General features: G+C 50.9%; 48 protein-coding genes and 1 riboswitch (1 of these 49 running past the window's edge). Of the genes, 28 read left to right on the forward strand and 20 right to left on the reverse strand.

What is annotated here, in order from left to right; all coding sequences use genetic code 11:
- Positions 1-444 carry the 3' portion of an NUDIX hydrolase gene (locus H8K29_RS14980; protein WP_186898224.1) on the forward strand. Its footprint begins 129 nt before the window's first position, so only the last 444 of its 573 coding nucleotides appear in the window; its start codon lies beyond the left edge, outside the window; the stop codon is at positions 442-444.
- Between the two features lie 120 nt (positions 445-564).
- Here the strand turns inward: H8K29_RS14980 and H8K29_RS14985 are convergent, their stop codons facing one another.
- On the reverse strand, positions 565-1,767 hold the full coding sequence (locus tag H8K29_RS14985; RefSeq protein WP_186885698.1) for an ammonium transporter: 1,203 nt from the start codon (positions 1,765-1,767) through the stop codon (positions 565-567).
- A 189-nt stretch (positions 1,768-1,956) separates the two neighbouring features.
- On the opposite strand from H8K29_RS14985, the gene aat reads away from it, so the two are divergent.
- The 6 genes from aat (at position 1,957) to H8K29_RS15015 (ending at position 7,181) form a co-directional block, all read left to right on the forward strand.
- On the forward strand, positions 1,957-2,673 hold the full coding sequence (aat, locus tag H8K29_RS14990; protein WP_186898225.1) for a leucyl/phenylalanyl-tRNA--protein transferase: 717 nt from the start codon (positions 1,957-1,959) through the stop codon (positions 2,671-2,673).
- Between the two features lie 17 nt (positions 2,674-2,690).
- Positions 2,691-3,419, forward strand: a complete 729-nt coding sequence (locus H8K29_RS14995; RefSeq protein ID WP_186898226.1) for an arginyltransferase — start codon at positions 2,691-2,693, stop codon at positions 3,417-3,419.
- 141 nt (positions 3,420-3,560) lie between these two features.
- Positions 3,561-4,610, forward strand: a complete 1,050-nt coding sequence (locus H8K29_RS15000) for a quinone-dependent dihydroorotate dehydrogenase (RefSeq protein WP_186898227.1) — start codon at positions 3,561-3,563, stop codon at positions 4,608-4,610.
- A gap of 48 nt (positions 4,611-4,658) precedes the next feature.
- Positions 4,659-5,702 carry an aldo/keto reductase gene (locus tag H8K29_RS15005; RefSeq protein ID WP_186898228.1) on the forward strand — a complete coding sequence of 348 codons (1,044 nt, stop codon included), beginning with the start codon at positions 4,659-4,661 and terminating at the stop codon, positions 5,700-5,702.
- A gap of 230 nt (positions 5,703-5,932) precedes the next feature.
- Positions 5,933-6,718 (forward strand): ABC transporter substrate-binding protein, encoded by a 786-nt coding sequence (locus tag H8K29_RS15010; protein WP_186898229.1) that lies wholly within the window; start codon positions 5,933-5,935, stop codon positions 6,716-6,718.
- A 160-nt stretch (positions 6,719-6,878) separates the two neighbouring features.
- A complete protein-coding gene (locus H8K29_RS15015) occupies positions 6,879-7,181 on the forward strand; it encodes a hypothetical protein (protein ID WP_186898230.1) in 303 nt (100 codons plus the stop codon).
- A 127-nt stretch (positions 7,182-7,308) separates the two neighbouring features.
- On the opposite strand, the gene H8K29_RS15020 is transcribed toward H8K29_RS15015, so the two are convergent.
- The 3 genes from H8K29_RS15020 to H8K29_RS15030 form a co-directional block, all read right to left on the reverse strand.
- Positions 7,309-8,238: a peptidylprolyl isomerase gene (locus H8K29_RS15020; protein ID WP_255423396.1), complete on the reverse strand. Its 930-nt coding sequence runs from the start codon at positions 8,236-8,238 to the stop codon at positions 7,309-7,311.
- An 88-nt stretch (positions 8,239-8,326) separates the two neighbouring features.
- Positions 8,327-9,268 carry an aliphatic sulfonate ABC transporter substrate-binding protein gene (locus H8K29_RS15025; protein WP_186898231.1) on the reverse strand — a complete coding sequence of 314 codons (942 nt, stop codon included), beginning with the start codon at positions 9,266-9,268 and terminating at the stop codon, positions 8,327-8,329.
- A 57-nt stretch (positions 9,269-9,325) separates the two neighbouring features.
- On the reverse strand, positions 9,326-10,369 hold the full coding sequence (locus H8K29_RS15030) for a LacI family DNA-binding transcriptional regulator (protein WP_186898232.1): 1,044 nt from the start codon (positions 10,367-10,369) through the stop codon (positions 9,326-9,328).
- Between the two features lie 284 nt (positions 10,370-10,653).
- Between H8K29_RS15030 and H8K29_RS15035 the strand changes: the two genes are divergently transcribed.
- The 4 genes from H8K29_RS15035 (at position 10,654) to H8K29_RS15050 (ending at position 17,282) form a co-directional block, all read left to right on the forward strand.
- On the forward strand, positions 10,654-12,906 hold the full coding sequence (locus H8K29_RS15035) for a TonB-dependent receptor (RefSeq protein WP_186898233.1): 2,253 nt from the start codon (positions 10,654-10,656) through the stop codon (positions 12,904-12,906).
- Between the two features lie 4 nt (positions 12,907-12,910).
- Positions 12,911-14,209, forward strand: a complete 1,299-nt coding sequence (locus tag H8K29_RS15040) for an LLM class flavin-dependent oxidoreductase (protein WP_186898234.1) — start codon at positions 12,911-12,913, stop codon at positions 14,207-14,209.
- A 268-nt stretch (positions 14,210-14,477) separates the two neighbouring features.
- A complete protein-coding gene (locus H8K29_RS15045) occupies positions 14,478-15,734 on the forward strand; it encodes an OmpP1/FadL family transporter (RefSeq protein WP_186898235.1) in 1,257 nt (418 codons plus the stop codon).
- A gap of 195 nt (positions 15,735-15,929) precedes the next feature.
- Positions 15,930-17,282, forward strand: a complete 1,353-nt coding sequence (locus tag H8K29_RS15050) for a dienelactone hydrolase (RefSeq protein ID WP_186898236.1) — start codon at positions 15,930-15,932, stop codon at positions 17,280-17,282.
- A 109-nt stretch (positions 17,283-17,391) separates the two neighbouring features.
- Here H8K29_RS15050 and H8K29_RS15055 read toward each other — a convergent pair whose 3' ends face one another.
- The 9 genes from H8K29_RS15055 to H8K29_RS15095 form a co-directional block, all read right to left on the reverse strand.
- The gene (locus H8K29_RS15055) at positions 17,392-19,251 is read right to left on the reverse strand and encodes a family 2A encapsulin nanocompartment cargo protein cysteine desulfurase (protein WP_186898237.1); all 1,860 of its coding nucleotides are present in this window, start codon (positions 19,249-19,251) and stop codon (positions 17,392-17,394) included.
- Entirely contained in the window at positions 19,226-20,155 is a 930-nt protein-coding gene (locus tag H8K29_RS15060; RefSeq protein ID WP_186898238.1) for a family 2A encapsulin nanocompartment shell protein, read from the reverse strand. Before H8K29_RS15060 ends, H8K29_RS15055 begins: the two co-directional genes overlap by 26 nt.
- Positions 20,156-20,255: 100 nt before the next feature.
- A complete protein-coding gene (locus tag H8K29_RS15065; RefSeq protein WP_370527202.1) occupies positions 20,256-20,528 on the reverse strand; it encodes a helix-turn-helix domain-containing protein in 273 nt (90 codons plus the stop codon).
- Entirely contained in the window at positions 20,528-21,502 is a 975-nt protein-coding gene (epsC, locus tag H8K29_RS15070) for a serine O-acetyltransferase EpsC (RefSeq protein ID WP_186898239.1), read from the reverse strand. The genes H8K29_RS15065 and epsC overlap by 1 nt, the downstream gene beginning before the upstream one ends.
- 92 nt (positions 21,503-21,594) lie before the next feature.
- The gene (locus H8K29_RS15075; RefSeq protein WP_186898240.1) at positions 21,595-22,113 is read right to left on the reverse strand and encodes a rhodanese-like domain-containing protein; all 519 of its coding nucleotides are present in this window, start codon (positions 22,111-22,113) and stop codon (positions 21,595-21,597) included.
- Between the two features lie 276 nt (positions 22,114-22,389).
- Positions 22,390-22,617, reverse strand: a complete 228-nt coding sequence (locus tag H8K29_RS15080) for a hypothetical protein (protein WP_186898241.1) — start codon at positions 22,615-22,617, stop codon at positions 22,390-22,392.
- 83 nt (positions 22,618-22,700) lie between these two features.
- Positions 22,701-23,426 (reverse strand): 3,4-dihydroxy-2-butanone-4-phosphate synthase, encoded by a 726-nt coding sequence (gene ribB, locus H8K29_RS15085; RefSeq protein WP_186898242.1) that lies wholly within the window; start codon positions 23,424-23,426, stop codon positions 22,701-22,703.
- Positions 23,427-23,528: 102 nt separating this feature from the next.
- Positions 23,529-23,713: riboswitch (FMN riboswitch) on the reverse strand.
- A 143-nt stretch (positions 23,714-23,856) separates the two neighbouring features.
- Positions 23,857-24,927 carry an ATP-binding protein gene (locus tag H8K29_RS15090; protein ID WP_186898243.1) on the reverse strand — a complete coding sequence of 357 codons (1,071 nt, stop codon included), beginning with the start codon at positions 24,925-24,927 and terminating at the stop codon, positions 23,857-23,859.
- On the reverse strand, positions 24,924-25,667 hold the full coding sequence (locus tag H8K29_RS15095; protein ID WP_186898244.1) for a response regulator: 744 nt from the start codon (positions 25,665-25,667) through the stop codon (positions 24,924-24,926). The genes H8K29_RS15090 and H8K29_RS15095 overlap by 4 nt, the downstream gene beginning before the upstream one ends.
- Positions 25,668-25,792: 125 nt before the next feature.
- Here H8K29_RS15095 and H8K29_RS15100 point away from each other — a divergent pair, with 125 nt between their 5' ends.
- From H8K29_RS15100 to cobA, 12 genes are all read left to right on the forward strand, one after another.
- Complete coding sequence (locus tag H8K29_RS15100) at positions 25,793-26,959, forward strand: efflux RND transporter periplasmic adaptor subunit (RefSeq protein ID WP_186898245.1); 1,167 nt, start codon at positions 25,793-25,795, stop codon at positions 26,957-26,959.
- Positions 26,960-26,974: 15 nt separating this feature from the next.
- Entirely contained in the window at positions 26,975-30,127 is a 3,153-nt protein-coding gene (locus H8K29_RS15105) for an efflux RND transporter permease subunit (RefSeq protein ID WP_186898246.1), read from the forward strand.
- A 1-nt stretch (position 30,128) separates the two neighbouring features.
- On the forward strand, positions 30,129-31,514 hold the full coding sequence (locus H8K29_RS15110; protein ID WP_186898247.1) for an efflux transporter outer membrane subunit: 1,386 nt from the start codon (positions 30,129-30,131) through the stop codon (positions 31,512-31,514).
- Positions 31,514-32,494 carry a DUF535 family protein gene (locus H8K29_RS15115; RefSeq protein WP_186898248.1) on the forward strand — a complete coding sequence of 327 codons (981 nt, stop codon included), beginning with the start codon at positions 31,514-31,516 and terminating at the stop codon, positions 32,492-32,494. The genes H8K29_RS15110 and H8K29_RS15115 overlap by 1 nt, the downstream gene beginning before the upstream one ends.
- A gap of 34 nt (positions 32,495-32,528) precedes the next feature.
- A complete protein-coding gene (locus tag H8K29_RS15120) occupies positions 32,529-33,914 on the forward strand; it encodes a patatin-like phospholipase family protein (RefSeq protein WP_186898249.1) in 1,386 nt (461 codons plus the stop codon).
- Between the two features lie 188 nt (positions 33,915-34,102).
- Positions 34,103-34,876: a sulfite exporter TauE/SafE family protein gene (locus tag H8K29_RS15125; RefSeq protein WP_186898250.1), complete on the forward strand. Its 774-nt coding sequence runs from the start codon at positions 34,103-34,105 to the stop codon at positions 34,874-34,876.
- A gap of 56 nt (positions 34,877-34,932) precedes the next feature.
- Entirely contained in the window at positions 34,933-36,639 is a 1,707-nt protein-coding gene (locus H8K29_RS15130; protein WP_186898251.1) for a nitrite/sulfite reductase, read from the forward strand.
- Positions 36,640-36,662: 23 nt separating this feature from the next.
- The gene (locus H8K29_RS15135; RefSeq protein WP_186898291.1) at positions 36,663-37,184 is read left to right on the forward strand and encodes a DUF934 domain-containing protein; all 522 of its coding nucleotides are present in this window, start codon (positions 36,663-36,665) and stop codon (positions 37,182-37,184) included.
- Positions 37,181-37,894, forward strand: coding sequence for a phosphoadenylyl-sulfate reductase (locus H8K29_RS15140; RefSeq protein WP_186898252.1), 714 nt, complete (start codon positions 37,181-37,183; stop codon positions 37,892-37,894). The genes H8K29_RS15135 and H8K29_RS15140 overlap by 4 nt, the downstream gene beginning before the upstream one ends.
- 65 nt (positions 37,895-37,959) lie before the next feature.
- Positions 37,960-38,895, forward strand: coding sequence for a sulfate adenylyltransferase subunit CysD (gene cysD / locus H8K29_RS15145; RefSeq protein ID WP_186898253.1), 936 nt, complete (start codon positions 37,960-37,962; stop codon positions 38,893-38,895).
- The gene (locus H8K29_RS15150; protein WP_186898254.1) at positions 38,895-40,214 is read left to right on the forward strand and encodes a sulfate adenylyltransferase subunit 1; all 1,320 of its coding nucleotides are present in this window, start codon (positions 38,895-38,897) and stop codon (positions 40,212-40,214) included. Before cysD ends, H8K29_RS15150 begins: the two co-directional genes overlap by 1 nt.
- A 4-nt stretch (positions 40,215-40,218) precedes the next feature.
- On the forward strand, positions 40,219-40,938 hold the full coding sequence (gene cobA / locus H8K29_RS15155) for a uroporphyrinogen-III C-methyltransferase (RefSeq protein ID WP_186898255.1): 720 nt from the start codon (positions 40,219-40,221) through the stop codon (positions 40,936-40,938).
- Between the two features lie 41 nt (positions 40,939-40,979).
- Here the strand turns inward: cobA and H8K29_RS15160 are convergent, their stop codons facing one another.
- The 3 genes from H8K29_RS15160 to lptF are packed head-to-tail and all read right to left on the reverse strand — an operon-like array spanning position 40,980 to position 43,614.
- Positions 40,980-41,351 carry a sirohydrochlorin chelatase gene (locus tag H8K29_RS15160; protein WP_186898256.1) on the reverse strand — a complete coding sequence of 124 codons (372 nt, stop codon included), beginning with the start codon at positions 41,349-41,351 and terminating at the stop codon, positions 40,980-40,982.
- Entirely contained in the window at positions 41,351-42,481 is a 1,131-nt protein-coding gene (gene lptG, locus H8K29_RS15165) for an LPS export ABC transporter permease LptG (RefSeq protein ID WP_186898257.1), read from the reverse strand. The genes H8K29_RS15160 and lptG overlap by 1 nt, the downstream gene beginning before the upstream one ends.
- Complete coding sequence (gene lptF, locus H8K29_RS15170) at positions 42,478-43,614, reverse strand: LPS export ABC transporter permease LptF (RefSeq protein ID WP_186898258.1); 1,137 nt, start codon at positions 43,612-43,614, stop codon at positions 42,478-42,480. Before lptF ends, lptG begins: the two co-directional genes overlap by 4 nt.
- 50 nt (positions 43,615-43,664) lie before the next feature.
- Here lptF and H8K29_RS15175 point away from each other — a divergent pair, with 50 nt between their 5' ends.
- Complete coding sequence (locus H8K29_RS15175) at positions 43,665-45,173, forward strand: leucyl aminopeptidase (protein ID WP_186898259.1); 1,509 nt, start codon at positions 43,665-43,667, stop codon at positions 45,171-45,173.
- Positions 45,174-45,275: 102 nt separating this feature from the next.
- Positions 45,276-46,040 carry an exodeoxyribonuclease III gene (gene xth / locus H8K29_RS15180; protein WP_186898260.1) on the forward strand — a complete coding sequence of 255 codons (765 nt, stop codon included), beginning with the start codon at positions 45,276-45,278 and terminating at the stop codon, positions 46,038-46,040.
- 26 nt (positions 46,041-46,066) lie between these two features.
- Here xth and H8K29_RS18145 read toward each other — a convergent pair whose 3' ends face one another.
- Complete coding sequence (locus tag H8K29_RS18145) at positions 46,067-47,941, reverse strand: methyl-accepting chemotaxis protein (RefSeq protein WP_186898261.1); 1,875 nt, start codon at positions 47,939-47,941, stop codon at positions 46,067-46,069.
- 216 nt (positions 47,942-48,157) lie between these two features.
- Between H8K29_RS18145 and H8K29_RS15190 the strand changes: the two genes are divergently transcribed.
- Positions 48,158-48,679, forward strand: a complete 522-nt coding sequence (locus H8K29_RS15190; RefSeq protein ID WP_186898262.1) for a GNAT family N-acetyltransferase — start codon at positions 48,158-48,160, stop codon at positions 48,677-48,679.
- Positions 48,680-48,698: 19 nt separating this feature from the next.
- On the opposite strand, the gene H8K29_RS15195 is transcribed toward H8K29_RS15190, so the two are convergent.
- Both H8K29_RS15195 and H8K29_RS15200 read right to left on the reverse strand, forming a co-directional pair.
- Positions 48,699-49,169, reverse strand: a complete 471-nt coding sequence (locus H8K29_RS15195; RefSeq protein ID WP_186885658.1) for a DUF1854 domain-containing protein — start codon at positions 49,167-49,169, stop codon at positions 48,699-48,701.
- A gap of 5 nt (positions 49,170-49,174) precedes the next feature.
- The gene (locus tag H8K29_RS15200; RefSeq protein ID WP_186898263.1) at positions 49,175-51,433 is read right to left on the reverse strand and encodes an ABC transporter ATP-binding protein; all 2,259 of its coding nucleotides are present in this window, start codon (positions 51,431-51,433) and stop codon (positions 49,175-49,177) included.
- A gap of 368 nt (positions 51,434-51,801) precedes the next feature.
- Here H8K29_RS15200 and cphA (H8K29_RS15205) point away from each other — a divergent pair, with 368 nt between their 5' ends.
- Together cphA (H8K29_RS15205) and cphA (H8K29_RS15210) are read left to right on the forward strand one after the other, a co-directional pair.
- The gene (cphA, locus tag H8K29_RS15205; RefSeq protein ID WP_186898264.1) at positions 51,802-53,979 is read left to right on the forward strand and encodes a cyanophycin synthetase; all 2,178 of its coding nucleotides are present in this window, start codon (positions 51,802-51,804) and stop codon (positions 53,977-53,979) included.
- Positions 53,980-54,129: 150 nt separating this feature from the next.
- Entirely contained in the window at positions 54,130-56,700 is a 2,571-nt protein-coding gene (gene cphA / locus H8K29_RS15210; protein ID WP_186898265.1) for a cyanophycin synthetase, read from the forward strand.
- Positions 56,701-56,846: 146 nt separating this feature from the next.
- Here cphA (H8K29_RS15210) and H8K29_RS15215 read toward each other — a convergent pair whose 3' ends face one another.
- The gene (locus tag H8K29_RS15215; protein ID WP_186885654.1) at positions 56,847-57,386 is read right to left on the reverse strand and encodes a cysteine hydrolase family protein; all 540 of its coding nucleotides are present in this window, start codon (positions 57,384-57,386) and stop codon (positions 56,847-56,849) included.
- Between the last annotated feature and the right edge of the window lie 285 nt (positions 57,387-57,671).

Consider the following 57,671-nt stretch of genomic DNA (forward strand, 5'->3'; position numbering starts at 1 on the left):
ATTCCGGTATGGGAAGAGAACGGTGAATTAAAAATCCTGCTGTGCAAACGGGCGATTGCGCCGCGCTATGGCTATTGGACCTTACCGGCCGGATTCATGGAAAACAATGAAACCACCGCTCAGGCCGCACAAAGAGAAACTGAGGAAGAGGCCGGTGCCAATATCCAGTTGCATGACTTATTTTCTATTCTGAATGTGCCGCACGTGCATCAGGTGCACCTGTTTTATCGTGCCACTTTACTCGATCTGAATTATGCGGCTGGGGTTGAAAGTCTAGCCGTGCAACTGTTTTCTGAAAAAGAAATTCCCTGGGATGACATTGCCTTTCCCACCATCAGTTACACCCTGAAATTTTTCTTTGAAAACTATCGCCGCGCGCAGAAGGGCGAATGTTATCGGCTCTATGCTCATGACATCTTTAAACCTATGCAGCAAGAAGGCTGAACAATAAACCGGGATAAAAATGAAACGGAACAAAAAAGGGTGGAAATTCCACCCTTTTTTTATTGACTGCACACGATGCTATCGACGTTCAGCAGTTTTCTGAATGAGTTTTAACAGGAATCACCAACTGGATTCGCGCTCTGCCGTTGATGAAATTTTATGTATCGACAAATCAGCGCCCTCGAATTCCTGCTCAGGATCCAGACGTATGCCCATAGTTTTTTTCAGCAAACCATAAATTGCATAACCACCGGAAAACGCAATTACAATGCCGAGCACGGTACCAAAGACTTGCGATAATAAACTGACGCCGCCCAGCCCACCCAGCATTTTCTGACCAAAAATTCCGGCAGCAATTCCGCCCCACGCGCCGCACAAGCCATGCAAAGGCCAGACGCCGAGCACATCATCCACCTTCCATTTATTTTGCGTCCAGGTAAACATCCAGACAAAAATAGCACCGGCCACACCGCCAGTGATCAACGCCCCCAAAGGATGCATCAGATCGGAGCCTGCGCAAACCGCAACCAACCCAGCCAGTGGGCCGTTATACACAAAGCCGGGATCATTCTTCCCCATCAGCAAAGCGACCAGCGTACCGCCCACCATCGCCATAAGGGAATTAATCGCCACCAGGCCATTCATCTTATCCAGCGTCTGTGCGCTCATGACGTTGAAGCCGAACCAGCCCACCGTTAATATCCATGCGCCCAGCGCCAGAAACGGAATGCTGGAAGGCGGGTGCGCCGCAATCGCGCCATTTTTCATATACCGGCCGCGCCGCGCGCCAAGCAGCAGCACCGCAGGCAACGCGACCCATCCGCCAAAAGCATGCACCACCACAGAACCGGCAAAATCATGAAACTCTTCAGAAAAAGCCGCTTTCAGCCAATCCTGAATGCCGAAGCGATGATTCCAGGCGATGCCTTCAAACAGAGGATATAAAACACCAACCAGTACCGCAGTCGCAATCAATTGCGGATAAAACTTGGCACGTTCAGCGATACCTCCGGAAATAATCGCCGGTATCGCTGCCGCAAAGGTCAGCAAAAAGAAAAACTTCACCAGCTCAAAACCATTTTTTGCCACCAGCACTTCGGCGCCAGAATAAAACTGGATACCATAAGCGATGCTGTAACCGACAAAGAAATAAGCAATCGTCGATACCGCAAAATCGACAATAATCTTCACCAGCGCATTGACCTGGTTTTTTTTACGCACGGTACCTAACTCCAGAAACGCAAATCCCGCATGCATTGCTAGAATCATGATTGCACCAAGCAAAATAAACAAAGCATTGGCGCCATCTATTTGTACGTTCATGCTGATACCTCCCCTTAAGTGTGCACTTCTTAATTAGTTTCACAGAGATAAAGCAATAAATATTCCAATTTGGTGCAAACACCTTAAGTTATTGAATTTTATGGATAATATCAATTTAACACGCACCATGCACAGGCATTTTGCACTCATAAAAAGCGCTGTTTTAGTGCGACGCCAGAAAGGATCACAATGATCCCCTGGTTAGAAGCGGAATCGCCCTTTCCAGATGCGGCAACGGCACTCACTGATCGCGATGGTGCTGCGGGCCTGCTCGCGGCAGGTGCCGATCTGTCGCCGCAGCGCCTTTTGATGGCATATCGGCAAGGTATTTTTCCGTGGTTTTCTGAAGGCCAGCCCATATTATGGTGGTCCACCGACCCGCGCATGGTGCTGCAAACGTCTGACTTCAAAATTTCAGACAGTCTGAAAAAGAGCTTAAAAAAAATCCGTACCGATACCCGCTGGGAAATTCGTTTTGACTCAGCCTTTGAACAAGTCATGCGCGCCTGTGCTGCACCGCGCAAAGATGGCAACGGCACCTGGATATCCGAAGACATCGTGGCGGGATATTGCGGCCTGCATCAGCTCGGTTACGCGCATTCGTCGGAAGTCTGGCTTGACGGTGAGTTAGTCGGCGGTGCCTACGGCGTTTGCATCGGTCGCATGTTTTATGGCGAATCGATGTTTGCGCGGGTATCGAATGCCTCCAAAATTGCGCTGAGTCATCTGGTATTTTTCTTACGTGAACACGGGGTGAAAATGATAGACTGCCAGCAAGAGACAGCGCACCTGGCTTCACTGGGCGCGAAACCCATTGCCCGCGCCGACTTTATCCGATGGATAGCACAGGCAACCACACAACCGATGATCGAGGAATGGCAACCGCTGAGGGCGCTATATCAATGACAGCAAAGTAAATCACCGTGACGCAACTCAACGAACTTCCTTTTGCCAGCATACAGTTTTATGCAACCGCGCCCTACCCTTGCAGCTATCTGGAAGGACTGGAGGCGCGTTCGCAAGTAGCAACGCCGGCGCATCTGATCAATGCAGACACGTATTCAGAACTGGTCAGAAAAGGTTTCCGGCGTAGCGGTATTTTTATTTACCGGCCGTATTGCGATACCTGCAATGCCTGTACCCCGGTCAGAGTGCGGGTCGATGAGTTCAACGAAAACCGCAGTCAGCGCCGGGCGTGGAAAAAGCACGTCAACCTGGTGCCGCGCGTCACGTCACTCGCGTATTCGCACGAGCACTATGAACTGTATCAGCGCTACCAAAATCAGCGTCATGCTGGCGGCGGCATGGATACGGACAGCCGTGAACAGTACGCGCAGTTCCTGTTGCAAAGCCGGGTCAATACACGACTGGTTGAATTCCGCGATGAACACCATGTACTGAAAATGGTCAGCATCATCGATGTGCTGAGCGACGGCTTGTCTTCTGTCTACACGTTTTTTGAACCAGATGAAGCAGCCGCCTCGTATGGCACCTACAACGTCTTGTGGCAAATACGGCAGAGCAAAGAATTAAAACTGCCCTATGTTTATCTTGGCTACTGGATTGCCGCCAGCGCCAAGATGGCTTACAAAACCAATTTCAGGCCGCTTGACGCGCTGATGCATGGACAATGGCAAACGCTGGCGGCGTAATCAGTCTGAGAATCATCTGAAAACACATCAAAATGCGGAAAAACAGCTCAAATATACTCCCCCCAGTATTTTTTAAAGCCCACTATTTACGCTGACAATTCGGCTTTTTTCTTATATACCCCCCCATTTTTTATAAATATCATGGCAAATAACTTACTTTACTCGCTGGCACGTCCGTTACTGTTCGCAATGGAACCGGAAGCCGCCCACCACTTTGCCTTGCCTGCCCTGCGCGGACTCTGCCATCTCGGTCTTGGCGGTCTGATCAGCAAGCCCGCCGCCGATGTGCGTACTGTCATGGGGGTGCATTTCCCGAATCCGGTCGGGCTGGCGGCGGGGTTGGACAAAGACGGCGCCTACATCGACGGCCTCGCCGCGCTCGGTTTTGGCTCGATAGAAATCGGCACCGTCACGCCGCGCGCGCAACCGGGCAACCCGCAGCCACGCATGTTCCGCCTGCCAAAAGCAGAAGCGATCATCAACCGTATGGGATTCAACAACGGCGGCGTTGATGCATTCGTCAACAATGTGCAATCGTCACGCTTTTATCAGGAAAAGCAAGGCGTGCTCGGCCTGAACATCGGCAAAAACGCCGACACGCCGATAGAACGCGCTGCCGAAGATTATCTGCACTGCCTGCAAAAAGTGTATCCGTACGCGAGTTATGTGACGGTGAATATTTCTTCACCGAACACCAAAAACCTGCGCCAGTTACAAGGCGCGGGCGAGTTAGACAGCTTGCTGTCGCAACTGAAAGACGCGCAGCAACGCCTGGCGGATCAACATAAGCGCTATGTGCCTGTGGCGCTGAAAATTGCACCGGATATCGATGCCGAGCAAATCAAAACCATCGCCGATGCGCTGTTGCGTCACAAGATGGATGGCGTCATCGCCACCAATACCACGATCACCCGCGATGCGGTGCAAGGTCTGCCCCATGCAGAAGAAGCTGGCGGTTTATCCGGCAAACCCGTGTTTGAATTATCGAATCGCGTAATCCGCGCTCTGAAAGCAGAGCTCGGCGAAGAATTGCCCATCATCGGCGTCGGCGGCATTTTTTCCGGCGAGGATGCAGTGACCAAAATACAGGCAGGCGCGTCACTCGTACAACTGTATTCCGGCCTGATTTATCAAGGCCCAGCGCTGATCAGGGAATGCGCCGCAGTGCTGCACAACGTACGCTCGTATTAATTTAAAAATGTTGGAACAATGTTTGATGAATGATCGTTGAGAGAAAAAATGCAAACAACACACCTCGGCAACAGTGAATTAAAAGTTTCTAAAATCTGCCTCGGCACCATGACATTCGGTGAACAAAACACCGAAGCCGAAGCGCACAGTCAGCTCGATTACGCAATCGAACGCGGGATCAATTTTATCGACACGGCAGAAATGTATCCGGTCATGCCCCGCGCCGAAACGCAGGGAAAAACTGAACAATACATCGGCAGCTGGCTCAAAAAATCCGGCAAACGCCGCGATATTATTCTTGCCACCAAAGTCGCGGGGCCTGCCCGTGGCATGCCATGGATACGTAACGGCCACAATGATCTGAATGCTGCCAATATCCGCGCCGCGGTTGACGCCAGCCTGAAACGACTGCAAACCGATTACATCGATTTATATCAATTGCACTGGCCGAGTCGCAACGCGCCTATCTTCGGACAAAAACAATTTGACCCGGCGCTGGAACGCCCGTATACCGCAATTGCAGAGACGCTGAGCGTATTGGATGAACTGGTCAAAGCCGGAAAAATCCGCGCCATCGGCGTCTCGAATGAAACCTCTTGGGGTGTCAGCGAATTTATCCATCAGGCAGAAAAACAAAACGCCCCACGCATCGCTTCGATACAGAATGCTTATCACCTGATGAACCGCGCTTTTGAACAAGGGCTGGATGAAACCTGCTTCCGCGAAAATGTCGGCCTGCTCGCCTACAGCCCGCTGGCATTCGGCCAGCTGACCGGCAAATATGCCGATGACCTCAATGCGCATGGTCGGCTAACCTTGTTCCCGCCCAGCTGGAGCCCGCGTTACACCCGCCCGCTGGTGCTGGAAACGGCGAAGCGTTACGCCGATCTGGCACGCGCGAACGGCCTGACGCCAACCCAACTCGCGCTCGCCTGGTGTTATTCACGCTGGTTCGTCGCCAGCACCATTATCGGTGCGACCAGCCTGAAACAACTCAAAGAAAATATTGATGCTTACGAAGTCGAACTCAGCGATGAGCTGATTGCCGCGATAGAAAAAATCCACGCGGAGAGCCATAATCCGGCGCAGTGATACTACGCACATCAATGCAAACGCTCTTGCGGGCAGACGTACTGGCACCGATACGCCTGCCCGTTCCGTTCCATCAATAAAATCGATCAAGCTTTTTTTTTGAGGTAGGATGTTTCAAAAGTTATATTAAAAACCGTCGACAAATGCTGTCTGTCTCTGTGGTTTGATAGATGCCTGCGTGTTTTTTGTCAGACCAAACCAGATCCTTAGTCACTGAGGAGCGCCATCAGATGCATCAGAAAACTGATACCAATGCAAAATGGACGCACTGGCTTCTGGCGATTTTTTTTATTTCCTTGCTCGCTGTTTCCGCAATCCGTACAGCAAAGGCCGAGACGCTGGTTCTGGCCGCGGCAGATAGCCGGCCAACGGCCTATATGGAAAATGGCAAACCAGCAGGACTATTGGTCGATATCGTTACCGAGGCGTTCCGCCGTGCTGGCTATCCAATCAGAATAGAATTAAAACCGTGGGCGCGTTGCCTTTCAGAAGCGCGCGATGGCACCGTTGATGGCGTATTTTCTTCGTTCAAATCCCCCGAACGTGAAGCATTTCTAAGTTTCACCGCCATACCCGTCATGACCCAGGTTGAAGCGCTGTTCGTTCGCACAAATTCCACGATCCAGTTTGACGGCGACTTATCAAAATTAGCACCGGTAAAAATCGGTGTCATCCAGAGCACCAGTTACGGCGAAAAGATTGATGGCATGATCAATACAGGTGCGTGGAGTAACGTCAGCAAAACGATCAGCATAGATTCCTTGGTCAAGATGCTGGCAGCAGAACGCTTTGACCTGGCGCCGAGTTATCGGGATGTATTTCTGAGCGCCGCCAAAAAAGCGGGCGTAGCGGACAAAGTCAGAGAACTGAGTCCCAGTGTTGAATCTGTCCCTAGCTATCTGGCATTCAATAAGAAAAAGGATTATTCCAGGATCATCACCGCCGTCAACAAAGCCATGGAAGAAATGAAAAAGGATAAAACTCTGGATGCGATGAATGATCAATATATGAAATAGTCAGTACATTTTGTCCAGCGCCCGACTAATTCAGCAACATTGGTACTTAACAATAGAAAAATATTTGCGTAGCGCTTTATTTCTCTGTAGATTAATTGACAGTAATCATTTGCAAATTTTGTTGTCTGTCTTTCTGATGAAGTTACCAAGGAGAATCAACGTGCTGCGATTGCAATCTACCCTGAGCAAGTCCCTGATTTGTCTGTTCGCACTCACAGGCATTATTCTGATGTTTGCGCAAAGTGCGGTACCTGGTGTGCCGTACTGGAAAGTCCTGTTATACGCCTTCGGACTTGTCTGCGCGCTGTCCATCTGCTTATTTTCAGTGATACTTGTACGTGCCAGTTTCAATCAATGGAGTCTCAGACATCATGCTATCGATACAGGGTGGCTGTGGTTTAATGCCAACCCGCCAGGTCTGGACACACTCAGAAAACCGGCGGGTGCGGTGACAGAAAAATAAGACAGAAAAATTCAGTAATGTCAGAGTGAATTTTTCCTCTCAATAAAAAAAGCACATTGAATGTGCTTTTTTTATTTGTGGATACTGACTAAAACAGTTCAACAGCAAGAAAAACTTCAGTACTTTTTCAGTTTTTTTGCTGCCTTACCGGTAAAGGCACATTGCATAAATCTATATATCCGGCAGGGACTTTATACCATTCACCGCCGCGATTTCTCTGCGCTGCGACAATCGCTTTAAACGTCGCAGATTCAGTACGAATGATTTCCAGTTTGCTGCGTTCTGCGTCCGGCACATCAGCGGCGACTTTCATCGCGATGATCGGTGTGCGTTGTTCCGGCTTTTCATAAAACCCCAGTGCGCCTGTGCCGCGTGGCAGCGTGGTCAGCAATTCCATGCCCTGCATGACGCGCCCGACTACCGTGATATTTCTGTCTAACTGACGTGGTGCATGGCCGGTCACCACATACAAAGATGTGCCGCTGCCGCTATTCGATTCATTCCCGCGTGCGACACCAACGCTGGCATAACAATGTGCCAGCCACGCTTTGCCCGCCTTAGGATCTCTGCCTGCGGCAAAGCCATTCGCATGCCCCACCTGCGGCGCATAACCATCCGCATCCGGCAAGCGGGTGAATGGCAATTGTGAGGAATAAGGCACTGTAAATTCCGGCTCCAGATTTTTTTTCGCGGTCTTCAGTTCGCGTTTTTCATCTGGGTCTGCCCATTGCACGACATAATTTTCCTGCGAACGCACAATGGCTAAACCATCGAAATAACCTTCGCGTATCAGCGCCTTGATATTCGCCGCATGTTGCGGAGCGAAATCCGGTGCCAGCTCGATCACGACACGGCCTTTTTCCAATTCCAGATACAAGGTGTTTTCCGGATTCAGCGCACGCCAGTCTGCAGGCGATGACGCCTTGATCAGTTCGGGCATGGTCTTTGCCGATTTCAACACGGCATCTTTAGCCAGCGCTGGAAACGCAAAGCTCAGCGTGGCAAGCATGGTTCCGGCAAAAATGCAGGAGGCAACAACAGTACGACGTGAAGACATAAACAGGCTCCGGAAGAAATTAAAAGAACGACTAAACCCGCCTGATGTTAATACAAAAAATATAAAAGAAATACAAAAACACGGCTGATTATTTGGGATTCCACAGCCACACCTGCTGGCGAATATTGACAGGTTTGGGGACGAGCTTATTTTGATAAAACAGATCAGCGATTTCCTGCTGACGCCCAGCAATATCTGCACTGACAGGCACAACCCCATAGCGACTACGCGCCTGCCAGGTTTCGATAACGGCGGGCGGCAACCCTAATTGCGGCGCGATGATACCGGCCAATAATTGTGGATTCGCTCGCGCCCACGCACCGGTCTGCGCCAACTGGTTCAGAATGATATTCAGCGCGGCTGGCGATTTTTCCGCAAGGCGACGGGAGGCTTCATAAAAGCTATTCGCCGGTAACAAACCCTGATGGTCAGCCAGTACCCTAACTGGCAAACTGTGCTGAACCGCTGCCAGATAAGGGTCCCAGATGACCCACGCATCAATACTGCCACTCACAAACGCCGCTCTCGCATCTGCCGGTGCAAGATAGACGGGCTGAATATCCTGCATGCTCAGACCCGCTTTGCGCAGCGCCGCTAACACCAGCAAATTTGAACTGGAGCCTTTTTGAAAGGCGACTTTTTTTCCTCTTAGCTGAGCCACCGTTTTTAATGGAGAATCCTTAGCGACCACTATCGCTTCCGCAGATGGTGATGCGGGTTCAGCACCGACATAGAGTAAATCGACCCCGGCCGCTTGTGCAAAAATCGGCGGTGGTGCGCCAGTCAGACCAAAATCCACATTCCCAGCGTGTAAAGCCTCCAGCAATTGCGGCCCGGCTGGAAACTCTATCCATTTCACCTTGAGCTGCTGTGCACTCAGCGATTTTTCCAATGTTCCCTGCGCTTTCAACACAGACAGCAAACCGCTGCCCTTCTGAAAGCCGATGCCTATCACTTTATCGTCCGCGACAGCAGTCACGGTGACGAGCAGGCTATATAAAAACAGACTCAGCTTCACTAATTTTTTCATGATGTCTCTTTCTCATTTGTGACACTTGCTTGTGCCACTCAGTTGTAAGCCTATCGCTCAGGCGCTTTCGCGTTCCACTAATTCACAAGCCAGCAAATTCAATCTTTGTAAACGCCCGGATAAAGGAATTTCGCCCAGACTTTCCAGAATTCTGAGGGCGGCAATCTCACCAATTTCTTTCGCCGGTGGCCGTATCGTCGTCAGACTCGGCAGCAACATGGAGGACATGGCATAGTCACCAAAACCAACGATCGCACATTGTTCCGGCATGCGTATACCTGCGCGTTGCCCGGCAAGAATCGCTGATGCCGCCAGATTGTCGTTAGCAAAAATAATCGCTTCTGCCGCCCCGCGCTGACGTAAGGCCAGCGCTTCCATTGCCTGCTTTCCTGCCTCAAATGGTGTGGCGGCGGTTGGTATAAACATCCAGGGCTTCAAGCCATGTTCACGCATCACTTCAGCGTATCCATCGCGCCGGTCGATTGCACTTTCATCGCTCGCCACGCTGTTTTGTACGAACGCAATCCGGCGATATCCTTTGCCCAGCAAATAACGGGCAGCCTGACGTCCTACTTCTGTATGCGAAAAACCGACTTGTATATGTTTGCGCCGCGGTGCGTAATCCCAGGTTTCAACTACGGGGATATTGGCTGTCGCCAGTAATTGCCCGGTTGCCTTGCTGTGATACTGACTGGTGACCGCCAGCGCCGCTGGCGACCATCCCAGAAAAGTACGTACTGCGCTTTCTTCCTGTGCTTCAGAAAAATAGCTCGATGCCAGCAACAGCTGATAGCCATGCGCCGTCAGCACATCACTGAAACTCTGTATGGTATTGGCAAAAATCGGGCCGGAAATATTCGGTATCACCATGCCGATAATCCGCCCGTGGGTCGAAGCCAGACCTCCAGCCACCAGATTCGGCACGTAGTTCAAAGCGCTGACTGCACTGCGGATGCGCTCTCGCAATGCCGCCGATACCGTGTCAGGTTGCTTGAAATAGCGTGACACGGTAATTGAGCCGACGCCAGCAGCTTTAGCGACATCGTGTATGGTCGCGCGGCCTGAGCCACGTCGTTTTCGGGTTCCGTTTTCCTGCGTCATTTCTGCATATTCTCAAAAGACATTTAGATGCTTGTTTTAATTCTTTGACTTGGATATCGCCATCAAAGAAACTAAAAATGGTATCGGTACCATGCAAATTCTAACAGCACCGATGGCAGCAGCGAAGTCGCATTTCCTTCGTTGCTTATTACCGATTCAACTAAGAGGCCGTTGCACAGTAAGACTGCTGTTATCACACACGAAAAGGATGAGCACGCAGACCATCAACGCAGCAGCGCTTTGCAGAATGGCATTTACAAAGATTGAGGGATTAAAGGACTACCATGAAGATCAATACAAAAAACAAATTATTGCAGCGTCGCCGTGCTCAGCAACTGGGAAGCTTGCTGAGCGTTGCCGCAATTTCCATCAGCACCGCTGCTGCTGAAAATGCAGCACCTCCGGCAAGTGACGATCAGGCGGGTCTGCCATCAGTCACAGTGACAGCCACACGCAGGGAAGCGAGTTTACGTTCGGTGCCTGTCGCTGTATCGGTACTCAACGGCGACCTGCTTGAACAAGCGAATCGCAACAGCATCGACAGTATTGCTGCAGAATTACCGAGTGTGAATTTCCGTCAGCAAGGAGGCAATAAAGACAGCACTATCTTCGTCCGTGGGATAGGCACTATTTCCACATCACCCGGCGTCGAACCGACTGTTTCCACCGTCGTGGATGGTGTCGTCTTTGCTCGCCCTGGGCAGGCAACGCTGGACTTACTCGACATCGACCGCATCGAAATATTGCGTGGCCCGCAGGGCACCTTGTTTGGCAAAAATGCGTCTTCGGGTGTGCTCAATGTCGTCAGCCGCAAACCTGGCAAAGACACTTCCGGTTTCATTGACGCCTCGTATTTTGAAGGTAATGAAAGGCGCTTGCGGGCAGGTGTTTCCGGCACGCTGATACCGGAAACAGTACGCGCCTCGCTGACTGCGCTGGACACGAAATATGACGGTAATGTCGATAACGTCACCAGCGGTAATAAGGTGAATGGATTCGACCGTCAGGGCTTACGTGCGAAAGTACTGGTAACGCCGAACAGCGAGCTTGATATCACGCTGGTTGCCGACTATCTGCGTTCAAACAGTTCACCGACATTTGTCGCTTACAAATCCACCAGCGCACCATTTTCACAAGCGATTGCACCAGTGATCGCAAGCACTGAAAATCGCCAGATCCGCACCGATATTCCAAGTGATATCAGCGATTTCAACAAAGGGATTTCCGCACAGATTGACTGGCGCAGTCAGGGTTACACACTCACCTCCATCACCGCCGCACGCCAGTGGGATAATGAACAACACACGACCACATCGGCCATAGGCAATAGCGCGGATCTCAGTCGTATCAGCGCTGCTTTTCCGGCGACCCGTGATATCGGCACGCTGCACTATCGCCAGTTTTCACAGGAATTACGGCTGGCCTCACCTAAAGACAGCATCGTCGATTACGTTCTCGGTGCTTATTATCTGCATGGCAAAGATGAGGAAACTTATCAACGCATCGTCACGACGTCAGCAACGTCGATCAATTCCGGTTTTGCGCCGTATAGTGTTACGAGCGATAGCTATTCCCTGTTCGGCGAAGGCAACTACGTGATCAGCGATGGATTGAAAGCGATTGCCGGCGCGCGCTGGACACGTGACGAGCTTTCTTACAACCATGCCCGCACCTCAACGCAGACAACAGCATTTGCCGGCGTACAACCGGCCACCAACAATGCCGGATCAACGTCCGAAAGTGCATGGTCCGGGCGCACAGGCTTGCAATATGATCTGAGCAAAGACATCAGCACGTATGCAACCGTGTCGCGTGGCTACAAAGGCCCTGCTTACAATGTATTCTTCAACATGCTCAATCGCGACACGCTCGCGCTGAAACCGGAAACATCTGACTCCTATGAAATCGGCATCAAGGCCATCGGTTTCGATAAAAAGCTGAGTGTGAATCTGGCCGCATTCCAGACCAACTATAAAAACTATCAGGCGAATTTTTATGACACCGTCGCCGGTGCAGTTGTCACCCGTCTGATCAATGCGGGCGAAGTATCAACGCGTGGCGTGGAAATTGACGTTGAAGCTCGCCCTGTTTCCCGTCTAAATCTGAGCACATCGCTGGCCTATATCGACGCCAGAATTGATCAGTTCAACTGCCCTGCGGCAGCCGCGGCCTCCTGCACGCTGAATGGTCAGACCTTACCGTTCTCACCTAAATGGAAAAGCTTCAGCCGTGCCAGCTATGGCATTCCACTGGCCAATGGCTTGCATCTGGAGCTGTCTGCCGACTACAGCTGGCAAAGCAAAGTGCAGTACGACTTATTCCAGTCGGTTAACACGATACAGGGTAGCATCGGTTTGATTAATGCGAGCATCGCCTTATCCTCATCCGACAATGGCTGGCGAATTGCATTGATAGGAAAAAATCTGGGCGATAAGAGTTACGCGACGAATCTGGTCAACAGCAGCGGCTACGTCACCCGTGCAGTACCCCGCGACGATCAACGCTATTTCGGCATCACGGCCAGAAAGGATTTCTGAGATCATGACAAAACGCGAACTGAAACTCGGCGCTTTTTTACTTCATAACGGACATCATGTTGCCGCCTGGCGGCATCCGCAGGCCGATACCGGGGCAGACCCGCTCAGGCTGTACCAGCATCTGGCAAAAACTGCGGAACGTGCTTGCTTTGACGCCGTCTTTTTCGCCGACAGCGTTGCGCTGACCAGCGGCGTCGGCGGACTGGAGCCATTGACCTTGCTCTCTGCGATTGCCGCCGTTACCGATCGCATAGGACTGATAGGCACCGCCACTACAACATACAATGAGCCCTATCATGTTGCCCGCAAATTCGCTTCACTGGACAGAATTTCCAGAGGTCGCGCTGGCTGGAATCTGGTGACCTCGGATAATGCAGCCGAAGCAGCTAATTTTGGCCGCACAGAACATGTAGGGCATGCAGAGCGCTATGAACGGGCAAAGGAATTTCATCAGGTAGTACAAGGTTTGTGGGATAGCTGGGAAGATGATGCGATTCTGAACGATAAGCAAAATGCTATCCAGTTTGATCCGCAAAAACTGCATACCTTGCAGCATCACGGCAAACACTTTTCTGTCGCAGGGCCGCTCAATGTCAGCCGCAGCCCGCAGGGAAAGCCGATTACCGTGCAAGCGGGCGGCTCGGAAACCGGAAAGAATCTGGCCGCTGAAACTGCCGACGTGGTTTTCACTGCGCATCCCACACTCGCCTCTGCGCAAGCCTTTTATCAGGATCTGAAAGCACGAGTGGAAAAAGCCGGACGTCATCGTGATGACTTGAAAATCATGCCGGGTCTGTTTCCTGTCGTTGCAAAAACACAGGAAGAAGCACAACGGAAATTTCAGCTGCTGCAAGATCTGGTCACGCCGAAAGATGGCATCGCCTTACTGGGAAGAATGATAGGTAATTTCGACCTGACACCTTATCCTATCGATGAACCATTGCCGGAATTACCGCTCACAGATAACGGTCAGCAAAGCCGCCAAAAATTACTGACACAGCTGGCTCAGGGTGAAAATCTGACGATACGTGAACTGTATTTACGCATTGCTGGCGGGCGCGGTCACTTCACACTGATAGGCACACCGGAACACATCGCTGACCAGATACAGCTCTGGTTTGAAAATGATGCAGCAGATGGATTCAACATCATGTCGCCATATCTGCCCGGCGGCCTGGAAGATTTCACAGAGTTGGTTGTACCCGAATTGCAAAGACGCGGCTTATTCCGTACCAGTTATGCCGGAACCACTTTACGCGAACACCTTGGTCTGGCGTTTCCGAAAAACCGGTATGCGAAATAACTGAGTTCAATGCATCTTGTATTTTTTATGCGACAAAAATTCCGGATATTTTTGTCGCATTTTTTCTTCTGAAAATTGCGCTGCTCAGTTTTACCTGTGACGAAGTCGTCGTAGAAATTAGCCGACGCTGAATCATATATGCAAATTTAAAAATAATCGTTCCTCGCTTTTCCTTTCGAAGATTAAATCTCATTTGAACATCAAACCGCATACAACCAGGAGCGCGGTCAAACTGAAATCTGCCTGCTCCATCTCTAATGAGACTTTTATGAAACACGCAAAATTACAATTCAACGTGCTGGCATTGAGCCTGCTGACGGTATCCACGGCCTTCGCTACCGATGGCTATTTTTCTCATGGCTACGGTATCAGAACTCAAGCCACTGGCGGTGTGGGCATCGCGTTACCACAAGATAGCCTGGCAGCGGCGAGCAATCCTGCAGGCATTGCGTGGACAGGAAACCGTATTGATGGCGGGCTCAGCTGGTTTAGTCCCAGCCGCAGCACCGACATCACCGGAAACGGTGTTCCCGGCGTTAATGGCAGCTACGAAGGGAATGACAAAAAGAATTTCTGGCTGCCTGAATTGGGCTACACCAGACAGTTGAATCAGGATGTCAGTATTGGTATTGCGGCTTACGGCAATGGCGGCATGAATACCGATTATGGCAAAAATCCTTACGCCGGATTTGGCAGTAAAGGCAGCGCTGGCGTTAATCTGGAACAGCTGTTCATTTCGCCTTCGCTGGCTTACAAAGTCAATGACCAGCATGCGTTTGGTGCTGCCATCAATTTTGCTTATCAACGCTTTTCAGCGAAGGGAGTCAGTGTTTTTTCATCGGCCTCTATCGACAGTAAAAACCTGACCGACAATGGCAATGACAGCGCAACTGGCTGGGGACTGCGCCTGGGCTGGAGTGGACAAATCACTCCTGCGCTGACACTCGGCGCGACATGGGCATCGAAAGTCAAAACCGGTAATTTTGAAAAATACCGTGGTCTGTTCGCACAAGGCGGTGGTTTTGACATTCCGGAAAATTACGGTATTGGCCTGGCATACAAAGTACATCCGCAATTAACGCTGGCAGCCGATCTGCAACAGATCAAGTATGGCGACATCAGCTCTATCGCCAATCCTCTGGCAAATTTATTTGCTGGAAATCCACTCGGTTCTGAAAAAGGCGCAGGCTTTGGCTGGCGCGACATCACTGTCGTCAAAGTGGGAGCAGTCTATGATTACAGCGAGGATCTGACCCTGCGTGCGGGCTACAATCATGGCGGCCAGCCTGTACCTGCCAGCGAAACTTTTTTCAATATTCTCGCACCGGGAGTAGTGCAGGATCATCTGACGCTGGGCGCTACATACAAAGTGGCGAATGGCGGCGAATTGAGTTTTTCATATACACATGGTTTCAAAAAGACCGTCAATGGCAGTAATTCCATCCCAGCATCTTTTGGTGCTGGCAATGCCAATGTCTCTCTTAGCGAAAATATAGTCGGCGTCGCTTACGGCTGGAAATTCTGAACACATCTGAGGTTGCGATCTGAGATCACAACTTCTGCGCATGCTGCCATCCTGAATAGCTGTTCACAAGGATGGCAGCATGCATTGTCACTACCGACGATTTACCGCATCACGCATTACTTAACCTCAACATCTCTTTACTCCGCCTGAGTCAGGGCATTTCGAGTAAAACCATTTTTGCTTACTGCCAGAAATATGACATTCAAAAAACACATCTGCATTGCCCTGTCTGGGATTACCGCAGCGGTTTGCCTTGCACAGATCAATCCAGCTTTTGCAATCGATAACCGGATTGATCAGATACGCCCAGACGCACCGGAACTGGCTGCGTATGGCCGCTATCCTGTCGGCGTCACAACACTACAGGTCAGCAATCCGGAGCAACTGGATATTCTGAATGCGAAACCAGATGAGGCTATCCCTCGCTATAACCGGCCGCTGACACTGGAAATCTGGTATCCGGCCGTCGCTGCTGACCACTCGCCATCGGCGACAACATTCCGCACGTTTTTACGCGATGGAAAAACAGAGGTGACGTTGACAGGGAAAGCAGTACGTGATGCCGCTGCCGAAAAAAATGCAGGTGTATTTCCATTGGTGATCGTCTCTCATGGTTATCCGGGGAACCGCTTTCTGCTCAGTCACCTGACAGAAAATCTCGCCAGCAAAGGCTATGTCGTAGTGGCGATCGACCATACCGACAGTACGTTTCATGAGTTTAAAAATTTTTCCAGTACTTTATTAAATCGTTCCCTCGATCAGTTATTCGTATTAAATCAGATGGCACTGTTAAACGAACAGGACAAAACCGGGAAATTAACAGGAATCATTGATGCGGCTAACACTGCGCTGATTGGCTATTCCATGGGTGGTTACGGTGTGCTCAACAGTTTAGGTGCAGGCGTCAGCGCGAAAAGCGTGAGTGCACCAACCGTGCCGAATGGCGCGCTACAGAGTCGCGCCGCAAATGATCCACGTTATCTGGCATCCATCGACAAACGAATTAAAGCAGCAGTCGCATTTGCCCCCTGGGGCTGGAATGCAGGCTTATGGGATACGCAGGCGCTGGCAGCGATCAAAACGCCACTTTTTTATATTGCTGGCAGTGCCGATGATGTCTCGGGTTATTCGCCCGGTGTGCGTAATCTGTTTGAATCCAGCATCAATACAGGGCGCTATCTGCTAACGTTTGAAAATGCCAATCACAGCGCAGGCGCACCGATTCCTGCCCCAAAGGAATCATGGCAGGCAGTGCCGACGCTGAAACGTATTCCGGCTGAGAGTTATATCGATGCGGTGTGGGATAACACCCGGATGAATAATATTTCCCAGCATTTTGTCACGGCATTTCTGGGGAAATATCTGAAACATGACGACAGCATGGATGCTTTTCTCGCGCTGACCGAAAACGCCAGAGACGGAAAATGGAGCACCGACGAAAGTGGCAACAAAAAGCCCGAGCATACGTATTGGAAAGGCTTCCCGGCTCGCACTGCGGTTGGATTGAAACTGGAATACCTGCCAGCGGCAACATCGCAGAAACAATAAATAAAAGCCGTATCCCTGAACGACACAAGGATACGGCTTTTTTATAGCGACCATGCCTATCGACTGACGCCGCGACGCTGATTTGTCAACGGCAGCCAGTCATTTTTGCTCAACTCCGGCGGGTCGCCGACAAGCGTTTGACCACCGCGATCAGGCGGTCTATTTCATCGCAGGTATTGTAGAACGCAAACGAAGGACGCACAGTTGCCTCAACACCAAAGCGTCGCAATATCGGTTGTGCGCAATGATGACCGGAACGTACCGCAATGCCTTCCTGATTCAGCGCGTGCCCGACTTCTTCGGTCTTATAACCAGCGAGGACAAACGATGCGACACTCGCCTTCGCGTGAGCCGTGCCTATCAGGCGTACGCCAGGTATGCTTTTCAGACCATGGGTTGCATACTCAAGCAAAGCATGTTCGTACAAAGCAATTTTTTCAAGACCAATACGTTCCACATAGTCGATCGCAGCGCCCAAACCTACGGCATCGGCAATATTGCCGGTACCAGCCTCAAAACGCGCTGGTGCAGGTTGATATTGGGTGCGTTCAAACGTCACATCCGCAATCATATTGCCGCCGCCCTGCCACGGTGGTAATTGCTCCAGTAAAGCTTTTTTACCGTAGACAACACCGATGCCGGTAGGGCCGAATACTTTGTGTCCGGAAAACACATAGAAGTCGGCATCCAGCGCCTGCACATTGACACGCAGGTGCGACACTGCCTGCGCACCATCCACCAATACGCGGGCACCGGCGCTATGCGCCAGCGCAATGATTTCCTGTACCGGTGTGATGGTACCCAGTGCATTCGACACCTGCGTGACCGAGACCAGACGGGTCTTGCTGTTGAGCAGTTTGCGATATTCATCCAGCAGAATCTGGCCGCTGTCATCCACCGGAATCACCCGTATCACTGCGCCCTTTTCTGCCGCCAGCTGTTGCCAAGGAACGATGTTGGCATGATGCTCAAGTTGCGACACGATGATCTCATCACCGGCACCGATAAACTTTTTACCGAAAGTATTGGCGACCAGATTAATCGCTTCCGTTGCACCGCGAACGAAGATAATTTCCTCTGGCGACGCCGCCCCCAGAAAACGTGCCACGGTATTGCGCGCACCTTCGTAAGCATCGGTTGCGCGCGCTGCCAATTCGTGTGCAGCACGATGAATATTGGAATTCTCGTGTGCATAGAAATAGCTGAGCCTGTCGATCACCGATTGCGGCTTTTGCGTCGTCGCTGCATTATCAAACCAGACCAGTTGTTTACCATTCACACGCTCGGCCAATATCGGAAAATCGCGCCGTACGGCATGAATATCAAATGGTGCGGCCAAAGCAGGATTCGCAGCGCGGGGAGCAGCATCCCAGTAATTTTGCTCGCCTTGCTGAAAATAATACGTGGCCGACAATTCATTTGCCGGTGTGGTTGGTGTGGCTGTCGCCGTTTTTGCCGGATACAACTCTCCTAACAAACGCTGCAATTGATCCTGTCCTGGTAAGCCAAAAGCCCGGGCGCTAACCTGATCGCTTCCTGTCGCCTGCGCCGCCAGACTATCCAGCCCCGTATCCGCCGACGGATAAGCATGTTCCCCGCCTAAAAAATAATATGGCGAACCTGCCCCACCAGCCTGAGGCCGGGACGGTGCAACGCTGCTACCACCGTTGTGCGGCAAGGCCGCCGCATAGATCGCGGGTACACCTTGCGCGATGCCCGGCTCTGCCAATGGCGGAACATGTGCAGACGAACTGCTTTGCGGCTCGATAACAGGTGCTTTCCCGGCAGGAGACACCGGCGCTGAATGTGGCTCGTTCAGGTGCGACAATCCCGGCAGGAATTGCGCAGCCGCCTGAGCAGCACCTGGCACCAGCGCGAAGAATTCAGATGCCATGCGATTCAGCAGTGCCTCATCCGGCACACCGTCCGCAGACACCTGACTATTATTTGTAGGTGTCAGGATAGTCATGGTATTTACCGATCTCTACATCGTCCAACACAGCCAGGGCATCATCCGTCAACACTGCCAATGAGCAGTAAAGAGAAATCAGATAAGAAGCAATCGCATTACGGTTAATGCCCATAAAACGAACTGACAGACCTGGGCTCTGTTCACCAACCAGCCCGGGCTGGAAAAGACCAACCACACCTTGCCGTTTTTCACCAACGCGCAGCAAAATGATTTTGGTTTTGCCGTCTTCAATCGGTAATTTGTCAGATGGAACCAGAGGAACGCCGCGCCATGTCAGGAATTGCGAACCAAACAGGCTGACTGTCGGAGGAGGAACACCGCGACGCGTGCATTCGCGGCCGAACGCTGCAATCGCCAACGGATGCGCGAGGAAAAAGCCTGGCTCTTTCCATACTTTGGTCAGCAGATCGTCCAGATCGTCCGGTGTCGGTGCGCCAGTCAGCGTCGATATGCGCTGATCATCATGCACATTCGCCAGCAGACCATAATCAGGGTTATTAATCAGCTCGCTTTCCTGACGCTCTTTGATTGTTTCTACGGTCAGACGTAATTGTTCTTTAATCTGATCGTGCGGGCTGCTATACAAATCAGAAATACGGGTATGCACATCCAGTACCGTGGCAACTGCATTCAGGAAATATTCGCGCGGTTGCTCTTCATAATCAACAAACGTTTGCGGCAATTCAGATTCGTCACGCTGAGAACAGGCAACGCGGACATCCTTAGGATTTTTTACTTTATTGAGACGGTAGATACCTGCTTCAACCGGCAGCCATTGCAGCAGATGCACCAGCCAGCGTGGAGAAATGGTCGATAACTGCGGAACGGTTTTGGTTGCATTGGCTAACTGACGGGCAGCATTATCGCCCAGTGCAAAATTCGGCGAAGGTACATCAGACATAGGTCACTCCATGAGTAAGTGGATTTATCGGACTGCAAAAAATAACAACAAGAAAATCAATTCATCGGATAAGACAGTGTCTGATGCCCATCGCCCTCATTCAACATGCTATCGCCATCAAGGACATCTTTTGCATTGCCTGGGCATGGCGCACATCCTCACAGCGAGCCAGCAGTTCTGACATACGGAGGCCCAATGCCTGCGATAGTTTTTCCATCGTCACCAAAGACGGAATCACTTTTCCGCGCTCAATCTCGCCTATATAAGAACGATTCAGATTCGCCTTTTCCGCCAGCACTTCCTGCGACCACTGATGTGCATCTCGCGCCTGACGAACGGCAATGCCAAAGCAATTGCAAAGCTCTTTCATCATCACTCCGGATGAGGCACTTCGGCATGCTGTTCATGGCGCAAACTCGCCTGGCTGACATGGCTGCCGGGTGCCACGTCATTCGTGACCCAGACATTGCCACCAATCGTCGCGCCACGTCCCAGCGTGATCCGTCCTAAGACGGTCGCACCGGCATAAATGACGACGTCATCCTCAACGATGGGATGGCGCGGTAAACCTTTCTGCAAATTGCCTGCTTCATCGGCGGGAAAACGTTTCGCGCCAAGTGTCACGGCCTGATAAATACGCACGCGCTGACCGATTACTGCGGTCTCACCAATCACCACGCCGGTACCGTGATCAATGAAAAAGCCCGGGCCTATCTGCGCACCAGGATGAATATCAATGCCGGTCTGGCTGTGTGCAATTTCTGCGACGATACGTGCCAGTAAAGGCACGCCCAGCAAATACAATTGATGTGCAACCCGGTGATAAATCATGGCCAGCACGCCGGGGTAGCAGAGTAAAACTTCATCGACACTGCGGGCGGCAGGATCGCCCTGATAAGCGGCAATCACATCGCTATCGAGCAGGCTGCGTATCTGCGGCAAAGAACGTGAGAAAGTACGCACGATAGACACTGCCCGGTCTTCGGTATGCAGCTCATGATGATTGTTATAGCGCGATGCGTAACTCAGCTCCAGCCGCACCTGCGTCAGCAATGAATGCAGCACCGAATCAAGGGTATGCCCGACGTAAAAATCTTCACTTTCCTGACGCAGTTCCGGTGGCCCAAGGCGCATGGGAAACAGCGCTCCGCGCAGATCTTCAAGTATTTTTGTCAGCGCATCGCGCGATGGCAATTCACGCCCCCCCGGTTCCGATGGGCGCACCTGACGGCTGCGCCAGGCCTGACGCACAGAGGCCAGTTCACTGACGACCTGCTCGATACCAAATAACGACGCTCGCTGTGTTGCAGGCGCATGAACTTGATTATTAATTTTATTGTTAGTCATAACTCTGATCAGTTCAGGTGTGAAACAACTTGCAGACAAAAGAAGTCGACGACCACAATGCCAGCAAATTCCGTGTGGTCGTTGATATGTGCTTAATCCTGAACCCAGGGCAAGGAGTGCAAACGCCAGCCACCGAGCTGACCACGTTGCTGCGTCTCATTGATCTCACCTTCAAACCCCTCGGTGATATTGAAGACGTTCACAAATCCAGCCTTGCTCAATGCTTCAGCCGCTGCCGCTGAACGCTTACCACTACGACATAACAACAAAAATACGGCAGCCTTTTCTTTGAGTTTGCTCTCGAACTCCTTCACGAAGCGCGGATTACGGGTCAGTGCAGTGCCTGTTGCCCAGGCAACGTGCTGACTATCGGGAACATGACCAACAAACTTACGTTCTTCATTCGTGCGAACATCAACCAGGGTCGCCGCACCGAGTTGTACCAGACGCCAGGCATCAACCGGCGTCAGACTGCCGGCAAAAGGCAATTGTTGTTGGCGAGCATCCTCTCTTGCATGGGAAAGCAGGCTTGCGACATCGCAACCGCTGCCATCAGAAGCGGAACTGTTGGAAGAAAATGCATCGTTGGGAGTCATCGTAGAATCTGTCATAAATATCTTTCAAAGCAATCGATGTATTTACCGCACATCGTTATGACAAAACTGTAGCGAAATCTCTAAGAGTGGAAAACGAATTAAAACGCGATTATTTATACAAAAAACGATTAACGATTTCTTTCGGTACTGTCGCCGCGCTGGCGACACTAATCAGCGAACGTAGATGAATGCCGAAATGAGCACGTAAAAAAGCCCCCGCTAATGACTGGCGGAGGCTCTATTTTCAGATGATTTTATTCTTCAGTTTATTCGGACAGGCAGGAAAAACAGTCATTCATTTTTGATTTTTTCACAACGCCCATCACGATAAGGGCCTGCGGTACGCTCCCAACCATCGCCCGGCGAAGTCTGCGAACAGACCTCTGCATCTTTGATTTTGCTTTTCCACTTATACCAGGATGCAGGTGCGGCGAATGCTGCAAACGATACACACAGCAAAAGGAATGCACACAATACGGTGGCGAGAGATCGCTTATGGCAACTGTGTTGATCACCCATTAAAACACCTCCCATCCTTTGTTGTATCAACAGACCATTCACCGTAAAAAATCATCATTTCAACGCCTGATAAACGCGGTGACTCAGCTAGCTTGTAAATTGCTTATATGCTGTGCCAGTTCATCAATACTCAGGATCACAATATCATGCGCCGCAGCGTAATTCAGAATATCCTGACCACGTGACATGCTGCCATCCGGATTCATCAGTTCGCATAATACCGCTGCCGCCTGCATTCCAGCCAGACGTACCAGATCCACAGAACCCTCAGTATGACCACGCCGCTGCAATACTCCTCCAGGCACTGCCCGCAAAGGAAAAACATGCCCGGGCCGAGCCAGGTCGCCAGGCACGGCTCCATCTGCGATGGCAGCCTTAATCGTCGTAACCCGATCGGCAGCAGAAACGCCGGTAGTCACACCATGCTTTGCTTCGATTGTGACCGTAAATGCCGTACCAAAACGACTGCCATTTGCTGCCACCATCGGTGGTAAATCAAGCTGCTGCAAGCGCTCGTCGGTCAGGCACAGGCAAACGATGCCGCTGCAATCACGGATCAATCTGGCCATGCTCTCGGTAGTAATTTTTTCCGCTGCGATGATCAGATCAGCCTCATTTTCACGATCAAAATCGTCCATCAATAAGACTGGTCGCCCATTCCGAAGGTCAGCCAGAGCGCGCTGTAAACGCTCAGCAAACGGGCTGTCGGAATAAACAAAACGCTGGGATGATTGTGCAGTCGCAGCGACTGAAGATGATGCAGTAGCTGAACCGGATACTGCAGTAAGACTGTTTGTGTTGCTCAACATAATTGAAACGCTCCGCAAAAAAAAATGTGCAAAAGACGTTTCAGGGGATTTTTGAATAGCCCAAAGCCAGCGCTCGCAAGCTGGCGCGAGCACTGATATCAGGCGTATCTTCTCTCATCCGGACTATCACCGTCGGCTCTGGAATCACACCAGATCTGCTGACCTTGCAACACCATCAGTACAACTACGATGATCATTCACTGCAAGCGCTCGCGGGCTTGTTTTGCCAAAAATATCTGGCAAATTTTACCGCCGGTGGGGAATTACACCCCGCCCTGAAGACGTACGACCTGCCGATTTAATCGGCGGACAGATTATACGCAAAATGCTCTGCCGGTGTTTTTCAGTGCAGGAATGGATGATGATAGTGAAGTCCGGAAAGCGGCATCATGTCGGGCAGAGGCACACTGCCACGACACTGACCTACACCTCAATGCGCTCTCGGCAAAGTGATCTGAAATACAGAGCCGCCACCGGCGTGTTGAGAATAACTGACCAGCCCCTTATGTGCCTGTGCAATCGCGCGCACCACCGCCAGACCCAACCCGCTACCGCCACTTTCGCGCGAACGGGAATCATCGCCGCGTTGAAATGCTTCAAAGATAAAAGGAATCAGATGTTCAGGAATGCCCGGCCCTTCATCAGTCACCGTCAGATGAAATGCGTTTTGCGACAGTCTGGACTCAATCAGCAACTTGCCGGGAGACGCGTAGCGACGTGCATTTTCAAGCAAAGCAACGATAACTTGTCGTATCCGCGACGGGTCGCAAACGATGACAGTGCTTTCTACCTTCATATCAAGATAAAACCCGGCAGCAGTCAGTGATGGCGCCATGAGTTCAAGCACCTGACTGACTTCGGATGCAATATCCACATCTTCCAATCTCAGGCTCAGATAAGCGCCATCGGCCAGACTGAGGACGCGTAAATCTTCGACCAGACGGGTAAGCCCATCGACCTGATTCAAGAGATTACGAAACTGCGCTTCCTCAGGCGGAAATACGCCGTCAGCCATGCCCTGCAAGCGTCCTCGTAGTATCGTCAGCGGCGTCCTTAATTCATGCGCAATCGCAGCATTCCAGGTCGTTAATTCATGCGCGGTACTCTGCAGGCGTTCTGCCATAGAATTAAAACCATCAACCAGGGCGGCGGTTTCGCCCAAGGTACGATCACCTGCAACTGCGCGGGCGGACAGATCGCCGTCGGCAATACGTTTAACACTGTCAGCAATGGAGTTAAGCGGAATCAATATGCGCCTGGCCAGTTTCCTTGCCGCAGCGATGCCAAACACAAGACCGACAACAGTAATCGTTGCCATATAAATCCATTCCGGCCATGTTGGCAGCGACATTGGATCGACGTCTGTAAACAAACTGGGAACCCATTGAATCAGTAAAGCATAAAACACATATGTACTGATTAAAACGATGGCGATGATGCTCAGCACAACCGCCGATGTCCAGCGAATGATCTGTCGGCTGAAATCCGATTCAGTGCTCACGATGGACTCTTCAGACAATAACCGACGCCGCGCAGGCTGACCAGCAAATGCGGTACATCTGCGGCTTCTAATTTCTTACGCAATTTGCTGATATGGCTATCAACGGTACGCTCCAGGCTGTCACCTTCTGGCAGGCAACTGACCAGCAATTCAGCGCGGCTATGCACCCTTGCCGGCGTGCGCGCCATGTGTGCCAGCAAGCGGAATTCGGTCAGAGTAAGAGGCAGCGGAAGAACTTCGTCCTTCATCTGTACGTAAGCCTGATGCGTTTCCAGATTGACTTCTATCGGTCCGCAGCGCAACAGGCCACGCTCCGTCGCGCCGCCACTCCCCGTACGCCGCAAAACCGCCAATGCGCGTGCGGCAACCTCCGCCGGATTAAACGGTTTGACGACGTAGTCATCGGCACCAACACGCAATGCAATCAGCTTATCAATATCCTGATCATGTGAAGTCAACATGATCACTGGCGTACTTCCTCTTCGTCGCAACTCGGACAACACCTGCCAACCATCAACATGGGGCATTTTGACATCCAGTAAAACCAGATCCGGCTTGATTGCAAGATGCAACTCTAACGCAGCACGTCCATCTTTTGCATGAGCAGTGCGCATGCCATCCCGATGCAGATAAGCCTTGATGATTTCGACAATTTCCGGCTCATCTTCAGCGATGAGAACTAAGGCGCCACCAGGCTCTGGTTTGTTCGTGCTAACGGGATTAACTGCAGGATGGTTCATAAGTGTTCAGAAAAAATAGCGATCTCCATCATAACTCCATAAATTCACCACGAAAACCCCACGCTGTTTTATTAAGCTTGCGGCTGACCAGTCTGACTCTGGATATCCAAAGAAGGTACATCACCATGACGAACACGTTTGTTAAACAGCGATTAATGATAGCGACGCTCACTGCTGTCAGTGCTATTACGCTCGCCGCATGCAACAAATCAACACCCGAAGTAGCAGCCCCGCCCGTGATTGTGGCAGCAACGACAATTCAAACAGCGAATGTCGTTTTACATGATGAGCTGCAAGGCCGTGTAGTTGCCTATCGCACCGCAGAAATTCGCCCGCAAGTCGGTGGCATCGTTCAGAAACGCCTGTTTCAGCAAGGTGCTGAAGTGCGTGCCGGGCAACAATTATTTCAAATTGATGCAGCGCCACTGAAAGCAGAATTTGATATCGCAGCCGCTGCTCTCAGACGATCAGAGGCAGTTCTTGAGCGCGCCACACTGCAAAGCAAACGACTGCAACAGATGGCAGAGAGTGATGCGGTCAGCCGCCAGGTATTGGACGATGCGCAATCCGCGACGGCGCAGGCAGCCGCAGATATTGCACAAGCCAAGGCGACCCTCGCACGACGTCGGCTGGATCTTGACTATGCCAGCATCAAAGCCCCTATTTCCGGACGCATTGGTCAGGAATTGCTGACTGAAGGCGGGCTGGTCACGGCCAGCGATGTCAATCCCATGGCAAAAATTCAGCAAATTGATCGCGTCTATGTCGACGTCAGAAAGCCTGCATCAAAATTAAGCTCCATGTCCTATCTGCTTGCGAAAGATAAGAGCAACGAAGCAAAGGAAATCCCAGTTCAGGTGCTGGATGCAGAAGGCCATCCTTACCCTGTCAACGGCACACTGTTGTTCTCTGGAGTGAATGTTGACACAAGCAGCGGTGAGATCGTAATACGTATCGAAGTAGATAACCGCGACCGCCAGTTATTACCCGGAATGTATGTACGTGCCCGCGTTCCACAAGGAACAGCAACCGCGTCGGTATTAGTTCCGCAGCAGGCAGTCCAGCGTGACAGTGTGGGGAAGGCATATCTGTGGGTGGTGGAAGCCAGCAAAAAAGTTACTCAGAAACCGATTGAACTGGGTGCCCTTGTCGGATCGAACTATGTCGTCAACAACGGTATCAGTGCAGGCCAGCTTATCGTCGTTGAAGGCGTGGAACGTTTGCAACCGGGAAGCGAAGTCAATGCACAACAGTGGAAAGCGACGTCAGCATCTGCGGCGCGTTCGAAATAAATTCAGGGAATGATCATGCCGCAATTTTTTATTCATCGCCCGATTTTTGCCTGGGTCATTGCCATCTTCATCGCTCTGGCCGGAATCATTGCGATTCCGCAATTGCCGATCGCACGTTTTCCTTCAATTGCACCACCCAGCGTCAGTATCAGCGCCAACTATCCGGGAGCAACACCAAAAACGCTGAACGATGCCGTTGTCAGCGTGATTGAACGCGAACTCTCAGGTGTTAAAAATCTGCTTTATTTTGAGTCCACTGCTGATAGTTCTGGCAGCGCACAGATCACCATCACTTTTAAACCCGGCACAGATCCGGCAATGGCGCAGGTCGATGTGCAAAACCGGATCAAAACGGTAGAACCTCGCCTACCGCAGGTCGTACGTCAGAATGGGCTCGGTGTGGAATCGGCCTCAGCGGGATTCCTGATGATCGTGGGGTTGAGCTCCAAAGAGGGTAATCTCAACGAGGCCGATCTGAGCGACTATTTCGCCCGTAACATCGTGGAGGAACTGCGCCGGATTGAGGGCGTTGGCAAAGTGCAGTTATTCGGCGCGGAAAAAGCGATGCGGATATGGATCGATCCGGCCAAGCTGCAATCTTACAATTTATCCATGAGTGACGTGACGACTGCAGTCGCACAACAAAACATTCAGATTGCGCCCGGAGCCATCGGAAGTTCACCGGCGATGACCGGGCAACGCGTCACCTTTCCGCTGGAAGCACATGGACAGTTAGAAACGCCGGCCCAGTTTGGCTCTATCGTTTTGCGCGCTAACGCTGATGGTAGCAAAGTGATGATTTCTGATGTCGCCAAAGTTGAACTCGGCGCGCAATCGTATAGCTTTTCAAATCGCGAAAACGGCAAAGTAGCAACAGCGGCTGCGGTTCAACTCTCGCCGGGAGCAAACGCGGTCAAAACCGCTAAAGCGGTACGCGCAAGAATGGCGGAACTGCAAAAGACGATGCCGGCAGCGATCAACTACTCCATTCCTTTTGATACGGCACCATTCGTTGAAATATCAATCGAAAAAGTGGTTAAAACCTTGCTTGAAGCAATGGTGCTGGTATTTCTGGTGATGTATTTATTCCTGCAAAAAGTGCGCTACACGCTGATCCCGGCGATAGTCGCCCCTATCGCATTGCTAGGTACATTTGCGCTGATGCTGTTGATTGGCTTCTCGATTAACGTACTGACGATGTTCGGCATGGTACTGGCTATCGGCATCATTGTGGATGATGCGATTGTTGTCGTAGAAAACGTTGAGCGATTAATGGCGACAGAAGGCTTATCGCCCAAAGAAGCAACCGCTAAAGCGATGAAGGAAATCAGCGGAGCAGTCGTCGGTATTACGTTGGTGCTGACTGCCGTCTTTATTCCGATGGCACTTGCCAGTGGTTCTGTGGGCTCGATCTACCGGCAGTTTTCAATGTCGATGGTGGTGTCGATTCTGTTCTCTGCATTTCTTGCACTGACCCTGACACCCGCGCTGTGCGCGACGATCCTGAAACCAATTAACGCTGATGCTCATGCAAGCACAGGCTTCTTCGGCTGGTTTAACCGCCAGTTCGAGCGCATGACCCGCGGCTATGCTGCATGGGTCGTGACTCTGCTGAAGCGAACCGGCAGAACCATGCTGATGTTCACCGCTATCGTTATTGCACTGGTGTTTTCATTTGGCCTGCTCCCCAGCTCATTTTTGCCGGAAGAAGATCAGGGATACTTCATGACCTCATTCCAGCTGCCTTCCGACGCAACGACGGAACGCACGCTGGATGTGGTGAAGGTCTTTGAAAAGCATGTCGCGTCCCGTCCGGGAATCGATGCGAATCAGTCTATCCTCGGATTCAGTTTCTCCGGTGCCGGAACCAATACGGCAATGGCCTTTACGATGTTAAAAGACTGGTCGCAAAGGAATGGCGCGACAGCGGCAGACGAACTAAGCCGGGCGCAACTTGCGATGTCCGGTATTACAGAAGGCACAGTCTTCAGCCTGATGCCACCGGCGATTGATGAACTCGGCACCTCTTCTGGCTTTACGCTACGCCTGCAGGATCGTTCAAACAAAGGCGAAGACGCTTTACATGATGCGCAAAATACCTTGTTGACGCTGGCATCACAAAGCCAATTGGTAACAGCCGTCTACCCGGATGGAGTGCAACCGGGCAGCAATGTCAGACTCGACATCAACCGAAAGAAAGCCGAAACACTGGGCGTATCGTTTACCAGTATCAGTGACACGTTGTCGACGGCAATGGGCTCCGCTTATGTCAATGACTTCGTGAATGCAGGACGTGTACAGCAAGTCATCGTTCAGGCAGACGCCAAATCACGGATGCAGCTTGATGACGTCTTGAAACTGTATGTACGTGGCAGCACCGGTCAGGTAGTGCCACTCGCAGAACTCGTCACGCCGGTCTGGGGCAAGGCCGCTCTTCAGTTAGTGCGATTTCAGGGCTATCCATCGGCGCGGATTTCAGGCAGTGCTGCACCTGGCATTTCCAGCGGCGATGCGATGAATGAAATGGAACGCCTTGCAGCGCAATTGCCACCCGGTTTTACTCTTGAGTGGGTTGGTCAATCCTTGCAGGAACGTCAGTCGGCATCGCAGGCACCTATGCTGATGGCACTTTCCATGCTGGTCGTTTTTTTGGTACTGGCCGCGTTGTATGAAAGTTGGTCGATTCCGCTGTCGGTCATGCTGGTTGTTCCGCTTGGCTTGATTGGTGCCGTTCTCGCAGTGTTGCTACGGGATTTACCAAACGATGTCTTCTTTAAAGTCGGGCTGATCACGATCATTGGTTTGTCAGCCAAAAATGCGATTCTGATTGTTGAATTTGCCAAGCAACTGGCCGGGCAAGGCATGAGCCTGTCTGATGCAGCGCTGCAAGCGGCGAGATTACGCTTACGGCCTATTCTGATGACCTCACTGGCATTCGGTCTGGGCGTGCTCCCGCTCGTTATTGCGACTGGCGCCAGTGCAGAGACTCAACACGCCATCAGTACCGGCGTACTCGGCGGCATGATCAGTGCAACTGTACTGGCGATCTTCTTCACACCCGTTTTCTTTGTGGTTGTACTGAGTACTGCGCAAAGAATAGCAAAGCGATTCCATAAAAAAACAGATGCTGACAAAACTGCCAGTTCTGCTCCGGTGATTGAAAGCTAATATGAAGTACATCATTTTTTCAGCATTAATTCTGGTACTGTCCGCCTGCTCGCTGACACCTGATCTGGTCAAGCCGGCAGCGCCGATACCGGATACCTACTCTACACAACAGCAAATGCAAGGCAAGAGCATCGCTGAAACCGGTTGGCGCCGTGTCTTTACTGACGCACAGTTGCAATATCTGATCCAACTCGCGTTGGAAAACAATCGTGATCTGCGCGTCGCAAGTCTGAACGTAGAAGCTGTGCGTGCACAATTTCAGATACAGAATAGCGCTCGTTTGCCAACAATAGATGCCACTGCCGGGAGTATCCGCCAACGTACCGCGATGACAGACAGTGCAGCAGCAAGCGTCAACACACAGCACACGGCAGGATTAACGATCACTGCTTTCGAGCTGGATTTTTTTGGCCGCGTGAAATCATTAAGCGATGCGGCATTCGCGAGATATCTGGCCAGCGAACAAGGGCAACGTTCCGCGAAAATATCGCTGATCGGCGCTGTGGCTGATGCTTATTACGAAGATCTGCTGGCGAGGCAACAACTCGATCTGACGGAAAAAACCTTAGCCGACTGGCGCACGTCACTGAAACTCACACGTAGCTTAAAAACGGCGGGGCAAGTCAGTAGTGCTGATGTGACAGTCGCCGAAGGGCAAGTCGCCAGCGCCGAGGCGGATTTATCGGAGCGGCAACGTCAGCTCAGCAAAACCCATAATGCATTGCGTTTGCTGACAGGCAGCGACTTTGTCCATAACAATGCGATATCTGACCGTTTTAGCGATAGCGCTTTACCGCCACAGATACCCGCAGGCCTTCCTTCCGACCTGTTAAGCTTGCGCCCGGACATCTTACAGGCGGAACAAAATCTGGTTGCAGCGAACGCCGACATAGGCAGTGCCAGAGCAGCTTTTTTTCCACGTATATCGCTGACGACCTCAGTCGGATACAGCAGCTCCTCGCTGAGCAATCTGTTTGGTGGCAATCAGCATGCATGGTCATTCGCACCGCAAATAACACAACCAATCTTTCAACATGGACGTCTGCGTTCGGAATTAAAGCTGGCCGAGATACGAAAATCATCCGCCGTTGCAGACTATGAACGCGCAATACAGACCGCATTCCGTGAGGTGGCAGACGCACTCGCGGGTCAAGCGACGTACGCCAGCCAGATCGAAGCGCAACAGCGTTTTTCTGACAGTGCCAGAAAAAATCTGGAGCTGACCCGTATCAGATATCACGCTGGACAAGACAACCGACTGCAATTACTGGATGCGCAACGGACGCTGTACACGGCTCAACGGTCGTTATTGGAACTCCGTAAGCAAGAATACAGCAATACCGTTGCGCTTTATAAATCCCTGGGTGGTGGCGTACTGGACGAATAATGAATGCATTTGATACCACTATTCAGATAGGCGAACATCAATCTGTTCCTGTTGAAACCTCGCTCGTTACCTTGGCCGACTGTCTCGCAGGATTAAGTGGCACGGTGCGCTTCCGTGCAATGCTGAAGTTATATGGACGGGCCGTCTTATGGTCAAACCTGACACATCAGTGGCTGCATTTATTGAATTCACATCAGCTATACAGCGATCTTGTCAGCGTCAGGCCAAGATTTATTCATAAGCCCTACCGTCCGTATATTTCGACACTATTGAATCACGATGCACGCTTTCAGGTTATACAGCAGCACTACGCATTTATCCTGGAACAAGGCTTACACGAAATGATCAGGAAAGCCTCCAGAGAACCTGTTGATCTGGCGTGCTTCACAGGAAAAACGGGAAACACCTACGGCATACACATGCGCGCGATTGATCCTATGGAACGCGAGGGGGAACTCGTACTGCAGTTATCACGAAATCAGGTATTGATTTACTCATGCGCATTCACTTTTTTCCGGGAAAGCGGATGCATGCATATTTATATTGGCTGCATACAAGGATCCCGCGAACAGAACGCCGTGCAGTTGATCCGCAGCAGCACGCGCGATATTTATGGCATGCGCCCTAAAAATTTACTGATCAGACTGGTTGAACAGGTGGGAATTCAATTCGGTTGCGACACCCTGCGCCTGGTTGCAAACACACACCGTGTTGTTCATCGATCGATTAAGCAGGGAAAGGTATTGTCCGACTACGATGCCCTGTGGTCTGAGATTGGCGCGACAAAACGGAAAGACGGCGATTACGAACTGATTTGCAAAAAAATATTGCCGCCAGATCTGACGCTGGTCCAGTCAAAAAAGCGTTCGGAAATCAAAAAACGCCACGACAACATGGTATGCATCGTTTCGGCCATCAAACAAAACTTAACTCTCTTACGCAAAACAGCCATGGTGATGTTGCCGAACAATATCGGCTGAGTAGTACAATTCCGGAAATTCATCTGGAATAAATATGACACTATTTCCGATCATCAAACGTTGCTTACTGACTTGCGCGCTTGCGCTGTTAAGTGCCTGCTCCACTTTTCATCCTTGGCAAAATGAAGTCGCGAAATCAGGCTCTGCCGTGGCACAACGAGAAGACCTGCTGGCAAACCGCCCCTCTATCGTCGCGGCGGTGACCTTATCCGGTGGCGGTGCCCGCGCTGCCGCTTTTGGTCTTGGCGTGATGCGAGAATTGAAGGACACCAGTTTTCTGTGGGAAGGTAAAAGAACGACGATACTCGATAAGGTCGGTCTGATCAGTGGCGTTTCCGGCGGCAGTATTCTGGCAACCTACTACGCCGCTTTTGGCGACGAAACATTCACTCGCTTTGAGTCTGAGTTTTTGCTGTCAAATTTTGAAAAAGGTCTGATTCAAACTGTATTTTCTCCCAGACAGATGTATCAGCTCGGCTCGCCGTGGTATGGCCGCAGTCATATTTTAGGTGAGCAGCTCGATCACCTGTACCGCGGTATGACTTTTGGCGATTTACAGAAGAAACAGCATGTCAATGAATTACTGGTCACCGCGACGGATCTGACAACGGGTGCTGGATTTGAATTTACACCGGAACAGTTTGCTTTGATTTGTTCCGATCTCGACAGTGTGCCGCTCTCTTTCGCCGTGGCATCCTCATCCGCAGTACCGATAGTGCTGACACCGCTGACCTTGCGCAATTACGCGAATAATTGTCCGGCACAGCCCGTCAACGCTTCCACTGAGAAAAAAAACGAGGATGAAGGCAATTACCGCTCACGCATACTGAAAGCTAACGAAGCCAGTTATAAAGACGCCGCAGCGCGTCCGTATTTGCATCTGGTCGATGGCGGGCTGACTGATAATCTGGGGGTAAGAGCAATGCTGGATCGCATCGTCGCGGAGGGCTCAGTACAGGAAAGTTTTCGTAAAGCCCCGCCCGGCTCGATACGACGCATGATTCTGATCTCGATTAATTCCGAGCGCGATTTAGGTGAAAAGATAGATCAGAGCGATAAAGTACCGACGACAGGACAAGTCGCAGACGCCTTGTTATTTGGCGTCGGTTCCCGTGATACCAAGATCACACTGGGAATGTTAAACGATGACGTTGCCCGCTGGAAGCGGGAAATTATCGAAAATCGAGGTAAAAAAGACAGCCCTTTTTCAGCCGACGCAGAATTGCATCTGATTAACGTCAGCCTGCGCGACATTAAAGATCGTCATTTGCGTCAGTCGCTGCTGCAAGTACCGACAGCATTCACGATTACGCCAGATTACGTTGAACAGCTACAAGCGGCCGGACGCGACGTGTTGCGGCAATCGCCGGAATTCCAACGCGCGTTGGAAAGCCTCAGACAATCTGAAGGCATACCGTGACGGCAATAAAACACTAGCCACCTCCATTCTCTCTGCATTTTCACGCTGTATTTAAGAGACATAGCAAAATCACCATCAAAGCTCAGCAAATATCGATATATCAAAACAACATATAAGCAAATAAATACTAAGTAGTTTGGAATAGAGCTGAATTTCATTACGATCCCATGTACTTAATGTGGGGCGACATGAATTTAACTTATATATTTTCCGGTTTTGCAGTTGGCACACTCGTCGGACTGACAGGGGTCGGTGGCGGCTCGTTAATGACGCCGCTGTTAACCCTGTTGTTTGGCGTCTCCCCTACTGTTGCGGTGGGCACCGACCTGGCATTTGCCTCAATTACCAAGGCCACCGGCACATTTACCCACCGCTTGCGCGGCACCGTGGAATGGCGCGTTGTGCGCCTGCTGTGCTTAGGTGCCTTGCCTGCAGCGATCCTGGCCACCTTCGGCCTCAAATATTTTGGCGGACTGAACAAAGAAATTGGCCAGGTCATCCGTTACTCTATCGCCGGCTCAGTATTATTGACTGTGATTGCTTTGCTATTCAAAAGCAAGATGCTGGCGTGGCTGAATGCGCATCCGGAAAAACAATTGCATGGGCACAAACTGGATGTCGCCACCATCTTTTCCGGTGCGCTGCTCGGCACGCTGGTCACCATTTCTTCCATCGGTGCAGGCGCCATCGGCGCAACCTTGTTGGTCATGCTGTATCCGCGAATGTCGTCAGCACATATTGCCGGGACAGATATCGCCTATGCCGTACCACTGACCGCAATTGCTGCGTTCGGACACTGGTGGCTGGGATCGATAGACTGGGCATTGCTGGGAGCATTGCTGATAGGTTCACTCCCTGGCATCACCATAGGTTCCCTCGCAGCGCGGGCAGTGCCGGAAAAATTGTTACGTGGCATACTCGCGACAACACTGACAATGGTTGCCGCTAAACTCATTCTGTAATTAATCAAAGCACTTTCAGACAGCGCGATCTAAAGCGTATTTTAAGGATAATCAAGATGTATCGTTACGACCAACACGATCACCAAATCATCAAAGAACGTATTGCGCAATATCGCGATCAGGTACGTCGCCGTCTCGCCAACGAATTGACAGAAGAAGAGTTCCTGCCTTTACGTTTGCAAAATGGGCTATATCATCAGCGCCACGCGTACATGCTGCGTATTGCCGTTCCGTATGGCATGCTGTCCTCCGAACAAATGCGCAAATTTGCGTTTATCGCTCGTAAGTATGATCGTGGCTATGGCCACTTCACAACACGTCAGAACATTCAGTTCAACTGGATTAATCTGGAAGACTCGCCTGCAATACTGGAGGAATTAGCCACAGTTGAAATGCACGCGATTCAAACTTCCGGTAACTGCATGCGCAATATTACGTCCGACGAATTTTCCGGTGTGGCAGCAGATGAGCTGATTGATCCTCGCCCCTATGCAGAAATTCTGCGTCAATGGACGACGTTCCATCCGGAATTTGCATACCTTCCACGTAAATTCAAAATCGCAATTAATGGTGCCAAAGAAGATCGTGCCGCGATTGCCGTGCATGACATCGGTCTGACTGTTGTCCACAATGATGCTGGTGAGATCGGCTTCAAAGTCATGGTTGGCGGTGGCATGGGGCGCACGCCTATCCTTGGCACCGTGATCCGTGATTTCCTGCCATGGCAGCATGTGATGACGTATCTGGAAGCGATACTGCGTATTTACAATCAATACGGCCGCCGCGACAACAAATATAAGGCACGCATCAAGATACTGGTAAAAGCCATCGGTGCAGATGTCTTTGCACAGCAAGTAGAAGAAGAATGGGCGCAAATTAAAGATGGTCCAGCGACCCTGACCGAGACTGAGTTCCGTCGCGTCGCTTCGTATTTCACTGTACCTGCTTATGCCAATCTGCCAGCAACAGACGCCGGATATGAACAGCATCAACAGGAAAATAAAGCATTCGCCAATTGGGTCAAACGTAATGTAAAACCGCATAAAGTCGCGGGTTACGCCAGCGTCGTTTTATCACTGAAAAAGCCCGGCGTTCCGCCTGGCGATGCGACGGCGGATCAGATGGACTTTGTGGCAGATCTGGCTGACCGGTACAGCTTTGGCGAACTGCGCGTCACGCATGAGCAGAATCTGGTATTGGCCGACGTGCAGCAATCAGCTCTGTTCGATTTATGGCAAGAAGCGAAAGCACATGGTCTGGCAACACCAAATATTGGCCTGCTGACAGACATGATCTGCTGCCCGGGCGGTGATTTCTGCTCCCTGGCAAATGCCAAATCGATTCCTATCGCTCTCGATATCACGGATCGTTTCAGCGACCTTGACTACCTGCATGATATCGGCGATCTTGAATTGAATATGTCCGGTTGCATCAACGCCTGTGGTCATCATCATGTTGGCAATATCGGTATCCTCGGCGTCGATAAAGATGGCAGCGAGTGGTATCAGGTATCCATCGGTGGCGCCCAGGGCAATAATGCAGCGATAGGTAAAATCATCGGGCCATCGTTCTCTGCTGGGCAAATGCCGGAAGTGATTGACCGTATCATTCAGGTGTATATCCGTGACCGCGTTGATAACGAGCGATTCATAGATACTGCACAACGTCTGGGCATCACGCCATTCAAAGATTTTGTGTATGCGACACCGATCAAGACAACCGAACACTATGGTGAAGACGCTGGCTCTCCGGTGGCTTATTAAACTGCGATAGAAGAAAGTAGATGATGCAAGAAATTATCAAAGACAAAGCCATCGTTCAGGATGACTGGACAGTATTGCGGCTGACAGAAAACGAAACACCGGATGCCGTCGATGTACCTGCCGGTAAAATCATAGTACCGCTCAAAGTCTGGCTGTTACAACGAAATACGCTGGAAAAGCGCACCGATATTGGGGTATGGTTTTCCAGTGATGAGCAGGCAAAAGATTTAGAGAGCGACATTGCCCGCTTCAGCTTACTCGCGATTGATTTTCCTAAATTCTCTGATGGGCGCGGTTATTCGATCGCCTACAATCTGCGTTCACGCTTTGGCTTTAGCGGTGAATTGCGCGCCATCGGCGATGTGCTGCGTGACCAGTTGTTCTACATGCAGCGCGTCGGCTTCAATGCCTTTGCCGTACGTGCAGACAAAAATATCCATGATGCGATCAAAGGGCTGACCGATTTCTCTGAAAAATATCAGACTTCATGGGATGAGAAATATCCCTTGTTCCGTCGTGCTGAACGTACCGGAGTTGCCAAATGAGTGATTTTGACGCACGTCTGGCCGCAACCAAAGCAACGCTGGAAGAAATTGCGGCTGAATTTACGCCGGCAGTTTTCGCATCGAGTCTGGCAGCAGAAGACATGGTGCTGACCGATCTCATTTTGCGCAATAAGCTCAACATCAGTATATTTTCTCTGGAAACCGGTCGCCTGCACGCAGAAACACTGGGGATGCTGGATACGGTTAAAAATACTTACGGTACTGCGATCACACTATTCAAGCCGGAGACCGCAGCCGTTGACGCTTATGTCCAGCAACACGGCTTGAATGCATTTTATGACAGCGTGGAAATGCGTAAAGAATGCTGCCGTATTCGTAAAGTCGAACCGCTGAATCGTGCGCTTGCAGGAAACAAAGCCTGGGTAACCGGACAACGCCGTGCACAGGCAGCCACCCGTACCGAACTAGAGGTACAGGAAGAGGATGCTGCCCACGCTATGCAGAAATTCAATCCGCTCGCAGACTGGTCAGAGGAAGATGTCTGGCACTATATCCGCAGCAATCAGGTGCCCTACAATCCTTTGCATGACAAAGGTTATCCTTCGATCGGGTGCGAGCCTTGCACACGTGCAATACAGCCGGGTGAAGATGTCCGCGCAGGTCGCTGGTGGTGGGAAAATCCTGAATCAAAAGAATGTGGTTTGCATGTCGTCGATGGCAAACTGATCCGCATAAAATCGGCAAGCTAATCAAGCAAACGAGCAAGCGGGCTAAAACTGCAGACCCTGAGTTTACAAAGAAACGAGAAGTGATCATGAATACTGTCGTCGAACACCATTTTATTGATGCTGCGAGTAATCGTCATCTGGACTGGCTGGAATCTGAAGCCATCCACATCATGCGCGAAGTCGCTGCTGAGTGCAGTAACCCTGCGCTCTTATTTTCCGGTGGCAAAGACTCCATCGTCTTACTGCGTCTGGCGGAAAAAGCATTCCGCCCGGGTAAATTTCCGTTTCCGCTGGTGCATATCGATACTGGCCATAACTTCCCTGAAGTGATTGCCTTTCGCGACAAACGCGTCGCTGAACTCGGCGAGCGGTTGATCGTTGGTTCGGTCGAAGACTCCATCAAGCGTGGCACCGTGCGCTTGCGCAATCCAGCAACTGATTCACGCAACGCGGCACAGGCAGTAACACTGCTGGAAACGATCGCTGAACACAAATTCGACGCCTGCATTGGTGGCGCCCGCCGCGATGAAGAAAAAGCGCGTGCGAAAGAACGCATTTTTTCTTTCCGTGATGAGTTCGGTCAATGGAACCCGAAAGCGCAGCGCCCTGAATTATGGGATTTGTATAACACGCGCGTACATCCGGGTGAAAACATGCGCGTCTTCCCGATTTCAAACTGGACCGAGCTCGACGTCTGGCAATACATCGCGCGTGAAAAACTCGAACTGCCGCAAATATATTTCGCCCACGAACGCCAGGTCATTCCGCGTAACGGCTTGCTGGTGCCGCTGACCGATCTGACGCCGCCGCGTGAAGGCGAAACCGTAGAAACACAGATCGTGCGTTTCCGTACCGTCGGCGATATTTCCTGCACCTGCCCGGTCTCGTCCGATGCCGCGACAGTCGAAGCGATTATTGCGGAAACAGCGATCACACAAATTACCGAACGCGGCGCAACCCGCATGGATGACCAGACATCAGAAGCATCGATGGAAAAACGTAAAAAAGAAGGATATTTCTAATGAGTGCCGTTGAACAAATAAACGCCAATGTCAATAAAGAACGCGGCTTGTTACGTTTCATCACGGCAGGTTCAGTTGATGACGGCAAAAGTACTTTAATCGGTCGCCTGCTGTTTGACAGCAAAGGGATTTTTGCAGATCAGCTCGATGCAATTTCCCGCGCCAAACATAAGCGCACAGTGGGAGATACGATAGACCTTTCTTTGCTGACGGATGGCTTGGAAGCAGAACGCGAACAAGGCATTACGATTGATGTCGCCTACCGTTATTTCGCAACCCCTAAACGTAAATTCATCATCGCGGACACACCGGGCCACGAGCAATACACTCGTAACATGGTGACAGGTGCGTCGACGGCAGATGCCGTCATTATTCTGGTCGATGTCTCGAAAGTGAAGCTGAATGCGGATGGCAGCGTTGATCTGCTGGTGCAAACCAAACGCCATTCAACGATCGCGCATTTACTCAAGATTGAACATGTGATCGTTGCGGTCAATAAAATGGATCTGGTCAACTATGATCAGAGCGTCTATGACCGCATCGTCGCCGAATACAAGAAATTCGCAACACAGTTAGGGCTGACCGATATTCATGCAGTGCCTTTGTCCGCACTGGCAGGTGATAACGTAGTCACGGCGACCGATAAAATGCCCTGGTATCAGGGGCCAACACTGATTGACCTGCTGGAATCACTCAGCGTCTACGATGCCAGCCACGATGAACCGTTCCGTTTTCCCGTGCAACTGGTGGCACGTCACAACGGCCATGAAGCAAACGACTTCCGCGGTTATATGGGTCGCATAGAAGCAGGTAAAGTCAGCAAAGGCGATAAACTGATCGTTCAACCTGGCGGCCAGACTGGCACAGTCAAAGACATCCTGACGCTGGATGGCTCACTGGATACCGCAGTTGTGGGCCAGTCGGTGACGATACTGTTGAATGAATATCTGGATATTTCCCGCGGCGACATGCTGGCCGGTGCGGATCGCCCGGCGACGCTGCTAAAAACAGTTAAAGCAGATTTATGCTGGCTGTCAGAAGATGCACTGGATGTTCGTCGCAAATACTGGCTCAAACATACAACCCGGCAAGTTTCTGCCAGAGTGACTGCAGTCGATACGCTGCTCGACATCAATACACAACAACGTCACCCGGCTGACAGTCTGAAACTCAACGATATTGCGACGGTCTCCATCAATGTTCAGCAAGCGTTGGCTGCCGATGCCTATGATGATTTACGTTCGACTGGCGCATTCATTCTGATTGATGAAGTAACGCACCAGACGGTCGCCGCTGGCATGATACGTCTGGAAGCTTAACGCTATGACTGCGCCATACGGTAAGGTCTATCTGATTGGTGCGGGACCGGGTGCCGCTGACCTGATCACGGTTCGCGGTGCACGCCTGCTGGCGAGCGCAGATGTCGTGCTGTATGACGCTTTAGTCACCAGTGAAATGCTGGAACTATGCCAGCAAGCAGTCAAAATCCCCGTTGGAAAACGCAGTGGTCAGCGTTCAGCTGCACAGGAACATATCAACCAGCAACTGGTTGAGTGTGCCAGTAAATACGCGCTGGTTGTACGCCTGAAAGGTGGTGATCCGATGCTGTTTGGACGTGCGGACGAAGAGCTGACCGCATTAGAATCAGCAGGGATTTCATACGACATTGTTCCGGGCATAACAACAGCGTTAGCCGCTGCAGCCAGCGTCCGGCAACCGCTGACCAAACGTGGAGTTGCACGCAGTGTCGCCTTATTCACCTCAAGCACGGCGCCGGGAGAAACGGCAGATACCCGCATTCCTGAATGCGACACCTTGGTTCAGTATATGGGTGGCCGCGAGGCGATGCTGACTGCACAACGTATGCTGGATGCAAATTTCCCAGCCAGTTTACCTGTCGTCATCGTTGAAAACTGCAGCCGGGAAAATGAGCGTCAACTATCACTAAACCTTGGTGAGTTAGCCCTTGGATTGCCGACCTGCAGTGGCCCTGTGCTGGTCATGATGGGAGAAGCCATGCGCCCCCGCAAACCTCTGCAATAAATTCGCTAACCGCGATATGCCGGCAACGCCAGCCGTGTTGCTTATCGTTGCCTGAGGCAATAATCGCGGATCGCATTCAGCACGGTTTCATCCTCGCCGACTGCTGTTGCCAACCTCAATTCAAGTGCAGGATATTCGCCGCGTAACTGATCCAGCAATACAGGCAAGTCGCGTAAGACGTGGCCGCCCTGCCCCAGAAAAATCGGTGTTACCGTGATATTGCGAATCCCTTCTTGTGTGAGGCGGCGCACAAGTTCAGGTAAAGCTGGTGACATGAATTCTAAAAAAGCCAGCTCCACACTGATATCCGGAGAGGCTTCCTGGGTCATTTTTTGTAAGCGCTGAAACGGACCAGCCCAGCGTGGATCGCGGGCGCCATGCGCGAATAGTATCAATGCCGACGTTTTACTCATCAGTTTCTTTCAACATAGCGCAAGCCTGCCAGCGCCAACCCTAAAAATAAAATACTCGGCACCAGCGCAGTCACGGCCGCAGGCCAGGTATTCAATAAACCGATATGTGAAAATAAGCTGTTAATCAGGTAAAACACCATGCCTATCATGATGCCACTGAAAATTTTCAGGCTGATACCACCGCTGCGCACGTGCAGATACGCAAATGGCAGCGCTAAGGCCATCATCACCAGTGTTGCAAACGGATAGGTCACTTTCTTCCAGAACGCAATTTCGTAGCGCTCACTATCTTGCTTATTGTCGTTCAAGTGCTGCGTATATGCAGCCAGATCGACCGCCGACATACGATCAGGATCGGCAAACAAGACAGAAAGTATGTCAGGTGTCACCTCAGAAACAACGTCGCGACTACTTAATGCCTGACTCTTAACGTTGGCAATATCTTCGGCAGATAAAGTTCTGGGAAATGAAGTCTCGATCACGTCAGACAAGCGCCAGACGTTCTTGCCCTGATACTCCGCACTTTTAGCAGTAACTTCACGGGCGAGATGAAAGTTTTTATCAAACTCAAACATCTTCACGTCTTTCAATTGGCGATTAGGCAGAATTTCTCGGACATTCAGAAAGCGCGAGCCGATCACTTCACCGCTCAGACCATTTTCACGAATCAGATCCTTGGTCCACAGGCCAGTTCTGAATTGCTGCGTTTCTGAAGCACCGATGGCCGTCAGTTTGATGCGCTCAGCTAACTTGGTCGAATAAGGCGCAATCACCTCGCCAAACAAAAAGGTCAGCGCGACGAACACCAGGCCAATTTTGATTAGGATCGTTCCTGCCATCACCGTTGACATACTCGCTGCACGCATGATGGTGAATTCAGAATTCGATGCAAACTGCGCCAGTACATAAATCGTTCCGATCAAAACTGCAATCGGCATAAATTCATAGATGTACCCGGGCATACCAAGAGTCACATACAAAAGTGCGTGTTGCAAACGATATCCACCTTTATTCACTGATGGCAATTCACTCATCAGATCAAAAAAGGAAAACAAGGCAAGCAAGGCAACCATCACAAACAGCACGGCACGCACAATCTCTACCGAGAAATATTTTTGCAGGATTCTCATGCGACGCTTTCTTTCTCTTTGCTACGTAAACAAGCTTTACCTCTGGACCACAACACCAGAGGATGCCAGCGGTGATTGACTTCGATACGCCAGAAGAACAACACAAATGTCATCATGATCGCAATCAGATGCACGGGCCACCAAGCAATAGAAAATTCGATACGCCCCTGTGACACCATCGCCTGAAAAATATTGACGACGTTCAGATAAATAATCACTACCAACAAGGCAACAATTAAATTTGCTGAGCGCCCCACGCGAGGATTCACATACCCCAGAGGAATCGCTAACAACATCAAGGCCATACACATCAGCGGCAATGAAATCCGCCATAAAAATTCTGCTTTTTTATTCGCATCCGGCTTGTCGAGCAAGATAGTCAGCGGCATCGATTTTGCGGACTGATCACCGACAATAGTGCCGTTCTGACTGGAAACAAGGACGCCATATTTTTCGAACTGCATCATCTGAAAATCAGGCGCTGTAGGCAAACCATCGTAACGGCGTCCCTGACTCATCACCAGAAATTTATCGCCATATTTATCGATCTCTATCATGCCTTCTTTGGCGACAACCACACTCGATTTTCCATCGCGGACGGTATTGATAAAAATATTTTGCACCTTACTCAGATCACCGGCGACTTCTTCGACGAAAAACACACGATCCGAAGACGATGATTCCTGAAACTTACCGGGCGAGACTTTGGCAATGTCCGAGCGTTTATCATAACGTTCACGAAACTCCACACTTTGCTGGTTCGCCCATGGTGTCACGATAAAACTGAGCAAGCCTGTCAATACTATCCACGGCATACCAAAACGTAAGACGGGGCCTATCCATTGGCGCAAACTCAGTCCTGAGGCAAACCAGACCACCATTTCAGAATCCTGATATGCCCTTGTCACTACCAACAGCACCGAGATAAACCCGGTCAGGATCAACAGAATCGGCATATTCATCAGCGAGGTAAAGGCGATCAGGGCAAGTACATCACCAGATGCAACTTTTCCACCGGCTGCTTGTCCGAGTATTTTGATGAGCATCACCGTAATCGTGATGACGAAGAGTGTTGCAAAGACGGCGCCTGCGGCACTGAGTAATTCGCGTCTGAGCGAGCGTTGAAAAATCATGGGAGGGATTATAATGCCTGTTTTACGAGACTTACCAAGAGGAGTAATAAGTGGACTTTAGCATAAAAACAATCGACGCAAAAAGTGCCTCAACTGCCTACAAGGCGGTGAAGACTGCCTGTATCGTCGTCGGCGTATTCGAAAATAAAAAACTGTCTGCCGCAGCTGCAAATCTGGACAAGCAAGGCGTCATCGCTGCAGCATTGAAATCCGGTGATATCAGCGGCAAACCGGGTTCCTCATTATTGCTCCGCAACGTTGCAGAAACGACAGCGGAACGAGTGTTACTTGTTGGTCTCGGTGAAGCAGCCGATACTGTTTCAGAAAAAGCGTTTCAGCAAGCGGCGCAAGCTGCGGCTCGCAGTTTAGCAAACCTTGGTGCAAATGATGTCGTTATTGCGCTGCCGGAAGTAAAAGATCGTGATATTTCATGGTCTGTGCGCACAACCGTTCTGGCTTTCCGCGAAAGCACTTTCCGTACTGATGGATTGAAAAGCAAAAAAGACACGGCGACTACTGGCGTCAAAAAAATCGCGATTGCTGTCAATGCCACACAAGCTGCCGCAGCCAAAACTGCATTATCACAAAGCGAAGCAATGGCAAACGGTATGGATCTGACCAAAGAACTGGGCAATCTTCCACCGAACATCTGCACACCGACCTATCTGGCGACCACTGCCAGAAAAATTGCGACCGATTATAAAATGGTTGCAGAAATACTGGACCGCAAACAGATTCAGGCGCTCAAAATGGGCAGCTTCTTGTCGGTCACCAACGGCACGGTTGAGCCACCTAAATTTATCGTACTGAAACACAATGGCGGCAAAGTCAAAGACGCGCCAGTTGTGCTCGTAGGTAAAGGCATCACGTTTGATTCCGGCGGTATTTCCCTGAAACCCGGCGCAGGCATGGATGAAATGAAATACGATATGGGCGGTTCTGCGTCCGTACTCGGCACGATGCGCGCCATTGGTGAGATGAACCTGAAACTGAATGTGATCGCCATTATCCCGACCTGCGAAAACATGCCTTCCGGTAGTGCCACCCGTCCTGGTGATATCGTCACGTCCATGTCTGGTCAGACGATTGAAATCCTGAATACCGATGCCGAAGGCCGTCTGATTTTATGTGATGCGCTGACTTATGCTGAGCGTTTCAAACCAGCGGCGGTAATTGACGTCGCCACACTGACTGGTGCCTGTGTTACTGCACTTGGTCACCATAATTCAGGCTTATTCACACGTCACGATGATGCGCATGACAAGCTGGCGGCTGAATTGCTGGCAGCCGGTAAGCAAACCGGAGACACCGCGTGGCGTATGCCGATTGAGGAAGCCTATAACGAGCAACTGAAATCAAATTTTGCCGATATGGCCAATATCGGTGGCCCGGCTGGTGGCAGCATTACAGCAGCCTGCTTCCTGGAGCGCTTCACCCGTAAATATACCTGGGCGCATCTGGACATCGCTGGTACGGCTTGGAAATCTGGCGCGGCAAAAGGTTCTACCGGACGTCCTGTGCCTTTACTAACAACGTTCCTGATCAATCGCGCAGCCTGATGAGATAATCACTCACTGTTTGCGTTCCGCTTGAAATACGGACAGGCCGTGCTCTGAATCCAATCCAGAGTACGGCTTTCTTTTTTATTTATATAAAGTGCCATGAAACTAACTACCTGGAATGTGAATTCCCTGAAAGTCAGATTACCTCAGGTCTTGCAATGGCTGGAAACCAATCCTGTCGATGTGCTGTGCATACAGGAAACCAAACTGACAGACGATAAGTTTCCGCAGGCAGAAATTGAAGCCGCCGGTTATCACGTTGCCTACACAGGGCAAAAGACGTATAACGGCGTGGCAATTTTATCCAGACATCCGATGTCGGATATACAGAAAAACAATCCTCAGTTTGAAGATGAGCAGCAAAGAATCATTGCCGCGACGATACAGGGCATGCGAATTATCTGCTCCTATGTGCCGAATGGTCAGGCGCTGGATTCGGATAAATTTCAGTACAAACTGAAATGGCTGGCGTCACTGAAAAACTGGGTGGGCGAAGAATTGCAGCGTTATCCTGAACTCGCTTTGCTCGGTGATTACAATATTGCCCCGGAAGATCGTGATGTACATGACCCAGCAGCGTGGGAAGGCATGAATCTGGTCTCACCAGAAGAACGTGCAGCACTACAAGCCTTACTGAACTTAGGACTAACGGATAGCTTCAGACAATTTGATCAGCCGGAAAAATCATACAGCTGGTGGGACTATCGCGCGCTGGGATTCAGATTGAACAAAGGTCTGCGCATCGACCATATTTTGTTATCAAAACCGCTGGCTCTGCGCTGTACCGCATGTACCATCGACAGAATTCCGCGTAAATGGGAGCAACCATCCGATCATGCGCCAGTGGTTGCCACCCTTAGTTAATTAAGATTAGTTTAGTTTAGAACGGTTTATTCGTCATAATCCAGCTTTGGGGTACGGGAATACGCAGCCCCCTTAGTCACTAATGCAGGGCGCACGGCAGCGTGGCTCTGCTCCATACGAAACGCGGACATCGCCGTTTTCAACAAATTTGCCTGCTCCTCAAGAGATCCGGCTGCTGCCGCCGCCTGTTCAACCAGTGCCGCATTTTGTTGCGTCGCTTCATCCATATTTGCCAGAGCCAGATTGACTTGCTGAATGCCATCGCTTTGCTCAGCAGATGCAGACGTAATTTCAGAGATAATCGCCGCAACCTGATCAACAGCAGAGACTATCCTGATCATCGATTCACCTGCTTTATCAACCAGTTCTGAGCCCTCGGTAACTTTACTGACCGAATCGTCAATCAGGCTTTTTATTTCCTGCGCTGCTGCCGCGCTACGTTGGGCAAGCGTACGGACTTCGCTGGCGACAACGGCAAATCCACGCCCTTGCTCTCCCGCACGAGCGGCTTCCACCGCTGCATTGAGTGCCAGAATATTCGTTTGGAACGCAATCCCTTCAATCACGCTGATAATATCGACAATCTTGCGGGAACTCTCGGAGATTCCCTGCATGGTAGTGACGACACGGCTGACAACTTCGCCCCCTTGCGTTGCGACATCGGATGCATTCACCGCCATGCGATTAGCTTCCCGCGCATTGTCGGCGTTATTTTTAACTGCGGCGGTTAATTCCTCCATGCTCGCTGAAGTTTCTTCGAGTGAAGATGCCTGTTGCTCAGTGCGCCCGGATAAATCCATGTTACCAGTCGCTATTTCAGTCGCGCCGACAGTAATGGATTCGGTCGCCTTACGGACGTCAACCACCATGACGCGTAATTGCTCAAGAAAGCGGTTAAAAGCGTCCGCCGTTTGAGCAACCTCGTCTTCTCCCTCGACCTCAATTTTGCGACTCAGATCACCACCACCGGCGGCGATATCCGACATTGCATCACGCACGCGCTGCAAACCAGCCATCATGCGACCAACCAACCATGCGGATAGTGGCACCATTACGCCTAACAACACGGCAAGAACCCCCGCAGCAATCATCAGCAACTGATCTAACGAAGCGAGAGCTTTGTTCTTATCCACCACCAGCCCGAGGTACATATCGGAACCACTGATAGGCTGCAAGAACAAAAAGTTCGTTTTACCGGCAATCTCGACCTGCGTTGGATCAGTTCTCTTCGACAGGCTGCTCAAATTATCCAGATTCAATTCGGCGGCAATATCTTTCGCTGGCTTTAACACTTTTGTCTGGTCAGCGTGTGCCAGAACCTGTCCCGACTTGTCCAGTAAAAACGCATAGCCATCGCCCGCCAGTTTAATGGTCAAAATCTGCTCAACAATTTTTGTCAGGAAAACATCTGCTGCAACGACGCCAGCCTCGCCACCATTCACAGGTGCCGCAAATGAAATCATTAAGCCCGGAGGATTAACTCCCATATAAGCAGATGTGACAATCGGCTTTTTTGCCTCCATCGCCGCTCTGTACCATGGGCGCACCGTTGGATCGTAGCCAGCCGGAGGGGGATTCGCAGGAAAATTCGTAAATGTCTTATCGGGTTGCCCGAGATATACACTTAAAAAATTACCGCCACGGCTGACCATTTTTAAACTTGCCTGCAAGTCGTTACCTTCCGCCAGGCCTTTAGATAAACTATCGACCATCGAGGTGTTGACCTGAATCCAGTTACTCAGAACACCGTTGTAGCTAGAGGCGACGCTACGAATTTCATTACTCAGATCGTTCTCGATTTGTGCCTTCATCCTGAGGTAGCTGCCGATGGTCAGCACCGCTGTACACAGCGTCACAAGCAAGGCAATGACGACAATAAGTCTGGTTTTAAGTGACTTCATCTGACGTACTCCATTCATGATCAAACAAGAAACAATATTTCGGATAGCAAACGGATCAGATAAATCCGCCACATAACTTGATTAATCTTACTCTTCAAGTATTGAAACGATTAGAATTTTCCAGAAGAAACTGTTGTTCGTATTGTCAAAGAATGTTAAGACTCAGGGTCGTTAAAATAGCTATTCCCCCTCAAAATTACTTACTCCACTTATTTTATGAACATCACTTCAACTGACAGGCTGGTCATCAGACTATTTGAGACAAGCGATGCCGCCTTCGTGCTGGAATTGCTCAACGATCCGAGCTGGATCAAAAATATTGGCGACCGCGGCATACGCAACCTCGATCAGGCCAGAGACTGGATATTGGCGAAACCTCTCGAAAGCCAGTCCAGATGTGGCTTTGGTTTTTATGTAGTGACACTTAAAGATTCGCATGTCGCAATAGGCATCTGCGGCCTGATCAAACGCGAGACGCTGAAAGATGTTGATATCGGCTACGCATTTTTACCTCGCTATAGCGGACAAGGCTATGCCATAGAAGCGGCAAGAGCGACGATGATACACGCTGAGCAGGATTTAGGCTTAACAAAACTGGCTGCTATTACATCGCCAGACAATGTCAAATCAAACAGTTTGCTCAAAAAAATGGGATTCGTTTTAGAAGAAGTACTGGTACTTCCGGGGGAGGAACGAGAAACAAATTTATATGCTTATCGTTTCCCCGCTTTGGAATAACTATTTATTGACTTGCTGATTACAAAAAGCGATCCAGAATTTTCCGGCTGAGTTTATCAACACCGAACATATCGCGAATTAAAAACTGGATGCCATGATTATCCGTAATCAACAACGACGTGCTACCGATACGGCGAATATCTTCGTCGCCTTTCAACACAAATGCCGTATCACCGCGGTCAGTACGAACCGTCCACGTACACGGTAAGGCAAAACTGGAGACATCCAGAATCTGTTGAATTTCAGGCATAAACTCACGCCCTTCAAGCTCCGCCAAAACCAGCGCTCTTGTGCTATCGGACAAATCGGATAACTGGTCTATCCACGCGACCTCGCGCCCATCCCCCATAACCATAGAAATGCTCATCAATGGTGACTGAATCGGAAATGCCCGCACTGGACTGACATCTTCAAATACCTCACCATCGCTGCTGGTCAGGATGAGTTTTCCAAAAGCGTTGCGTTGTAACTCGAATTTACTCGTAACCATGCTGATTATTCTTCCTCAACCAATTCTGCGTTTCTGGCCTGCGCCTGATACAAATCGTAGTAAGCCCCCTGCTTCGCCATTAATTCATCATGACTGCCGACTTCAACGACCTGTCCGCGATCCAGCACAACCAGCCGGTCGGCTTTATGCAGAGTGGACAAGCGATGGGCAATCGCGATGGTGGTACGCCCCTGCACCAGGTTATCAAGCGCTTTTTGTATTTCTTTTTCTGTTTGCGAATCAACGGACGATGTCGCTTCATCCATAATCAATATCCGTGGATCAATCAACAGCGCACGCGCGATCGAAATCCGTTGCCGTTCACCGCCAGATAAGCCCTGGCCACGTTCACCGACCATGGAGTCGTATCCTTGTGGCAAACGTAATATGAATTCATGCGCATGAGCAGCTCTTGCGGCAGCGATAATCTCATCTCTCGTCGCATGAGGTTTGCCGTAAGCGATATTCTCTGCAATCGTGCCGAAGAACAAGAAAGGCTCTTGCAGCACAAGGCCGATATTGCGACGATAATCCGATACTGCAAAAGACCGGATATCGACGCCATCGAGCAAAATTGCGCCTTCGGAAACATCGTAAAACCGGCAAATCAGATTGACCAGCGTGCTCTTGCCTGAGCCACTGTGACCAACCAGTCCTATCATTTCGCCGGGTTTAATCGTTAAACTGATGCCTCGGTTAACGGCGCGATTTCCATAGCGGAAACCGACTTCTCTTAACTCAATCTGCCCTTTGATTTCCTTCACTTTGACCGGCTGCTGCGGGTCAGGTACGCTCGATACATGATCCAGAATGTCAAAAATACGCTTGGCTGCCGACGCTGATTTCTGAGTCACCGACACAATGCGGCTCATAGAATCAATACGCCCATAGAAGTTACTGATGAAAGCCACTGCTGCGACCAGCGCTCCAACCGTGATTTCTTCATGCGCGACCTGCCAGATACCGAAAGCCCAGACCACCAGAATCCCCAAATCGGTCAGGAAAGAAACCGTCGGCGAAAACAGTGACCAGACTTTATTCAGACGGTCATTCACCGCCAGATTATGTTTATTCGCCTCACGGAAACGACCAGCTTCACGCTGTTCCTGTGCGAAAGCTTTCACGACACGGATACCGGGGATAGTATCGGCCAGCACATTGGTCACTTCACCCCAGACCCGGTCTATCTTCTCGAAGCCGGTACGCAATTTATCCCGCACCAGATGGATCATCCAGGCGATAAATGGCAGCGGTAACAAAGTCACCAGCGCCAGCTTGGTATTAATCTGTAACAGCGCGACCGCAGTCATGACAAACATCAGCACATCAGTTGCGAAATCGAGTAAATGCAGCGACAGATATACACAGATACGATCACTCTCGCTACCAATACGTGACATCAGGTCGCCGGTGCGTTTACCACCGAAATATTCGAGTGACAATTTCAACAAATGCTCATAAGTCGCGGTACGCAGGTCAGCGCCGATACGCTCTGACACCAGCGCAAGTATGTAAGTCTTGCCCCAACTCAACAACCAGGCAATGACTGCCGATCCCAGCAGCCCGCCGATATACAGATACACCAGTTGAGGATCGACAAATTCTTTGTGCTGAAACGGAATCAGTACTTCATCCGTGAGCGGCTTGGTCAGGTAACGCGGAATCATGTGCGCCGCCGTTCCCAGCAGCATCAATGCGAAACCGATGAACAACTGCACACGATAAGGATGGGCGAAACGCCAGAGACGCAACAAGGTCCAGGTTGAAGGAGGGGTATAGACCACCTTCGTACAGACTGGGCACTCTTCCTGATCCGGCTCCAACACTGCTTTACAGCTCGGGCAAATGTTTTGTTCCGCCCGGATCACAGGCTGACCAGTCAGAACGCTTTGCAATTGTTCATTGAAATGATCTAACAGCCGGATCGCATGCAGATTCTGTCCCAGCGTAAAGCGCCAGCTTGCCAGCAAACCTTGCCCATCAGTCAGTTGTAAATGCCCTACTCCGGCGTGATCATGATGCGCGAGAGAAAGACCGGGCCTGTAATCCCAGCTTTGCCAGGTAGTCCCACCGGCTGGAAGTGTACGAATACCTTTATCGGTAACGACAATCAGACCTTTCACAAAGTGCAGCTTATTGTCGAGGTCAACCTCAAAAGCACTTAAAACGTTTTCACTTTCAGTCATTTGCTTGCTCAGCTCATTTTGCCATTGCGGGGAAATCGACAAAACTGACTGCTCGGAACTGATTTTTGTTGTGGTCATTGTGAAGCAAACTCCGGCTCAAGAGCGTGTCCTGTAAGATAAAACAAGGACTGAATTTTTGAAAAAAATCGATTACTTGAATCCGTTAGAGGCGCAAGCCGTATCACGGAAGCAGCAATTTACGGTATTCTATCGAAAGAAGAATAATCAGATGAAACTGATCAAGAGGATTAATGCTGTTTGCGCTAAAGCGCAAGTATATCAGTAAGACCGTCTTTCTATTCTGCTTTGTAATGAATAAATGAATACCGGCAAATTTCAGCAGGCGCATTTGTTTAAACTCAGCAAAAATTTTTCCTAATAAGAGAAAATGCTCTAAATTTGACAAGATCAGGTCTGTTGTTCCCGATCTATAAGAAATTACTTACATGACGACAAAGAAGAAAGACATCAGCATTCTCCGTGTAAACCATTTGCGCGGACCGAATATCTGGACTTACCGGCCAGTCATCGAAACCTGGCTTGATATCGGAGCACTCGAAGACACACCATCGAATATGTTGCCGGGTTTGTACGAGCGTTTAATAACATGGCTCCCCGGTTTAATTGAGCATCGCTGCGGTGTCGGTGAGCGCGGGGGGTTTCTGGAGCGTCTGCGTGAAGGTACCTGGTCTGCTCACATCCTTGAGCATGTCGTACTGGAATTGCAAAATCTTGCAGGAATGCGCACCGGCTTCGGGCAAACCCGTTCAACAGGTGTGACCGGCGTCTACAAAATGGCATTCCGCACCCGCGAAGAACAAGTCGGCCGCACGGCACTGACCATCGCTCGTGATTTACTGATGGCCGCCATTGAGGATCAGCCATTTGATCTCGAAACACAGTTGGGTATTTTGCGTGACATGGTTGACGCACGCTGTCTCGGCCCAAGCACGGCCAGTATCGTCGATGCAGCAACGAATCGCGGCATTCCGTCGCTGCGCCTCACCGATGGCAATCTGGTTCAACTCGGTCACGGCGCCGCACAACGCCGCATCTGGACGGCAGAAACTGACCGTACCAGCGCCATTGCCGAAAGTATCGCCTCTGATAAAGATCTGACGAAAACATTACTGAAAGCCTGCGGCGTCCCCGTTCCTGAAGGATGCATCGTCCGCAGTGCGGAAGAAGCATGGGAAGAAGCGCAGGATATCGGCCTGCCGGTCGTTGTGAAACCGTATGACGGCAATCACGGTCGTGGTGTGTCGTTGAATCTGATGACGCAAGCGGACGTGGAAGCTGCTTATCATCTCGCTGCACGTAAGGGCGACAGTAAAAGCGTGATTGTTGAGCGTTTCATCGCTGGCGACGAACATCGCGTATTAGTCGTGGGGAATAAAGTTGTTGCCGCTGGCAAGGGCGAATCGCTCTGGATCAGAGGTGACGGAAAATCCACCGTTCAGCAACTGGTTGATACTCAGATCAATACTGATCCACGCCGTGGAACAACCGAAGAATTCCCTCTGAATATCATTCAACCCGCCGTTGCTGCGGAAGTGATACTCGAACTCAAACGCCAGGGCATGGATGCCGATTCCGTGCCACAGGAAAATCAGAAAGTATTAATTCAGCTCAATGGTAACGTCGCACTGGATGTGACTGATATTATTCATCCCGATGTTGCCTATGCAGCCACACTCGCGGCACGCATCGTTGGACTGGATATCGCTGGTGTTGATCTGGTCACCGAAGATATCAGCCGCCCTCTGACAGAACAACGCGGCGCCATCATTGAAGTCAATGCCAGCCCTGGTTTGCTGGCACACATCAAACCAGCAAACGGTGAAGGACGTGATGTAGGTAAGGCGATTGTCGATCATCTGTTTGCGGAAGAAGAAACCGGTCGCATACAAATTGTCGGCGTCGCTGGCACACGCAATACCGATCTGATTTCGAGACTGATAGGCGGCTTACTGAACATCGCCGGCAAAGAAACTGGTGTCGCCAGTCGTCAGGGTTTATACCTGAACAAACGTCTGGTGACCGACGGCAATTGTGCGAATTGGGAAGCGGGTCAACGTTTGCTGATTAACCGTTCAGTTGAAGCTGCGGTGTTTGAAACGAATGCACGCGCCTTACTGACTGACGGCCTGGCCTACGATAAGTGCAGCGTCGGAATCGTCACCGATTTTGATGGTTACGAAGATCTCGGCGAATTTTATATCAACGATGCTGAGCAGATGCGCAAAATTATGCGTACACAGGTTGATGTCGTGCTGCGCACCGGTACTGCTGTTCTGAATGCCGCAATACCTGAGGTAGCAGATCTGGCCGAGTTATGTGATGGCAAAGTTATTTTCTATGCACTCGATGAACATCTGGACACGCTCAAAGCACATCAGGCAGCGGGTGAACGTGTCGTTTTCATACGCGACAATAATATTGTTCTGGCAAGTGGCGCCGAAGAAACCGCACTGCTGCCACTGTCATCACTGAAACCGACCAAAGCAGCGCAACCAGAAAGCATCATGGCCGCAGTTGCCGGTGCCTGGGCGCTGGATGTCAGTCCGGAACTCATCGGTGCCGGGCTCAGAACTTTTGATTCCAGCCCGAAAACAGTATATTGAACAGGGATGCTGAACAATCCATCGCTCAATCAATTTCGCTAAATTTGCTTAAATAAAAATCACAGGTAGCAAACGGCTTTTAAGGATGAAGATATATCGCATCCGTCAACGCTACCTGATTAACTGCCCCTTTCAACAGGACTAAGTTTTATGGAAGTATCACGCATCCGTGCCCTGCGTGGCCCGAATCTCTGGAGCCATCATACGTCGGTAGAAGCAATCGTTGCCTGCAACGAAGCTGAATGTTCAATTGCAGAACTGGTCGGTTTTGAAGACCGTTTGCGTGCATTATTCCCCGAGCTAAGCATTTTGCAACCGACTGGCTACAATGATGCGATCTCGATTGCGCATGTGTTTGAACTGACCACCCTGGGCTTACAGGCTCAAGCGGGATGCCCGGTTACATTCAGCCGCACGACGCAAACCCTGGAACAGGGAATTTTTCAGGTCGTTGTTGAATATTCCGAAGAAGCCGTTGGTCGCCTCGCACTCGAACTGTCTGAAAAACTGATTAATGCCGCACTCAACAACACAACGTTTGATCTGCAAGCTGCGCTGGATCAGTTACGCGAACTCGATGAAGATGTACGCCTCGGACCATCGACCGGCTCTATCGTCAACGCAGCCGTTGCACGCAATATTCCCTATCGTCGTCTGACCGATGGCAGCCTGGTCGCATTTGGCTGGGGCTCACGTCAGCGAAAAATCCAGGCAGCGGAAATGGATGGCACCAGCGCCATTGCCGAAGCGATCGCACAAGATAAAGAATTAACCAAAAAACTGTTACACGCAGCCGGCGTACCTGTGCCGCTTGGCCGTTCCGTTGACGGCCCCGACGATGCATGGGCTGCAGCCCTGGAAATCGGCTTGCCTGTCGTGGTCAAACCTAAAGATGGTAATCAGGGTAAAGGCGTCACCGTCAACGTCACCACACGTGAACAATTGGTTGCTGGCTATCATGCAGCAACAGAGTTCCGCGACGACATCCTGGTTGAGCGCTTTTTACCGGGTAATGATTTCCGTCTGCTCGTCATCGGCAACAAGCTGGTCGCCGCTGCACGTCGCGACCCGCCACAAGTGGTGGGAGATGGCAAACAATCGGTGCGTCAACTGGTCGAACAGGTGAATAAAGATCCACGTCGCGGCAGTGGTCACTCCACCTCGCTGACTAAAATCCGTTTTGATGATATCGCGCTCGCCAGTCTCGCAAAACAAGGTCTGGAAGCAGACTCTGTGCCGCAAAAAGGCCAGCGCGTCGTCTTGCGTAACAATGCCAATCTCTCTACTGGTGGCGCCGCGACAGACGTGACCGATGATGTCCATCCGGAAGTCGCCGCACGCGCTGTCGCCGCCGCACAAATGATAGGCCTCGATATTTGCGGTGTTGATCTGGTGGCAGACAGCGTGTTAAAACCGATAGAACAGCAAAATGGCGGCATCGTCGAAGTCAATGCCGCGCCGGGCTTGCGCATGCACATTTCCCCATCGTTCGGGAAAGGACGCGCCGTTGGTGAAGCCATCATCAGCGCCATGTTTGCGGATGGAGAAGATGGTCGCATTCCTATCGTTGCCGTCACTGGTACAAATGGAAAAACCACCACAGTACGTCTGATCGCCCATCTGATGACTGCCAGCGGCTTACGCACTGGCATGACCAATACGGATGGCGTTTATATTGGCAATCGCCAGATCGATAGCGGCGACTGCAGCGGCCCTCGCAGCGCGCGCAATGTTTTGTCGCACCCGGAAGTGGATGCCGCAGTCTTCGAGACGGCCCGTGGCGGCGTTTTGCGCGAAGGTCTGGCCTACGATCGCTGTCAGGTTGCCGTCGTTACCAATATCGGCTCCGGCGATCATCTGGGCCTGAATTACATCACGACGGTGGAAGATCTGGCCGTTCTGAAACGCGTCATCGTCCAGAACGTGGCGGATAACGGTTATGCCGTTCTGAATGCGGCAGATCCTATCGTCGCCAGCATGGCAGCGAATTGCCCGTCGGCAGTGATTTTCTTTGCAGCCGACAGCCAGCATCCAGTGATGGCTGCGCACCGTGCGCAGGGTAAGCGCGTCGTGTATATAGAAAACGGCGAACTGATTGCTGCCGAGGGCAAATCCCGCCACAGCATACGGTTGGCCGATATTCCTATCACCCGCAATGGCAGCATCGGCTTTCAGGTTGAAAACGTCATGGCCTCAGTTGCCGCGGCATGGGCCATCAATCTCGACTGGGATCACATCCGCACCGGTCTGAAAACCTTTGCGAACGAAGCCGATAATGCGCCGGGTCGTTTCAATGTGTTCCAATACCGCGGTGCCACCCTGATCGCAGATTACGGTCACAATCCGGATGCGATTCTGGCGCTGGTACGTGCAGTCGAAACCATGCCCGCCAAACGTCGCTCGGTTGTGATCAGCGGTGCCGGTGACCGCCGGGATCAGGACATTCGTCAGCAAACTGAAATTCTCGGTGAAGCTTTTGATGATGTCGTGTTGTATCAGGATCAGTGTCAGCGTGGTCGTGCTGATGGCGAAGTTGTCGCCCTGCTGCGCGAAGGTTTGAAAAACGCCTCAAAAACCAGCCGGGTTGATGAAATCCATGGTGAATTTATCGCGATTGATCTGGCAATGGACAGGCTGGAAGCAGGCGATCTGTGTCTGATTCTGATCGATCAGGTAGAGGAAGCTCTGGCTCACATCGCCAAGCGGGTTGCAGCGAGCTGAGATAAGCAGTTTCACTATCACCCAATAAAAATGCCGGGCTTATCCCGGCATTTTTATTGGGTCACGAAATCGGACAAAACCACTATCAATTGACAGCGACGGTCACGCTTCGTTGCTCGTTCATTTCTTGCTCGACCAGTGGCACTTCAGATTCCAAACACAATCTGCTGGCTGTCTATCGCGCGGATCGCCGGACCAAAGCTGCTGATATTTCCCAGCGTCGCATTGTGATGTGTGCGTATCTGCAAAGCACTCGCATGCGCTTTATCGTGAGTAGTATGCGCATCGGCAGCAATAATCACAGGGTAGCCAAGCGCCGCTGCCCGGCGGCTGGTGGTATCGACACAAAATTCGCTGGCATAACCACAAATGACGATCAACTCGGCTCCCCACTGCGCCAGCAAACTGCTCAGCTCGGTGCGTAAAAAGGAATCCGGGGTAGTCTTGCGCAAAATGGTGTCGCCGTCTTCCAGTATCAACCTCTGCTCCAGTTGCCAGTTGTCTGAGCCAAACGCCAGTTCGTCGTCTTCGGTCTCATGCTGAACAAAAACAACAGGGGTTCCCGCATGGCGTGCCCGGTCAGCAAGAATATTGATGCGATCAACGACCGCATCAGCTTCATATGGTCGCGGCTCGTGATCAAACAAACCGCGTTGCACGTCGATAATCAGCAAAATACATTTCATCGCGAACCTTTATGCAGGTGAAGCACTGATCTTAGCGCATAAAATGCCAGAAAAACATCCTGAACTGCCGGATCAGGCTCATCTTCATCTTGCGCGCGGTACAAAGATCGATGTGATTCGCTCACTGTGCAAGAACATCATTCGCAATACAGAAATACGGTAGCGCCATCCAACGATGGCGGATGGCAGAATCCGGCGTCAGGAGTAAAGAAGTGGCATCAGCAGCACTCATGGGGCAAAAATATACTGGGGGGAGTATATTCAGAAGCCCTTTATTTATAAGGA

The organism is Undibacterium sp. CY21W (assembly GCF_014284265.1).
Classification (GTDB): domain Bacteria; phylum Pseudomonadota; class Gammaproteobacteria; order Burkholderiales; family Burkholderiaceae_D; genus Undibacterium; species Undibacterium aquatile.

Coding starts and splice junctions, on each gene's coding strand:
- H8K29_RS15160 (WP_186898256.1), bottom strand. CDS start 41,351: ATGAGTAAAACGTCGGCATTGATACTATTCGCGCATGGCGCCCGCGAT.
- H8K29_RS15045 (WP_186898235.1), top strand. CDS start 14,478: ATGAAACACGCAAAATTACAATTCAACGTGCTGGCATTGAGCCTGCTG.
- H8K29_RS15150 (WP_186898254.1), top strand. CDS start 38,895: ATGAGTGCCGTTGAACAAATAAACGCCAATGTCAATAAAGAACGCGGC.
- H8K29_RS15065 (WP_370527202.1), bottom strand. CDS start 20,528: ATGATGAAAGAGCTTTGCAATTGCTTTGGCATTGCCGTTCGTCAGGCG.
- H8K29_RS15030 (WP_186898232.1), bottom strand. CDS start 10,369: ATGACGCAGGAAAACGGAACCCGAAAACGACGTGGCTCAGGCCGCGCG.
- aat (WP_186898225.1), top strand. CDS start 1,957: ATGATCCCCTGGTTAGAAGCGGAATCGCCCTTTCCAGATGCGGCAACG.
- H8K29_RS15100 (WP_186898245.1), top strand. CDS start 25,793: ATGACGAACACGTTTGTTAAACAGCGATTAATGATAGCGACGCTCACT.
- xth (WP_186898260.1), top strand. CDS start 45,276: ATGAAACTAACTACCTGGAATGTGAATTCCCTGAAAGTCAGATTACCT.
- lptF (WP_186898258.1), bottom strand. CDS start 43,614: ATGATTTTTCAACGCTCGCTCAGACGCGAATTACTCAGTGCCGCAGGC.
- H8K29_RS15190 (WP_186898262.1), top strand. CDS start 48,158: ATGAACATCACTTCAACTGACAGGCTGGTCATCAGACTATTTGAGACA.
- H8K29_RS15025 (WP_186898231.1), bottom strand. CDS start 9,268: ATGAAAAAATTAGTGAAGCTGAGTCTGTTTTTATATAGCCTGCTCGTC.
- H8K29_RS15040 (WP_186898234.1), top strand. CDS start 12,911: ATGACAAAACGCGAACTGAAACTCGGCGCTTTTTTACTTCATAACGGA.
- H8K29_RS15105 (WP_186898246.1), top strand. CDS start 26,975: ATGCCGCAATTTTTTATTCATCGCCCGATTTTTGCCTGGGTCATTGCC.
- epsC (WP_186898239.1), bottom strand. CDS start 21,502: ATGACTAACAATAAAATTAATAATCAAGTTCATGCGCCTGCAACACAG.
- H8K29_RS14985 (WP_186885698.1), bottom strand. CDS start 1,767: ATGAACGTACAAATAGATGGCGCCAATGCTTTGTTTATTTTGCTTGGT.
- cphA (WP_186898265.1), top strand. CDS start 54,130: ATGGAAGTATCACGCATCCGTGCCCTGCGTGGCCCGAATCTCTGGAGC.
- H8K29_RS15060 (WP_186898238.1), bottom strand. CDS start 20,155: ATGTCTGATGTACCTTCGCCGAATTTTGCACTGGGCGATAATGCTGCC.
- H8K29_RS15050 (WP_186898236.1), top strand. CDS start 15,930: ATGACATTCAAAAAACACATCTGCATTGCCCTGTCTGGGATTACCGCA.
- H8K29_RS18145 (WP_186898261.1), bottom strand. CDS start 47,941: ATGAAGTCACTTAAAACCAGACTTATTGTCGTCATTGCCTTGCTTGTG.
- H8K29_RS15075 (WP_186898240.1), bottom strand. CDS start 22,113: ATGACAGATTCTACGATGACTCCCAACGATGCATTTTCTTCCAACAGT.
- H8K29_RS15130 (WP_186898251.1), top strand. CDS start 34,933: ATGTATCGTTACGACCAACACGATCACCAAATCATCAAAGAACGTATT.
- H8K29_RS15120 (WP_186898249.1), top strand. CDS start 32,529: ATGACACTATTTCCGATCATCAAACGTTGCTTACTGACTTGCGCGCTT.
- H8K29_RS15125 (WP_186898250.1), top strand. CDS start 34,103: ATGAATTTAACTTATATATTTTCCGGTTTTGCAGTTGGCACACTCGTC.
- H8K29_RS15095 (WP_186898244.1), bottom strand. CDS start 25,667: ATGAACCATCCTGCAGTTAATCCCGTTAGCACGAACAAACCAGAGCCT.
- H8K29_RS15195 (WP_186885658.1), bottom strand. CDS start 49,169: ATGGTTACGAGTAAATTCGAGTTACAACGCAACGCTTTTGGAAAACTC.
- H8K29_RS15010 (WP_186898229.1), top strand. CDS start 5,933: ATGCATCAGAAAACTGATACCAATGCAAAATGGACGCACTGGCTTCTG.
- ribB (WP_186898242.1), bottom strand. CDS start 23,426: ATGTTGAGCAACACAAACAGTCTTACTGCAGTATCCGGTTCAGCTACT.
- cphA (WP_186898264.1), top strand. CDS start 51,802: ATGACGACAAAGAAGAAAGACATCAGCATTCTCCGTGTAAACCATTTG.
- H8K29_RS15000 (WP_186898227.1), top strand. CDS start 3,561: ATGGCAAATAACTTACTTTACTCGCTGGCACGTCCGTTACTGTTCGCA.
- H8K29_RS15055 (WP_186898237.1), bottom strand. CDS start 19,251: ATGACTATCCTGACACCTACAAATAATAGTCAGGTGTCTGCGGACGGT.
- H8K29_RS15115 (WP_186898248.1), top strand. CDS start 31,514: ATGAATGCATTTGATACCACTATTCAGATAGGCGAACATCAATCTGTT.
- H8K29_RS15005 (WP_186898228.1), top strand. CDS start 4,659: ATGCAAACAACACACCTCGGCAACAGTGAATTAAAAGTTTCTAAAATC.
- H8K29_RS15200 (WP_186898263.1), bottom strand. CDS start 51,433: ATGACCACAACAAAAATCAGTTCCGAGCAGTCAGTTTTGTCGATTTCC.
- H8K29_RS15215 (WP_186885654.1), bottom strand. CDS start 57,386: ATGAAATGTATTTTGCTGATTATCGACGTGCAACGCGGTTTGTTTGAT.
- H8K29_RS15140 (WP_186898252.1), top strand. CDS start 37,181: ATGAGTGATTTTGACGCACGTCTGGCCGCAACCAAAGCAACGCTGGAA.
- H8K29_RS15080 (WP_186898241.1), bottom strand. CDS start 22,617: ATGGGTGATCAACACAGTTGCCATAAGCGATCTCTCGCCACCGTATTG.
- cysD (WP_186898253.1), top strand. CDS start 37,960: ATGAATACTGTCGTCGAACACCATTTTATTGATGCTGCGAGTAATCGT.
- H8K29_RS15110 (WP_186898247.1), top strand. CDS start 30,129: ATGAAGTACATCATTTTTTCAGCATTAATTCTGGTACTGTCCGCCTGC.
- H8K29_RS15135 (WP_186898291.1), top strand. CDS start 36,663: ATGCAAGAAATTATCAAAGACAAAGCCATCGTTCAGGATGACTGGACA.
- H8K29_RS15035 (WP_186898233.1), top strand. CDS start 10,654: ATGAAGATCAATACAAAAAACAAATTATTGCAGCGTCGCCGTGCTCAG.
- cobA (WP_186898255.1), top strand. CDS start 40,219: ATGACTGCGCCATACGGTAAGGTCTATCTGATTGGTGCGGGACCGGGT.
- H8K29_RS15020 (WP_255423396.1), bottom strand. CDS start 8,238: ATGTCTTCACGTCGTACTGTTGTTGCCTCCTGCATTTTTGCCGGAACC.
- lptG (WP_186898257.1), bottom strand. CDS start 42,481: ATGAGAATCCTGCAAAAATATTTCTCGGTAGAGATTGTGCGTGCCGTG.